This is a genomic window from Caballeronia glebae (genome assembly GCF_001545035.1).
Lineage (GTDB): Bacteria > Pseudomonadota > Gammaproteobacteria > Burkholderiales > Burkholderiaceae > Caballeronia > Caballeronia glebae.
On the sequence record NZ_FCOJ02000054.1, the window covers coordinates 1 to 52,693 of the forward strand.

At 63.3% G+C, this 52,693-nt stretch carries 42 protein-coding genes; 32 read left to right on the top strand and 10 right to left on the bottom strand.

The features are described from left to right. The first annotated feature begins 32 nt into the window (after nucleotides 1-32). The 3 genes from AWB82_RS28160 (at nucleotide 33) to AWB82_RS28170 (ending at nucleotide 4,484) form a co-directional block, all read left to right on the top strand. Entirely contained in the window at nucleotides 33-1,055 is a 1,023-nt protein-coding gene (locus tag AWB82_RS28160) for a hypothetical protein (RefSeq protein WP_235023473.1), read from the top strand. Nucleotides 1,056-1,834: 779 nt separating this feature from the next. Then, nucleotides 1,835-2,500 (top strand): hypothetical protein, encoded by a 666-nt coding sequence (locus tag AWB82_RS28165; protein WP_086972613.1) that lies wholly within the window; start codon nucleotides 1,835-1,837, stop codon nucleotides 2,498-2,500. 289 nt (nucleotides 2,501-2,789) lie between these two features. Then, nucleotides 2,790-4,484, top strand: a complete 1,695-nt coding sequence (locus AWB82_RS28170) for an AMP-binding protein (RefSeq protein WP_086972614.1) — start codon at nucleotides 2,790-2,792, stop codon at nucleotides 4,482-4,484. Nucleotides 4,485-4,621: 137 nt separating this feature from the next. On the opposite strand, the gene AWB82_RS28175 is transcribed toward AWB82_RS28170, so the two are convergent. The 4 genes from AWB82_RS28175 to AWB82_RS28190 form a co-directional block, all read right to left on the bottom strand. Next, nucleotides 4,622-6,163 (bottom strand): acetolactate synthase large subunit, encoded by a 1,542-nt coding sequence (locus AWB82_RS28175; protein ID WP_086972615.1) that lies wholly within the window; start codon nucleotides 6,161-6,163, stop codon nucleotides 4,622-4,624. Nucleotides 6,164-6,216: 53 nt separating this feature from the next. Then, nucleotides 6,217-7,278, bottom strand: a complete 1,062-nt coding sequence (locus tag AWB82_RS28180) for an NAD(P)-dependent alcohol dehydrogenase (protein WP_086972616.1) — start codon at nucleotides 7,276-7,278, stop codon at nucleotides 6,217-6,219. A 72-nt stretch (nucleotides 7,279-7,350) separates the two neighbouring features. Next, nucleotides 7,351-8,814 (bottom strand): acyl-CoA reductase, encoded by a 1,464-nt coding sequence (locus AWB82_RS28185; protein WP_086972617.1) that lies wholly within the window; start codon nucleotides 8,812-8,814, stop codon nucleotides 7,351-7,353. A 4-nt stretch (nucleotides 8,815-8,818) separates the two neighbouring features. Then, the gene (locus AWB82_RS28190; RefSeq protein WP_235023474.1) at nucleotides 8,819-10,213 is read right to left on the bottom strand and encodes a phenylacetate--CoA ligase family protein; all 1,395 of its coding nucleotides are present in this window, start codon (nucleotides 10,211-10,213) and stop codon (nucleotides 8,819-8,821) included. A gap of 487 nt (nucleotides 10,214-10,700) precedes the next feature. Between AWB82_RS28190 and AWB82_RS28195 the strand changes: the two genes are divergently transcribed. The 3 genes from AWB82_RS28195 to AWB82_RS28205 all read left to right on the top strand — a co-directional run bounded on the left by AWB82_RS28195 (nucleotide 10,701) and on the right by AWB82_RS28205 (nucleotide 13,691). After that, complete coding sequence (locus AWB82_RS28195) at nucleotides 10,701-11,495, top strand: esterase/lipase family protein (RefSeq protein WP_086972618.1); 795 nt, start codon at nucleotides 10,701-10,703, stop codon at nucleotides 11,493-11,495. A 54-nt stretch (nucleotides 11,496-11,549) separates the two neighbouring features. Further along, nucleotides 11,550-11,987 (top strand): hypothetical protein, encoded by a 438-nt coding sequence (locus AWB82_RS28200; RefSeq protein WP_086972619.1) that lies wholly within the window; start codon nucleotides 11,550-11,552, stop codon nucleotides 11,985-11,987. 96 nt (nucleotides 11,988-12,083) lie between these two features. Beyond that, nucleotides 12,084-13,691: a WS/DGAT/MGAT family O-acyltransferase gene (locus AWB82_RS28205; protein WP_086972620.1), complete on the top strand. Its 1,608-nt coding sequence runs from the start codon at nucleotides 12,084-12,086 to the stop codon at nucleotides 13,689-13,691. A gap of 97 nt (nucleotides 13,692-13,788) precedes the next feature. Here AWB82_RS28205 and AWB82_RS28210 read toward each other — a convergent pair whose 3' ends face one another. Further along, a complete protein-coding gene (locus AWB82_RS28210; RefSeq protein ID WP_086972621.1) occupies nucleotides 13,789-14,931 on the bottom strand; it encodes a formylglycine-generating enzyme family protein in 1,143 nt (380 codons plus the stop codon). Between the two features lie 388 nt (nucleotides 14,932-15,319). Here AWB82_RS28210 and AWB82_RS28215 point away from each other — a divergent pair, with 388 nt between their 5' ends. After that, nucleotides 15,320-16,672: an MFS transporter gene (locus tag AWB82_RS28215; RefSeq protein ID WP_086972622.1), complete on the top strand. Its 1,353-nt coding sequence runs from the start codon at nucleotides 15,320-15,322 to the stop codon at nucleotides 16,670-16,672. A gap of 57 nt (nucleotides 16,673-16,729) precedes the next feature. Here AWB82_RS28215 and AWB82_RS28220 read toward each other — a convergent pair whose 3' ends face one another. After that, nucleotides 16,730-18,532 carry an acyl-CoA dehydrogenase gene (locus tag AWB82_RS28220; RefSeq protein ID WP_086972623.1) on the bottom strand — a complete coding sequence of 601 codons (1,803 nt, stop codon included), beginning with the start codon at nucleotides 18,530-18,532 and terminating at the stop codon, nucleotides 16,730-16,732. Nucleotides 18,533-18,744: 212 nt separating this feature from the next. On the opposite strand from AWB82_RS28220, the gene AWB82_RS28225 reads away from it, so the two are divergent. Continuing rightward, nucleotides 18,745-19,431 (top strand): TetR/AcrR family transcriptional regulator, encoded by a 687-nt coding sequence (locus AWB82_RS28225; RefSeq protein ID WP_086972624.1) that lies wholly within the window; start codon nucleotides 18,745-18,747, stop codon nucleotides 19,429-19,431. A 26-nt stretch (nucleotides 19,432-19,457) separates the two neighbouring features. Here AWB82_RS28225 and AWB82_RS28230 read toward each other — a convergent pair whose 3' ends face one another. Then, a complete protein-coding gene (locus AWB82_RS28230) occupies nucleotides 19,458-20,360 on the bottom strand; it encodes an SDR family oxidoreductase (protein ID WP_086972625.1) in 903 nt (300 codons plus the stop codon). 201 nt (nucleotides 20,361-20,561) lie between these two features. On the opposite strand from AWB82_RS28230, the gene AWB82_RS28235 reads away from it, so the two are divergent. The 6 genes from AWB82_RS28235 to AWB82_RS28260 are packed head-to-tail and all read left to right on the top strand — an operon-like array spanning nucleotide 20,562 to nucleotide 29,700. Further along, on the top strand, nucleotides 20,562-22,643 hold the full coding sequence (locus AWB82_RS28235) for a 3-hydroxyacyl-CoA dehydrogenase NAD-binding domain-containing protein (protein ID WP_086972626.1): 2,082 nt from the start codon (nucleotides 20,562-20,564) through the stop codon (nucleotides 22,641-22,643). A 51-nt stretch (nucleotides 22,644-22,694) separates the two neighbouring features. Further along, nucleotides 22,695-23,873 (top strand): acetyl-CoA C-acyltransferase, encoded by a 1,179-nt coding sequence (locus AWB82_RS28240; RefSeq protein ID WP_086972627.1) that lies wholly within the window; start codon nucleotides 22,695-22,697, stop codon nucleotides 23,871-23,873. Nucleotides 23,874-23,886: 13 nt separating this feature from the next. Further along, entirely contained in the window at nucleotides 23,887-25,740 is a 1,854-nt protein-coding gene (locus tag AWB82_RS28245) for an acyl-CoA dehydrogenase (protein WP_086972650.1), read from the top strand. Between the two features lie 45 nt (nucleotides 25,741-25,785). Beyond that, complete coding sequence (locus AWB82_RS28250; RefSeq protein WP_086972651.1) at nucleotides 25,786-26,577, top strand: SDR family oxidoreductase; 792 nt, start codon at nucleotides 25,786-25,788, stop codon at nucleotides 26,575-26,577. A gap of 34 nt (nucleotides 26,578-26,611) precedes the next feature. After that, on the top strand, nucleotides 26,612-28,162 hold the full coding sequence (locus AWB82_RS28255) for a DUF1254 domain-containing protein (protein ID WP_086972628.1): 1,551 nt from the start codon (nucleotides 26,612-26,614) through the stop codon (nucleotides 28,160-28,162). A 56-nt stretch (nucleotides 28,163-28,218) separates the two neighbouring features. Then, nucleotides 28,219-29,700, top strand: coding sequence for a DUF1254 domain-containing protein (locus tag AWB82_RS28260; RefSeq protein ID WP_086972629.1), 1,482 nt, complete (start codon nucleotides 28,219-28,221; stop codon nucleotides 29,698-29,700). Between the two features lie 19 nt (nucleotides 29,701-29,719). Here AWB82_RS28260 and AWB82_RS28265 read toward each other — a convergent pair whose 3' ends face one another. Continuing rightward, on the bottom strand, nucleotides 29,720-32,341 hold the full coding sequence (locus AWB82_RS28265) for a LuxR C-terminal-related transcriptional regulator (protein WP_235023475.1): 2,622 nt from the start codon (nucleotides 32,339-32,341) through the stop codon (nucleotides 29,720-29,722). 256 nt (nucleotides 32,342-32,597) lie between these two features. On the opposite strand from AWB82_RS28265, the gene AWB82_RS28270 reads away from it, so the two are divergent. The 9 genes from AWB82_RS28270 (at nucleotide 32,598) to AWB82_RS28310 (ending at nucleotide 42,039) form a co-directional block, all read left to right on the top strand. Further along, on the top strand, nucleotides 32,598-33,368 hold the full coding sequence (locus tag AWB82_RS28270; RefSeq protein ID WP_086972631.1) for an enoyl-CoA hydratase/isomerase family protein: 771 nt from the start codon (nucleotides 32,598-32,600) through the stop codon (nucleotides 33,366-33,368). A 47-nt stretch (nucleotides 33,369-33,415) separates the two neighbouring features. Then, nucleotides 33,416-34,657 (top strand): thiolase family protein, encoded by a 1,242-nt coding sequence (locus AWB82_RS28275; RefSeq protein ID WP_086972632.1) that lies wholly within the window; start codon nucleotides 33,416-33,418, stop codon nucleotides 34,655-34,657. A 30-nt stretch (nucleotides 34,658-34,687) separates the two neighbouring features. Beyond that, nucleotides 34,688-35,830, top strand: coding sequence for an acyl-CoA dehydrogenase family protein (locus AWB82_RS28280; RefSeq protein WP_086972633.1), 1,143 nt, complete (start codon nucleotides 34,688-34,690; stop codon nucleotides 35,828-35,830). Nucleotides 35,831-35,868: 38 nt separating this feature from the next. Further along, nucleotides 35,869-36,981: an MBL fold metallo-hydrolase gene (locus tag AWB82_RS28285; protein WP_086972634.1), complete on the top strand. Its 1,113-nt coding sequence runs from the start codon at nucleotides 35,869-35,871 to the stop codon at nucleotides 36,979-36,981. Between the two features lie 105 nt (nucleotides 36,982-37,086). Continuing rightward, nucleotides 37,087-38,268 carry a lipid-transfer protein gene (locus tag AWB82_RS28290; RefSeq protein WP_086972635.1) on the top strand — a complete coding sequence of 394 codons (1,182 nt, stop codon included), beginning with the start codon at nucleotides 37,087-37,089 and terminating at the stop codon, nucleotides 38,266-38,268. An 11-nt stretch (nucleotides 38,269-38,279) separates the two neighbouring features. Then, a complete protein-coding gene (locus AWB82_RS28295; RefSeq protein ID WP_086972636.1) occupies nucleotides 38,280-39,479 on the top strand; it encodes an acyl-CoA dehydrogenase family protein in 1,200 nt (399 codons plus the stop codon). A gap of 15 nt (nucleotides 39,480-39,494) precedes the next feature. Beyond that, nucleotides 39,495-40,658 carry an acyl-CoA dehydrogenase family protein gene (locus AWB82_RS28300; RefSeq protein WP_086972637.1) on the top strand — a complete coding sequence of 388 codons (1,164 nt, stop codon included), beginning with the start codon at nucleotides 39,495-39,497 and terminating at the stop codon, nucleotides 40,656-40,658. After that, nucleotides 40,645-41,100: a MaoC family dehydratase gene (locus tag AWB82_RS28305; RefSeq protein WP_086972638.1), complete on the top strand. Its 456-nt coding sequence runs from the start codon at nucleotides 40,645-40,647 to the stop codon at nucleotides 41,098-41,100. Before AWB82_RS28300 ends, AWB82_RS28305 begins: the two co-directional genes overlap by 14 nt. A 36-nt stretch (nucleotides 41,101-41,136) precedes the next feature. Further along, nucleotides 41,137-42,039, top strand: a complete 903-nt coding sequence (locus tag AWB82_RS28310) for an SDR family NAD(P)-dependent oxidoreductase (protein WP_086972639.1) — start codon at nucleotides 41,137-41,139, stop codon at nucleotides 42,037-42,039. A 127-nt stretch (nucleotides 42,040-42,166) separates the two neighbouring features. On the opposite strand, the gene AWB82_RS28315 is transcribed toward AWB82_RS28310, so the two are convergent. Continuing rightward, nucleotides 42,167-43,312 carry an acyl-CoA dehydrogenase family protein gene (locus AWB82_RS28315; protein WP_086972640.1) on the bottom strand — a complete coding sequence of 382 codons (1,146 nt, stop codon included), beginning with the start codon at nucleotides 43,310-43,312 and terminating at the stop codon, nucleotides 42,167-42,169. 50 nt (nucleotides 43,313-43,362) lie between these two features. Next, nucleotides 43,363-44,475 (bottom strand): CaiB/BaiF CoA transferase family protein, encoded by a 1,113-nt coding sequence (locus AWB82_RS28320; RefSeq protein ID WP_086972641.1) that lies wholly within the window; start codon nucleotides 44,473-44,475, stop codon nucleotides 43,363-43,365. A gap of 158 nt (nucleotides 44,476-44,633) precedes the next feature. On the opposite strand from AWB82_RS28320, the gene hisD reads away from it, so the two are divergent. The 9 genes from hisD to AWB82_RS39250 all read left to right on the top strand — a co-directional run. Then, nucleotides 44,634-45,941, top strand: coding sequence for a histidinol dehydrogenase (gene hisD, locus AWB82_RS28325; protein ID WP_086972642.1), 1,308 nt, complete (start codon nucleotides 44,634-44,636; stop codon nucleotides 45,939-45,941). 26 nt (nucleotides 45,942-45,967) lie between these two features. Continuing rightward, the gene (locus AWB82_RS28330) at nucleotides 45,968-47,548 is read left to right on the top strand and encodes an arylsulfatase (RefSeq protein ID WP_086972643.1); all 1,581 of its coding nucleotides are present in this window, start codon (nucleotides 45,968-45,970) and stop codon (nucleotides 47,546-47,548) included. A 117-nt stretch (nucleotides 47,549-47,665) separates the two neighbouring features. After that, on the top strand, nucleotides 47,666-48,109 hold the full coding sequence (locus AWB82_RS28335) for an acyl-CoA thioesterase (RefSeq protein WP_086972644.1): 444 nt from the start codon (nucleotides 47,666-47,668) through the stop codon (nucleotides 48,107-48,109). A 332-nt stretch (nucleotides 48,110-48,441) separates the two neighbouring features. After that, nucleotides 48,442-49,557: a porin gene (locus AWB82_RS28340; protein WP_086972652.1), complete on the top strand. Its 1,116-nt coding sequence runs from the start codon at nucleotides 48,442-48,444 to the stop codon at nucleotides 49,555-49,557. Nucleotides 49,558-49,669: 112 nt separating this feature from the next. Further along, a complete protein-coding gene (locus AWB82_RS28345; RefSeq protein ID WP_086972645.1) occupies nucleotides 49,670-50,416 on the top strand; it encodes an SDR family NAD(P)-dependent oxidoreductase in 747 nt (248 codons plus the stop codon). 50 nt (nucleotides 50,417-50,466) lie between these two features. Next, entirely contained in the window at nucleotides 50,467-51,216 is a 750-nt protein-coding gene (locus tag AWB82_RS28350) for an electron transfer flavoprotein subunit beta/FixA family protein (protein ID WP_086972653.1), read from the top strand. Nucleotides 51,217-51,231: 15 nt separating this feature from the next. Beyond that, entirely contained in the window at nucleotides 51,232-52,170 is a 939-nt protein-coding gene (locus tag AWB82_RS28355; protein WP_086972646.1) for an electron transfer flavoprotein subunit alpha/FixB family protein, read from the top strand. 95 nt (nucleotides 52,171-52,265) lie between these two features. Then, nucleotides 52,266-52,502 (top strand): hypothetical protein, encoded by a 237-nt coding sequence (locus AWB82_RS28360; RefSeq protein ID WP_086972647.1) that lies wholly within the window; start codon nucleotides 52,266-52,268, stop codon nucleotides 52,500-52,502. A 123-nt stretch (nucleotides 52,503-52,625) separates the two neighbouring features. Next, nucleotides 52,626-52,693: FAD-binding protein (locus AWB82_RS39250; protein WP_143756895.1), on the top strand; the 68-nt coding region annotated here is incomplete at its 3' end.

The following is a 52,693-nucleotide window of genomic DNA, read 5'->3' on the forward strand; positions in this document are numbered from 1 at the left end:
ACGTTGGCTGACGAAGCGAAGGCGGGCAAGAAGTGAGCGAAGCGGTGAATGGGGAAGTCGATCCTTACTTGGCCAAACTGCAGGCGCGGGTTGCGAAATTTGGCTGGCGGTGCCTGTCGCAAGAGTGGGCGGGTGTTAAGACAAGCTACGCGTTCGAGTGCGCCAGGGGTCATCGTTTTGAACGTATGTGCTCGTCTCTCTATCACCCAAACGTGAAATGCGACGTATGCCGAGCCGATGACAACGAGGCGCGTTTCCTTTCGGTCGTCGCCGAGTTCGGCGGGACCTTGCTTGGCACATTTACCAAAGCGGACGAACGCTATCGCGTGCGTTGCGCGAAAGGGCATGAATGGGAGTCGACCGGACGAAACATCCTGAGTGGTCATTGGTGCTCGGATTGCCATCATGAGAAGTTGGCGCGGCTGAGGATGCACGCCGATGGCATGGAGCGGATTCATGCCGCGGCAGCAGAGCGGGGCGGACGGTGCCTGGCCGACACCTATAACGGCGTGGCCGCCTACTACCCGATGGAGTGCGCACAGGGGCATCGCTGGGAGGCCAAAGGCCTTCAAATCATGATCGGACAATGGTGTCGTCGATGCACCTGGGTGCTAGCCGGGCAAACGATCCTCCAGAGGGCTCATCCCGACGGCATGCTGAAGTTACAGGAAGCCGCCAGACGCAAGCATGGCGAATGTCTCACGACGGTCTACGCGGGGGCGTGCGCTCGCTATGCGTTTCGCTGTGCTCAGGGGCATGAATGGATGGCGATGGCCAAGCGCATCTGGGAAGGTAGCTGGTGTCGCCAGTGCGCCATGATCGCGCAGCGCGAGCCGATCGAGAATTTGCGGGCCCTCGCCGCTTCGCGCGGCGGCAAGTGCCTGTCGACCGAGACGGTGGCCACGGGCTGCAAGCTCACGTGGGAGTGTCATCGGGGACATGTGTGGCAGGCTACGCCCGCAGCCGTCAAGCAGAAGTCGTGGTGCCCGAACTGTGCACGCCTGAATCGTTCGAAGAAATCTTTTGCACGCAAGCGTTACGACGCGGAGGGCTGAATCACGGCATGGCGTGCCCGATGTCATCGCACGGCAAGATCATCAGCGTCGAAAGATTACGCAAAAGAGAAACGAAGCAGAACCAACAATGCGGCATAACAGATTAAACGCGCTTACGCGGCAATGGCCTTATCCCGCGCGTGACCCGGGGCGCGAGGACCTTAGCGCAGCGCGAATACAGTCCAATTGCAGAACAACGACCTGGGGCTGCTCAAGACCGACCCGGTCGCGACCAGGGACGTCGTGTTACGCCCCGCGGCGAGCGCGGGCATCCGTGAGCCGATACAGAAGGATGAGAAGTGCGTAGGCGTGATGGCGTTCGTCCACACGCCCAAAAGTGCTGGGCGTGTGGAAGTCGCGGATTCCGAGGGAGCCATGGAACGACACGGACCCCATCCGGATCAACGTGCAAGGCAACCTGCTCGCGACAAGCCAATCCTTACTTCGCCAAACCGCACGTACGCGCTGCCGAGTGGGGTGGGCGCTGCTTCTCGCAGGCACGGCGGGCGATGGCGCCCGGACTGCGCGCAGCTTGAGCGTACAGAGCGTCGGAACAGGCGCAAGAGTGCCGACTTCGAGGGACAAGGGCGAAGCGAAGTCGCGAGTTCGGAACTGCGGAACGGGTTGAACTTTGGTGTTTGATGGCGACCGATTCCAGCTTATCGACGAGCGGTCGCAGGGCAATGCATTCGGATCGGTAGCGACGATTTGGCTGCGAATATAGTGCACAGTTTGCGGATTGACCTCGCATCGTCGTGGCGCGGTGGATATTTTGATAAATGGTGAAGGCTGAAATGTTTGAACCGGAAAGTTTGAAGAAAATCGCGGGGCGTATCGATAGTGTCACATCAACGGAGGTCCTTCTGGGATCACATTCCAGTCCTCACACGCGATATGTAATTCACTGCGGCAGATGCCGCTTTGCATTTTATGTTCTTGATCGGGCGTGGAGCGGGTATGGTGCACAGGGGCTCAACCAGACAAATCTTCGCTTGCGAGTGGGCGATGAGATCGAAGTAGTTATCGACGCGGGGCTTGTTGACCGGGAAGGCGATAAGGTAGCCTATGGATTGCGCCATTTGGAAACCGGCACCGTGTATGCGAGTCACGCCATCATGGGGCTCCTGCCGCCCAGGGTCAGAATGACCACGGTGAGCTGTGTCGACTTCAAAGACGATCGCCGCTTATGTCGTATTGCAATGACAATAATTCCAGTCCTTTGGCTTGTCGCCGACTTTTGGCATCGGGCGCCGCTTGGAGAGACATTATTCATTTTCGGCACCTTTGCGACCTTCTTTGTGGCTTTGGAAAGTTTCTTTTTTCTTTACCTATTGCGCTGGCGATCGAAATGGCCGAGCAGGGCACAGTCAGTTGCAAACAAGGTCTATTCCATGCTCGGCGCGGGTCCGCCATTCGATGCGGGATCGAACGTCGCATTCGTTTGACGGCTAACGCATACGCATTGTTCCAGTCGCAGTATGGAACGGACGCGGCAAGAGTGCCGGAACAATGCACTGCATCCCGATTGCTTCAGCTAAGGACGTCAGTCTTCTTGACTGCAACAATCTCTGCTTTCGGCTTCTCCTCAACGTACAGCTTGCGCGGTCGCCTCGCGTCCCCCCTACAAACGAGTGGGCGAAATGTGCATTGCAAGTGCGTATTCTTGGTAGCTCGGCGTCCAATCGCTGCAGTTCGTCGCCACTTAGAGCAGACGAATAAGACGTGGAGACAAACATGAAGGAAAAATATTCGAGCACGCTGGTCCATCGGTTTCTGCACTGGGAGCGCGTGCAGCCGGATGCCATCTATCTGTCCGAGGCGACGCCCGACGGAAGCCTGGTCGACTACACATGGCGCGAAGCGGGGGCCGAGGCGAGGCGCATGGCCGCGTGGCTTCAGTCGCAAGAATTCCCGCCGCGCAGCGCAATCTCGATCGTGGGAAAGAACAGCGCCCACTGGATCATTTCAGACCTGGCGATCTGGCTGGCGGGCCATGTGTCGGTGCCGATGTATCCGGGCATCAGCGCCGAGACGGCGGGGTACATCCTTGAGCACTGTGACGTGCGCGCGGTATTCGTGGGCAAGTTCGACGGCAAGACCGACGGCTGGAACGAAATCCGCAAAGCTATTCCAGCGCATGTGCCGTTGATCGGTCTGCCGATGTCGCCTCTGACCACGGACACGGACGCCCTGCAGTGGCAGTCGCTAGTGGCGCAGCAGGAGCCGTTGCAGGAAATCCGGCTCCCGGAGCCGGGCGATCTGGCTACGATCATCTACACGTCGGGAAGTACCGGCCGGCCAAAGGGCGTGATGCACAGCTTCGCCGCTATCTACGCGTATGCCATCGAAGGCGGGGAATTTTGCGGCTATCACCCCGGAGACCGGGTACTGTCGTATCTGCCGCTCGCTCATACGGCGGAGCGTTCGTTCGTTGAGTCCAATTCACTGTGTCACGGCTTCCGGGTGTTCTTCAACGATAGCCTTGCAACCTTCATGCAGGACATGAAGCGCGCGCGGCCGACGGTGTTCATCTCGATGCCTCGGCTGTGGACGAAGTTTTATCAGGGAGCCTGCGCGCAGTTACCCGCAGGCGAACAGGCCTTGATTCATACAGCGTCGCCCGCAGCCGACGCGCTCAAGAAGCAGATTCTTTCGATGCTCGGACTCGACGCGACGAGGCTGGCGTTCACCGGATCGGCGCCTCTTCCGGCGGAAATCACGGACTGGTATCGGACGCTCGGGCTCGAACTGCTCGACGTCTACGGAATGACGGAAAACTTCTCGTACTCGCATTACAGCCGGCCAGGGCAGGTGCGCCTGGGGTATTCGGGTCAGGCGATGCCCGGCGTCGATTGCCGGATCGAGGAAAACGGCGAAATCCTGCTGAAGTCGCCGACCATGATGCTGGGCTACTACCAGCAGCCGGAGCTGACGAAGCAAAGCCTGACCGAAGACGGTTACTTCAGAACCGGCGATCGTGGCGAACTGGACGAGATGGGCCGGCTGAAAATCACCGGGCGCGTCAAGGAAATCTTCAAGACGAGCAAGGGCAAATACGTAGCGCCCGCGCCGATCGAAAACCGGCTGAGCCATCCGAAAGTGGAAGCTGTGTGCGTAACGGGTCCGGGCTACGCACAGCCGTTTGCGCTGGCGATGCTCTCGGCGGCTGCGCGTGCCGAGTTGCAAGAAGGGCAAGCGGCCAGCGCACTGCGCGTGGAAATGCAGGCGTTGCTCGATGCCGCCAACGCCACGCTGGAAGATCACGAGAAGCTTGCGTTCGTGGTGCTCGTGAAGGATGTCTGGAACGTCGACAATGGTCTCATGACGCCGACGATGAAAATCAGGCGTTCGACGGTGGAAGAACATTATCTTCCGCGGGCGGCGAGTTGGGTCGAGCTTGCGCAGACGGTCATCGTCGAGGCGGAATAAACATCGGGGGCGCGTTGCGCCCCCGATTGCATTTCAACTATCCCGTGAACCGCCCTGGTTTCCCGGGACTTTCGAACCGAACGCGCCGTGCTGCCATAGGCTTGCAGAATCACACAGCGCGCTCAGGCCGGACCAGCTCAGATAGAAAGTTCGATCAGGAAGGGGCCGGGGCGTCGCAAGGACATTGCGAAGAGATCGTTGAAGCGGGCCATGTCGTTCGCGAGCGCGGCCTCGACACCCATTCCGTTAGCCAGCTTGACCCAGTTCAAGTCCGGATTGCCGATGTCCAGCATGTCCATTGCCGTCTTGCCAGCGGTCGCGCCTACACCGGCGAGTTCGTGCTGAAGGATCGCGTATTTGCGATTGGCCAGCACCACCACGGTAACGTCCAGCTTTTCACGCGCCATGCTCCACAAGGCCTGCGGGGTGTACATGCCCGAGCCGTCCGCCTGGAGCGCGATCACCCTTCGGCCCTTCGCGGCGACCGCCGCGCCCAGCGCGAGCGGCAGGCCATCGCCGATCGCGCCGCCCGTCACCTGCAGCCAGTCGTGCGGCGCGGCGCAAACCGTTCCCGGATAGAAGGCGTGCCCGAAGCTGACGCTTTCGTCGACGACGATAGCGTGCTCAGGCAACAGTGCATTCAGGCTATGCGCCACGGCCTGCGAGGTGATGATGCCCGTGCCGGCACGCGCCTCGAACGGACCCGACTCAGGGGCATCGATGCGTGGCGCTTCCAGTGCATCCGCGAGACATGCAAGCGCGTCCGCCAGATCTTCTTCGGGACGTGCCAGCACATGGACCGTCGCGTCGTCCGGATACGGCCGCGGCGCTTTTCCCGGATACGCGAAGAAGTTGGCGGGAGCCTGCGTGCCCACCAGGATGACATGGCGGATGCCGACGAGCCGCGCGCGAGCGGCATCGCCGGAATAGGGCATGCGCTCGACGGCGAAGCGGCCACGGCCACGCGCGACACGCGCGTTGAACGTGGTCGACATGAGTTGCGCGCCCGTGGCGGCGGCGATGCGATGTGCGTCGGCCAACGCCCGTTGTTCCAGCGCTGCGCCCGCGAGCAGCAGCAAGGCCGGCTTGCCGTCGCGCAGCACGCGTGCTATGCGCTGCACGCCATCGGGGGACACGGTCGGGGCGGGAGCGTCTTCGAGGGGCGCGGCGACCGTACCGCCGCTGTCCCAGCAGACATCCGAAGGCAGGATCAGGCTCGCCACTCCGCCGGGCGCGGCGCGGGACGCCTGCACGGCGGCGGCGGCGGCCGAACCGACCGAAGCGGCGCGGTCGACAGTGCGCGTCCACACCGAAACGGGACGCGCCCAGCCTTCCACATCGGAGGTGAGCGGCGCGTCGTACTGCCGGTGACAGCTCGCGTGGTCGCCGATGATGTTGACCACCGGCGTCTGTGCGCGTCGCGCGTTATGCAGATTGGCGAGGCCATTGGCGAGGCCCGGGCCGCAATGGAGCAGGGTGGCCGCCGGCTTTCCCGCGATGCGGGCATAACCGTCGGCCGCGCCGGTCACGACGCCTTCGAATAGTCCGAGCACGCAGCGCATGCCAGGAACACGGTCGAGCGCCGCAACGAAATGCATCTCGCTGGTTCCGGGATTCGCGAAACAGGTATCGACGCCGCAGGCCAATAGTGTCTTGACCAGGCTTTCCGCGCCGTTCATGGGAGTAATGGAGTCTTCAGTCATCGTCATAGGGTTAGGGGACCGGGGCGCGCTCACGGCGTGTTGACGTCCTTCATCGAGGACATGTCGATTACGAAGCGGTACTTCACGTCATTGGCCTTCATCCGCGCGAACGCCTTGTTGATGTCATGCACTCCGACCATTTCGCATTCGGGCAGCACCTCATGATCGGCGCAGAAGTCGAGTAGTTCTTGCGTTGCCGACAGACCGCCCATCAGCGAGCCGGCTATCGAGCGGTTGTTGACCATGAGGAGCGCGCCATGAATCGGTTCGAGCGATTCGAGTGCGCCGACCAGCACGAGCACGCCGTCTCGGCCGAGCAGCATCAGATACGGATTGACGTCGTGTCGGGTGGGAATGGTGTCGAGGATGAAGTCGAAATGACTGAACCGCGCTTTCATCGACGCCGGGTCATTCGAGAGCAGCACATGTCGGGCGCCCAACGCGCGGGCATCGTCTGCCTTGCCCGGCGATGAAGTGATCACCGTCACTTCTGCGCCGAGCGCGCTGGCCAGCTTCACGGCCATGTGACCCAAACCACCCAGGCCGACCACGGCCACCTTCGATCCTTTGCCGATTCCATATCGGCGCAGCGGAGTCCATACCGTGATGCCGGCGCACAGAAGCGGCCCCGCATACCGCATGTCCAGCGCCTCCGGTACACGCAGCACGAACTTCTCGCGCACCACGATGTGTTCCGAATAGCCGCCATGAGTCGGCTCGCCGCTTTGCCTGTCGCGGCCGTTGTAGGTCGGCGTCGGACCCGCGATGCAGTTCTGTTCCTCGCCTTCTTCGCAGGGCGCGCAGTGCTGGCAGCTATCGACGAGACATCCCACCGCGACGCGATCGCCGACCTTGTGGCGCGTGACCGCGTCGCCGATAGCCGTGACGTGGCCGACGATCTCGTGGCCCGGAACGAGCGGATATTTCGAACTGCCCCAGTCGTTGTGCAGATAGTGCGCATCCGTATGGCAGATTCCGCAATAGGCGATCTCGATAGCCACATCGTCGGCTCGCAGGGCGCGCCGTTCGATGCGCATCGGGGCGAGTTCGGCGTGGGCTTCGCATACGCCGAATGCAGTGCATTGAGTCATGTTATTTCCTTGCTCGGAGAATTTGGAGAAACCGTCACCGCGCGAAAGCGTTACGCGCGGGGACGTTCGATGTCACATGTCGATCGGCCGACGCAGCCAGGGCGCCTGCGTCGTTTCCGGAGAAGCAATCTGATTGGAGATCCACTTGCCCATTCTGCGCATCGGTTCGATGGCGTCTTGCGGCGCCTGCCATTTCATCGCGGCCGCGTAACCGAGCGATACGATGCGTTGCGCACCGAATAGCGGAAGGATGTCCTTCAACGCTTCCTTGGCGCTCTCGGGGTAGATGCCGACGGTCTGCGTATAGGCGTCCACGGCGCCCATGACTTCATCGAGCGAGTCGACGGGCACGAGGTTGGCGGTGCGGTCATCCAGACTTGCCGAGAAGGACACCGGTTCGGGAAGCTGCGAGCAGATGACGGCGCCTTCGCCGTCCTTTCCGCCGATGACCTTGTACCACTCGTCTTCGAGACGCAGCGCGTCGACGTGGGCTTTGAGCGCGGGGTCGTAGCGTTTGGGCGCGGTGGACAGGCTGTTGGGCAGGCCGATCATCGCGTCATACACTTGCCGGCCGAAGCGATTCAGCCTGTCGAGGCCGGCCTCGTCGGTGCCGCTCTGCACATAGACCACGCGCGCGCACACACAGCCTTTCTGATTGAGCGCGCCGATATCGCTGGCGAGACGCACGGCGGCCTCGCGCATCGCTTCGTCGCTGTTGAAGGCTTCCTTGCCGATAATGCTGGCGCTGCGTTTGGGATCGAGCGAGATCAGTTCCAGGCCCGGCTGGATGTATTGGGTCACGTGCTTGAGCGCCGCGAAACCACCCCATGCGACGATCTTCTCGATGTTCTGCGGCTGATACAGCCGCCGTTCGAAAGCCTGATCGCCGCCTTTCCAGTAGGCGACGCTCAAGTGCTTCGTGAGCGGATGATCCGGCGCCATGTCGATCATCGTGCGGGCGATCGCCAGCGCGGTGAACGGGTCGTTGGAAGGCGCCTTGATGATCGCGTCGCTGCGCAAAACCATGTTGCGCAGGATCGTGACGAGCGATAGCGGCACGGCATTGCCAGCGACGATATGCAGCGTGCGCGAGCCAAAGCAGCGCGTCTCCAGCTCGGTGCCGTCGATCAGTCGCTCTTTGACCCAGCCTTCGAGATATCGAATGCCCACGGTCGTTTCGACCATCTCCGTGATGAAGTCGCGATCGAGCAAGTGACGCAGGCCCATGTACGAGCCTTTGACGATCGAAGGCGTGGCCGGCGAGGTCAGATATGAAAGCTCACACGCTTCCTGCAAATAGGGGTTCGTCGCGAGGTCGAGGCGTTCGGCCAGTGCGCTTGCATAGTCGAGGATGTCGGCGAAATCGAGCGTGTACAAATCGGCGAGCCGCGACGGATCTCTCAGCGGCAGCTTATCGATGTACTGGTGCGCATCGGGCGTCGCGAAGGCGAGATCGCCGCCGCGTCCGCCCACTTCGATCAGGTTATCGGTGATGACTTCACCGCGAATGACGATTGGCGCAATCGGTTTGGTCACGGTGTCAGCTCCCGAAGCTGTTAAGGAAGGCCATCGCCTCGCGATGCGAGCTTTCGGTGGCGGCGCATGTGATCTTGTCGTCGCCGCCGTTCTTTTCGCTATAACGCTGAATGGGGCCGGCCACATAGCGGCTCGGCCGGCCGCACGCGCACGGCTCGTCCCACTCGATGGTCACTTCGTCGCCGGTGATGAAGCCGCCCCAGCGCGTGTCGGCGCCCAGGTCGAAAAACGCGGCGCGGCCGGTGACGCGGCCTGTTCGCGGCAGCGGCCGGCTGGTTTCCGGGTCGAGCTGGAACGGTATGACGGTCGGTGCGAAGTGATAGTGACCGTGCTCGCAACGCGCGTGCGAGCCGCCCACCACTTCGGACATCGCATAAGTCTCGTTGAGCGTCTTCGCGCCGGTAAAGCGAAGCACATCCTCGCGCCAGCCCTCGGGCTGAACCACGCCTTTCGCGCCGCCGTTCGTGGTGATGTAGGAGTCGGGGTCGAACACGCCTTCGAGACCGCGTTCGAGGCCGGCTTTCGCCATGTCGTGCAGCAGATTCCACGTTGCGCCGATGAAGATGCGCTTGCCCCTCAATTCGGCGGCCATCTGCTCGAAGAATCGTGCGAGGTGTTGCGGCATGTCGGCTTGCAGCGTGTCGAAGTCTCGCTTCTTCTCCATTAATTGCGCACTGACATCGAGCCGATCCACCGTTCCCTTTGCCTGCGCCGCCCGGATTTTCGCGCCGAGGTGCAGCACGTCGGAGGAGAGCGTCGCGGGGTAGGCGCAGTGGAAATGCGACGCGTCCGGCAACAGCGCATCGATTAGAAATTCATTGGCGCGCACGTGCGAGAGATAGCCCGCGCGGTAGTACGGGTAGACCGTATGCAACTGCGGCGAAGGCGTGTCGGGATGGTCCATGTCCCAGACGATCATCCGGCGAACCTCGGCGGTTTTTCGCCACTCGCGCGTGCTGTTGGGCAGAAACGAAAGCGTGCCCGACGTGCCCGATGTGTGGCTGATACGCAGTTGCGGAACGGCTTGGTCCATGGTCGCGAGCCAGTCGTCGAGGCCCTTGCAGCCGGTGACATCGACCGCCGCGATGGCCTCGGCCATTTCGGGCGTCACCAGCTTTCCCATCCACTTGTTGATCTTGGTGAAGTCGCTCTTTTCGAGCAGCGACGGCGGATAGGACTTGTACACCGTGTGTTCGAAGAGCAGCGGCACGATGTCGTCGAAGTGGGCGACGTGGTCCACGCTTTCGGCGTCGGCGAGTTTCTTCAGCATCGGAATGCGGTTGCGCAATTGCGCGAAGCGCTGCTTAAGTCCCGCGATCTGCATCGCGTCGACCTCCGCGCGCGGCAGATGATGCCAGCGATGGTGCGAGAAGCCGGCGAGGGCAGCAGGTTCGTTCAATAGCAAACGAACGCGTTCTTCTCTGGATGTTTCCGCCATGGTCATGTCGGGTTCACGAATCATAGGGTGAGTAGGAGTGCGATGGCGCAAGGCCATGCCGTGGCATCGGGCTCATGACCCGGATGATGCTGGATCAGTATGAGCGAGACGGCGCAAGCCGGATTCCGGATTCGGGCCTTCGCAAGCGCGTGAAAATGCGGACAAGTTTCGTGTCGGGATGGAACGGACGCCGCCTGGTCCGGGTTCGCTGCGATGGACCGTCGCCTCTCGGGAAAAAGTCCAGGGAGACGATTCAACGCATTCGGGAAACGCGCGGCGACACCCCTATCTTCGAGGGGTGTGCGACCTTCGATTCCTGCCTATTCTTGAGCCATTTTCAGCACGTTGATGAGCGACCACCAAGTACGGCGAATGCGCGCTCGTCGCGTGAATCGACACCATCGCGCCACATACCGCGTGAACCTCAAATCAAAAAAAAGGAATGCTCATGGATTCACCTTCCGGCCCTTCTTCGCCGCCGTCGAGATACCTGCTGATGCTTGAGTCGCGCGCGATTTGCGAGCTTGGTGCGTTCTACGCTGCCGGGCCGTTCTTGCAGTTCGCCCCGGCTGGCGACGGGCATCCGGTTCTGGTTCTTCCGGGTTTCGGCGCCAGCGATTTTTCGACCCGGCCGCTGCGCATGTTTCTGCGCAATCGCGGTTATCGCGCTCATGGATGGAAGCTCGGATCGAATCTCGGCCCGCGCGAGGGCGTCGAGGAGAACATGCGCGAGCGGCTCGAATGGATCGCCGGGCATTACGAACGCAAAGTCAGCGTGATCGGGTGGAGTCTGGGCGGGGTTTTCGCGCGTGAACTGGCTCGTCATTCGCCGGACCTGGTGCGCTCCGTCATCACGTTGGGCAGTCCTTTTGCGGGCGAACCCAGAGCCAATCACGGCTGGCGTTGCTACGAGCAACTGAGCGGCCGGAAAGCCGACGACTGGCCGGAACGCGAGCGCATGAAGCAGCCGCCGCCGGTGCCGAGCACCGCGATTTTCAGTCGTACGGACGGCGTCGTGGCATGGCAGGGCTGTCTTGAGCAGTTAAGCGCGACGTCCGAAAACATCGAGGTCGAAAGCAGTCACTGCGGTCTCGGCCATCATCCCGCGGTGCTTTATGCAATAGCGGACAGGCTCGCCCAGCCGGAAGGTCAGTGGCGGCCATTCGACCGCGAGACGGGTTGGCGGCGCTTCATTTACCGGGACCCGACGCGTGCCGAAGGGCGCCGGCCCGCCGCCGCTTGAGTTTCACCGTTTCAACCGTTTCAAAACCTGATCGAACCAGTTCAAGGAGATTTCATGACAAGCAAAACGACGCAAGACTCGACTTCGGAAACCACTCAGCCGACGTTCAAAAAGATCATCGATGTCTTCAAAACGCCCCGGCTGGACTGGACGGCGATGGCCGAGTCGCACCGCAAGGACATCGACGCGCTGCTTCAGGCAAACCGCGATGCCTATGAAGGCATCCATGCGATTGCCGAGCGCCGTAACGCGCTTCTGATGGAAGAACTCACGCAATGGAACGATATGTTCAAAAGCGCGATCGACCCGCAGGCGATCAAACAGCGCGCCGAGATCGGTCAAAACTCGCTCGCACGGGTCATGCAGGGTGTGCGTGAGCTGATCGAACTGGAAGGCTCCGTGCGCAACAGGACATGGAAGGTTCTGCAGGATCGCGTTCAGGAACGGGTCGCGAATCTGCAAGCGTCGTTGCAGCCGAAACAACCGTCGTAATCGGCCTTCGGCAAGCGCGCGGCCGGGGTCGGATCGAACCGGGCCGCGGCTTGCCTTCGGCTCCCAAACCACACGAAATTTGATGGAGACACAGTGATGGACCATCTGAGCAGCACGGATGCTTCCTATCTGCATTTGGAAACACCCGAGACCCCGACACATATCGGCAGTCTCATGCTCTTCGAGCTCCCGGACGGCTATGGGGGCGATTTTTACGAGGACGTGAAGGGGTTGCTGGCGAAGCGCCTGCACTTGTGCAGCGTGTTTCACCGCAAGCTGGCGCAGATGCCGTTCGAACTGGCCGATCCGATCTGGGTCGAGGACGAGGATATCGACATCGACTATCACGTTCGCAGTCTCACATTGCGTCGGCCGGGAACGACGGCGCAACTCGAACAGCTCGTCGCCCGACTGCATTCGTCGCTGCTCGATCGCAGCCGGCCATTGTGGGAAGCCTATGTGATCGACGGACTTGAGAACGGTCAGATCGCGTACTACACGAAAGTGCATCACAGCACGATAGACGGCAAGGCAGCAGTGGAAATGGGCAAGGTGCTCTATGACGTGTCGCCCGTGATCCGGGAAGTGCCGCCGGCGCGCCGGACGCGTCGCAGTCACCCGTATCAGCTTGGCGTCGTCGAGTTGTTGCAGGCGGCCGCCTCGAATAGCACCAAGATGTACAGCGAGATCGGCGCGCTGTTGCCGACGGCGCTCAAGGCGCTCGGCACCGCAGGCCACGTGATCGCATCGCGCAAGCTCACCGAAGGCAAGCGCAGTCTCGACCTCGGCCTCGCGCCGAAGACCATCTTCAATGCGTCGATCACCAATCAGCGATCGTTCACCACCCTGTCCTTGCCGTTCGAAGAAATGAAAACGCTCAGCAAGCGCGTAGGCGGCACGGTGAACACGCTGGTGATGGCGATGTGCAGCGGCGCGTTGCGTCGCTTTCTGGCGGAGCGCAACCTGCTGCCCGATGGATCGCTGATCGCGATGGTGCCGGTCAGCTTGCGCGGCGACGACGACAATTCGATGAACAATCAGGTCTCCGCCGTTCGCGTGGATCTTGCGACTGACATTCCGGACCTGGCCGCGCGCTTCAAGGCGATTCACGCGTCATCCGAGTCGGCCAAGGCGATGGTGCGCGAGCTCAAGCCGGTGCTCGGCGCTCAGGTTCCGGTCTTCGGCGCGCCGTGGCTGATGACGGGAATGGCGTCGTTGTTCGGACGAACCGACTTGCAGAGCCGCATGCCGGCCGTTGCCAATGTGCTGATCTCCAACGTGCCCGGATTGCCGACATCGCTCTATATGGCCGGCGCGCGCATGGTTCACTACTATCCGGTGGCGATTCCTTATCACAGCCTTGCCGTCAACATCACCGTGCAAAGCTATGCCGGGTCGATGGAGTTCGGCATCACCGCGTGCAGGCATGTGCTGTCGCAGGAAGAGTCACAGGAACTCATCGGGCATCTGGTGCGTGAACTCGAAGCGATCCGGCGACTGAAGAGCGCGGAGCCGGATGTCGCCACGGACGAGCCAGCCGAGCGAGCCGAGGCAGCCGAGGCAGCCGAGGCAGCCGAGGCAGCCGAGGCACAGGAACCGCCGCAGCGCCCGGACGAAACGTCCGCGCAACGTGCGCCGGTCGCCCGGCGGTCAACGAGTCGCAAGCGCGCGGCGACCAAGCCTGACACTGAGACGCCGCAATAACGCAGGCAATGACGATCGTGCGTGCCAGTCGGGGCGCACGACGCGCGGCGTGCCGGACATCCCGCCGCGCCACGGCGTCGGGATGCATCGGCGGGATTTATCGGCTTGCCTGAAGGTCGCGCGCTTCGCGCTTCCATTCGCTTTCATCCATCGCGAGACGGAAGCCGAGATGCGACATGCCGTTCATGGGATCGGTGCCGCGTCGCGCACTGACCCGATAGCTCATGCAATAGGATTCGCTGCAAAGAAACGAGCCGCCCCGCGTCACGCGTTCGGGCGCATAGGCCGTCGGGCCGTTGTCCGGATCGTAGCTGTCCGAAGGACCGGCCGGATTCTTCACGAGTTGCCCGCGTCCGGCTGCGACACGGAATGCGTCGGCGCGATACCAGTCGGCAACCCATTGCCAGACGTTGCCGGCCATGTCGTAGAGGCCATACCCGTTCGGCGCGAAACTGCCCACTGGCGACGTCCCGACCTGCACTTTTTCGTGGGCGACCTGATCGGTCACGGGAAAGGGGCGGGCGCCGTCGTCCCACGTGTTGGCCATCTTCTTGCCGCCGGGCGCGAATTCCGCGCCCCAGGCGTAGTCGGCCTGCTCCAGTCCGCCTCTTGCCGCGTATTCCCATTCCGCTTCGGTGGGCAATCGCTTGTGCGCCCACCGCGCATACGCGAGCGCATCGTCGTAGGAAACCTGCACGACCGGATGATTCTCCTTGCCCGCGATATCGCTGTCCGGGCCGGTCGGATGCCGCCAGTTCGCGCCGGGCACGAACTTCCACCAGCGCGAGTAATCGTTCAGCGGAACCGGTGCATCCGTTCCGGTGAAGACCATCGCGCCCGGCACCAGCACGTCGTCGGGCGGCGGTGGCGTGCCGGGCGGCAATTGCACTTGCAGATCCTCCCAGCGGGGTTTTCTTTCCGCCGTGCTCACGTAGCCGGTGGCGGCGACGAACCGCGCGAAATCGGCGTTGGTGACGTCGTGCCGGTCGATCCAGTAGCCGCCCAGCCTGACCTTGTGCGCGGGCCCTTCGTTGGGCTGCGCGTGGCGGTACTCGCTGCCCATCATGAAGTCATCGCCGGCGATCCACACCATGTCGGCAGGACCGATGCGGCCGTCGCCGACCGTCAGCGCAGCCGGGCTTCGATGAATGTATTGCCAGCCCGCGAATGCGGAGCCAGTCAGCGTGACAGCGAGTGCCACCGCGCCAGCGAGGCGCTTTTGTCGAGTCGAAATCTTCATGATGAACCTTGGTGCGGAAAGGGCTTCGGCGTTCACCCGAACGCCGGCGCGAACCTGTCTGCGTCAATGCGGAGTTTGACGTGGCGATACTTCATCGGCACCTCAGGTTAGCGCTGCAAACGGGCGTTATGCGGATCGTCTTGCGCCGAGATTAGCAGGCTCCGTCTATCGCCGTGCCCCCTCGAAACTAGGGGGCACGATGCGGCGGCCGAAATCCGGAAACGCGTCATCTTCGAATCGGCGAGCGCTTGAAAAGATGCTTTGCGCTCAAGCACTTGCCGGTCTTCGGCCGGCGCGCTCAATCCGGAACGAGTACCGGCCGAACCTCAATACCATGAGCTTCCCAAGATGCAGCCGGAACACGCCGGCAAACAACAGGAGGAACCCTATGAAACAGTTGGACGAACCGGTTTCGATGTCATGCGCGGATGTCGTGCCGGAAGAGAATATTGCGTATCGCAAGGTCATCGGACGCCTGATGCCTTTTCTTCTCATCGCGTTCATGGTCAACGCGATCGACCGGGTGAACATCTCGTTCGCCAAGCTGAGCATGGCGCACGACATCGCGTTGAGCGACGCCGCCTATGGATTCGGCGCGGGCGTGTTCTATCTCGGGTACGTGCTGTTCGAGGTACCGAGCAATCTCTATTTTCAACGTGTGGGCGCTCGCGCCACGCTGACGCGCATCATGATCCTGTGGGGCGCCGTCACGATCCTGACCGCGTTCGTTAATAGCGCGAACCAGCTCATCGCGATGCGCTTTCTGCTGGGCGTCGCGGAAGCGGGATTCCTCTCCGGCGTGATCCTTTACCTGAGCTATTGGTTTCCGTCCGCGCTGCGTGGGCGGATCACCGCGGCGTTCCTGATGGCGGGCGTGGTCGCGGGTATCGTCAGCGGACCGTTTGCGGGCTGGATCATGACGCATTTCGGGCACGACGCGCGGCTGCGCGACTGGCAGGCGCTGTTCATCATCGAAGGCATTCCCGCCGTCGTGATGGGCGCCATCGCGTGGTTCTGGCTCGCCGACCGCCCCGCGAATGCAAGCTGGCTGAGCGCCGCGCAAAAGCAGACGATCGTGGCCGCGCTGGCCGCGGAACACGATCAATCCGTGCAACAGGAATCGCTCATGAAAGTGCTTCGCAACCCGTTCATCTATCTGATGGGGCTCGTGTACTTTTGCATCTACGGCGGATCGAATACGGTTTCCTACTGGATGCCGACGTTGATCCGCGGCATGGGCGTGGAGGACCTGAAGTCGATCGGCATCATCTCCAGCCTGCCTTATATCTGCGCGCTGGGCGGCATGTATCTGCTCGGGCGCAGTTCGGATCGCCGCCAGGAAAGGCGCTGGCATCTCGCCGCGACGATGTGCGTCGGCGCGGGCTGCTTTCTCGCGCTGGGCTTCGTGCGCGGCGACCTGTCGTTGTCCATTCTGTTCATGAGCGTCGGCTGTGCCGCCGCGCTGTCCGCGATCTCGCTGTTCTGGACGATTCCGCCTGCATTGCTCGGACCGGCCAGCGCGGCGGGCGGCATCGCGTTGATCAGCAGCATCGGCACGACTGCGGGTATCGTCAGTCCGATGGCGATCGGCGCCATTCGGTCCGCGACGGGAAGCCTGTACACCGCGTTCGACGTGATGGCGGTCGCGTTGATCGGCGGCGCGCTGGTGCTGCTGATCACGGTTCGCCGGCCGCGCACGGAGCCGCACGAAATCGCGAAGCCGGAAATCGGAAGAGCGTAATGCCGCGCGCGGGCGGGAGCGATCGAAAGGATCGCCCGCGCCCGCGCGTGTTCGATTTCAGAAGCCCTCTTCCGCCAGTCCGAGCACGCCTTCGCCGTGTCTTGCGCTGACGATGGCCGCTTCGAACGCGGCGGCTTGCGGCAGGATGTGCGTCGCGAAAAAATGCGCCATCGCCATCTTCGCGCCGTAGAACGACGGATCACTCGTTTCGCGATCCGCTGCGACGAGCAACGCGCGGGCCATTTGCCAGCCGCACAACACGATTCCCGACAGTTTCAGGTACGGCACGCCGCCCGCGAACGTGGCGTTCGGATCGGATCTGAAGTGGCCGAGGATGAACTCGATCGCGCTTTCCATCGCCGTGCGGCCCGCGGCGAGATGAAGGTGCATGGCACCGAACGCCGGGTTTCTGCGGAATGCGGCATGGGCATGCAACTCGGCGAGCGTTCGATCGACGCCAGCCAGCATGGACCGCGCCATTTCGCCGCCATCGCGCACGGTTTTGCGGCCGATCAGGTCGTTGGCCTGGATCGCCGTCGTTCCTTCATAGATCGGCAGAATGCGGGCGTCGCGATAATACTGCGCCGCGCCGGTTTCCTCGATGAAACCCATCCCGCCGTGCACCTGAACACCGAGGCTTGCAACTTCCACCGCGAGTTCCGTGCTCCAGCCCTTCACGATCGGCACGAGATATTCGTAAATCGAGCGATGCCGGGCGCGCTCACTCTGATCGGAATGCCGGTGCGCCAGATCGTCGTGCGACGCGGCGACATAAGCGAGCGCACGCGCGCTTTCGGTGAGCGAGCGCATGGTGGCGAGCATGCGCTTCACATCCGGATGACGAATGATGGGCACGGGCTGATCCGACGAGCCGTCGACGGCGCGGCCTTGCACGCGCTCCTTCGCGTAGGCGGCGGCCTTCTGGTACGCGCGCTCGGCAATCGCGATCCCTTGCAGACCGACCGCGAAGCGCGCCGCGTTCATCATCACGAACATGTATTCGAGGCCCCGGTGCGGCTCGCCGACCAGATAGCCGGTCGCGCCGCCGTCGTCGCCGAACTGGAGCGTTGCGGTCGGGCTCGCCTTGAGACCGAGCTTGTGTTCGATCGATAGACATCGCACGTCGTTGCGCGCGCCGAGCGAGCCGTCTTCGCTGACGAGAAACTTCGGCACGATAAAAAGCGATATGCCTTTCACGCCTTCGGGCGCATTCGGCAGGCGCGCGAGCACGAGGTGAACGATGTTGTCCGCCATATCGTGTTCGCCCCAGGAGATGAAGATCTTCGTGCCGAACACGCGGTACGTGCCGTCGTCATGCGGCTGGGCGCGTGCACGCAACATCGAGAGATCGGAGCCTGCTTGCGGCTCGGTCAGATTCATCGTGCCGGTCCATTCGCCCGCGATCAGCTTCGGCAAATAGCGCCGTTTCTGGTCGTCCGAGCCGGCCAGCAGGATCGCTTCGATAGCGCCGTCGGTGAGCGACGGACACGTGGCGAACGAGAGATTGGCGGCCTTCACCATTTCGAGGCAAGGCGCGGCGATCAGCTTCGGCAGGCCCTGTCCGCCGTATTCGGACGGATGCATCAGACCTTGCCATCCGCCTTCGACAAACTGCCGGAATGCCTTTTTGAAGCCGGGACTGGCCGTGACCTCGCCGTCGTTCCATACGGCCGGGTTTCGGTCGCCCGTGACGTTCAGGGGCGCGAGCACATCGCCGCAGAACTTCGCTCCTTCTTCGAGGATCGTCCGGGCGGTATCGAAGGTCGCGTCCGCGCAGCCAGGAAGCGTTGAGATTTGCTCAAGTCCGGCAAGCTCGGTCATCACGAACATCATGTCCTTGACGGGCGTGTTGTAACTCATGGTGCTCCCTGAAATGTTGGATGTCGTTCGGACGCTAAAGCCGTCCAATGCCGCCCGATGCCGGCCGATGACGATGGTCGTCGAAACCGCACTATCTGCCGCCCCTCGTCATGAGGGGGCGCGTCGAATCGCGCGTGTCCTTATAGTGCGGACGAGCGACGCTGCGCGCACGGCGAACGGGCGCGCACATTCCGGCACTGGAGGAGCAGGTTATGGTCAGGTCAAAGCGCAGCGCGGCGTCGAGCGAAGGCGGCTGCGTCATCCATGTCGAAAGACCCGGCGAATTGCGCAAGGCGCCACGGCAGGCGCGCTCGGTCGCGCTCGTTGCCGCGTTGAAGGAGACGGGTCTCCGAATTCTCGAAGAAGAAGGCCGCGAGGCGCTCACGGCGCTGCGCGTGGCGATGGACGCGGGCGTCGCGATCAGCTCGCTCTATGAGTACTTCCCGACTATGGAGGCGCTGATCGCGGCGGTCTTCGACGACTATCGCGCGCAGTCGCGCGAAGCGTTGCTCGCCGGAATCGCCGCGCTGCCGGAATCGGCGACGCTCTTCGACGGCATTCTCTTGACGTTGACGCTGGGCATCTCCGTGCATCGCAAGAAGATGCTGCTCGATCCGGCGTTCAACGTTCGCTCGACGCATTACGACGAACTCGTCCGGCTCGATCTGGTCAAGGCGCGCGAGATCTGGCATGCCGGCGCGACGCCCGCGCTGATGGCGCGCTTCGATGCGGAGATTCGCGTCCGTGACCTGGAATTGGCGCAGTTTCTCGTGTTCCAGACGCTCCTGGCGTTGCCCCGCGCGATGGTGCTGGAACGTCCGGCGTATCTTTCGTCGCCGGACACGCCGTATCTGCTGGCCCGGATGATTCACGCGCTGCTGACGACCGAAACGCGCTGATCGATCGAGGTCGCTCGGACGTTTTGTCAACCGCGTACCGCGCGGGCGAGGTTGCGCCTCAACTCCGGATGGCCCGCAAACGGGTCGCCGGGATTGCGTCGCGCGAGCAACTGCTCGAAGCGCTGCTTCACCGGGTCCATTGCTTCGGGATGCGAATAAATATAGAAGTCGCCTTCACGCACGGCCTGATAGGTCTGTTGCGCGATCTCGTCGGCGCTGATCCGCGCGGACGTGACGGCCTTGTCGGACATCGCCTGGGCGACCTGTTGCGAGCGCGTCGGCGTCTGCGCGTTCGCGAGCGATGCGGGCCGGTTCCGACGCGACTGATTGAAGCCGGTCGGCACGAAGTACGGGCACAGCACGGAGCAATGCACCTGATCGGTGACGAGACCGAGGTCGTGATAGAGCGTTTCGCTGAGCGAGACGACCGCATGTTTCGACACGTTGTAGACGCCCATCGTCGGCGCGTTGACGAGCCCCGACATCGATGCCGTATTGACGATATGCGCTTCGTAAGCGGCATCCCGCGCCGCCGCGTCGAGCATCAACGGGGTGAAGATGCGCACGCCGTGAATCACGCTGTTCAGATTCACGCCCAGCACCCACTCCCAGTCTTTCTCGGTGTTCTCCCAGACGAACCCACCCGCGCCCACGCCTGCGTTGTTGAACAGCAGATTGACCGTGCCGAACGTGCTCATCGTGATGTCCGCGAGCGCTTGCACTTCGTGAGCCAGCGAAACATCCGTGCGCACGCCGATCACCTCCGTGCCGCGCGACTTGAGTTCCGATACGGTCGCGTCGAGCGCGTCCTGCTGAATGTCGGCGAGGACCAGCTTCATGCCGAGCGTGGCGCCATACGCGGCGAACGCCTTGCCAAAACCTGATGCAGCGCCGGTTATGACGGCGACCTTGTTCTCGAATTGCTTCATCGGATCGTCCTTCGGATGGTTGGCCGGGCAATGCGCGCCTGCCCGATGTGACCGCAGGATAGGACGCGTCGCGGCCGGGACGTCCCCCTCGTAACGAGGGGGAAAAGTCCTGCCCAAAAGATGTTTAACTTGCTCCATACCGCGAAGGGCAAGCTCGGATTGCCCGCGCCGACAACACTTCGAGACATCCAAGGAATCAGCATGACAGCGCAGTACCACGTCTGTGACGGAGTCGCCGTCATCACGCTCGACAATCCCCCCGTCAATGGCCTCGGCCACAGCACCCGAATCGCGGTCGTCGAAGGCATGACGCGCGCACTGGACAATTCGGCCGTCGGCGCAATCGTGCTGACCGGTTCGGGCAAGGCGTTTTCGGGCGGCGCGGACATCCGCGAATTCGGCACGCCGAAGGCGCTTCAGGAGCCGAGCCTGCATACGGTCATCGAGATTATCGAAGCGTCGGCAAAGCCGGTGATCGCCGCGATTCATGCCGTGGCGATGGGTGGCGGGCTCGAACTCGCGCTGGGTTGCCACTATCGGCTCGCGGTGAAGGGCACCCGGATCGCGTTGCCCGAAGTCAGCCTGGGACTCTTGCCGGGCGCGGGCGGGACGCAGCGCTTGCCGCGCGCGATCGGCCTCGAAGCGGCGCTGAACATGATCGTGTCGGGCAAAACCGTTCCCGCGGAACGACTCGCGGACACCCGCCTTTTCGATCAACTCGTCGATGCCGACGTGCTCGACGCTGCGATTCGTTTTGCCCGGCACATCGCGCACACGGCGGAAACGCATCCGAAGGTCCGCGACCTGCCGGTGCGCCACGCGAACGCCGAAGCGTATCTGGGTTTCGCGCGCGCGACGGTCGCGGCAAGCTCCGGACCGTTCCCCGCGCCGGTGCAATGCGTCGAGGCGGTCGCCGCGTCGCTCAAGCCTTTCGATCAGGGCCTTCGGGGAGAGCGTGACAGGTTCATGCAATTGCTCGGCACGTCCGAGGCGCGCGCGCTGCGGCATGCGTTTCTCGGAGAGCGCGCAGCGAGCAGGATCGCGGATGTGCCCGCTGGCACGCCGGTTCGCGAAGTCGCGAAGGTCGCGGTGATCGGCGCGGGCATGATGGGCGGCGGCATCGGCATGAATTTTCTGAACGCGGGCATTCCCGTGACCGTGCTCGAAACGAATGCTGACGCGCTCGAACGCGGCGTGGCCACGATCCGCCGCAACTACGAGAACTCGGCGAAGAAAGGCAAGCTCACGCAGGAAGCGGTCGAGGCGCGCATGAGTCTGTTGTCGACGACGCTTTCCTATCGCGACATTCAGGACGCGGATCTCGTGATCGAAGCCGTGTTCGAAGACCTGAGCGTGAAAGAGATCGTGTTCCGCACGCTGGATGAAGTGATGAAGCCCGGCGCGATTCTCGCGTCGAATACCTCGACGCTCGACCTGGACCGTGTGGCGTCGTTCACGCGTCGCGCACGGGACGTGGTCGGGCTGCACTTCTTCAGTCCCGCGAACGTGATGAAGCTGCTCGAAGTGGTGCGCGGCCGCGAGACGGCCCCCGACGTGCTCGCCACCGTAATGCAGCTCGCGAAGAAGATCGCCAAAGTGGCGGTCGTGTCGGGCGTGTGCGACGGCTTCATCGGCAATCGCATGCTGGAGCAATACAGCCGTCAAGCGGGCTTTCTGCTCGACGAAGGCGCGCTGCCGGAACAGGTGGATCGCGCTATCGAGAAGTTTGGCTTCGCGATGGGCCCGTTCCGCATGATCGACATGGCCGGCAACGACATCGCATGGGCGATTCGCAAGCGCCGCGCCGTGGAACGCCCCGACTTCAACTACTCGAAGGCCGGCGATCTGCTCTGCGAGATGGGCCGCTTCGGGCAGAAAGCGGGCGCCGGCTGGTACGACTACAAGGCAGGCGACCGCAAGGCTTATCCGAGCGCGGTCGTCGACGAAATGATCGTGCGGCATTCGAAGGACCTCGGCATCGCACGCCGCCCGATCAGCGATGAGGAGATCGTCGAACGACTGGTCTACGCGCTCGTCAACGAAGGCGCGCTGATTCTGGAAGAAGGCATCGCGTCGAAGGCGTCGGACATCGACATGGTCTATCTGAACGGGTACGGCTTTCCGAAGGCCCACGGCGGCCCGATGTTGTATGCCGATCAAGTCGGAATCCTGAACGTTGCACGGTCGATGCGGCGTTACGCGAAAGGCTATCAGGGACACGCCTGGCAGATCGCCTGCTCGCTACAGCAGCTTGCCGACGACGGAAAGGGCTTCAACGACTGAGGGCCGCGAATTCATCCGTGGCACATGAGCAGACTTCCAGGAACACAGACCATGACTGATGCAGTAATCGTATCGACGGCGCGCACCGGGCTCGCGAAGAGCTGGAAGGGCGCTTTCAACATGACGCATGGCGCGACGCTCGGCGGCCACGCGGTACAGCACGCGATCGCGCGCGCGGGCATCGACGCGGGCGAAGTCGAAGACCTCCTGATCGGCTGCGCGAATCCGGAGGGCGCGACCGGCGGCAACATCGCGCGGCAGATCGCCTTGCGCGCGGGCTGTCCGGCGAGCGTGCCGGGCGCGACCGTCAACCGCTTTTGCTCATCCGGACTTCAGACGATCGCGATGGCGGCTCAGCGCGTGATCGCCGGGGAAGGCGACATTTTCGTCGCGGGCGGCGTCGAGAGCATTTCGTGGACGCAGCGGCAGATGAACCAGACGTTCGCCTCGGACCCGTGGCTCGTCGAGCACAAGCCGGACATCTACTGGAGCATGCTGCAGACTGCCGAGCAGGTCGCGCGGCGCTACGCGATCTCGAAAGAGCGTCAGGACGAATACGGCGCGTGCAGTCAGCAGCGGGCGGCGGCGGCACAGGCCGCAGGGCGCTTCGACGACGAGATCGTGCCGATGACCGTGCTCGCGGGCGTCACCGACAAGCGTTCCGGCGAGATCGTCACGCGCGAAGTGACGATCGCCGCCGACGAAGGCATTCGCGCCGACACCACGCTGGAGGGCGTCGCGAAGATCCGCACGGCGATCGAAGGCGGTGTGATTTCGGCCGGCAACGCTTCGCAGTTCTCGGATGGCGCGTCGGCCGCCGTGGTGATGAACGCGCGGACCGCGGCCGCCAAGGGATTGCAGCCGCTCGGCGTGTTCCGTGGCTTCGCGGTCGCCGGATGCGAGCCGGATGAAATGGGCATCGGCCCGGTGTTCGCGGTGCCGAAGCTGTTGAAGAAAGCCGGGCTGAAGGTCGAGGACATCGGTCTATGGGAGTTGAACGAAGCGTTCGCGGTGCAGGTGCTGTATTGCGCGGACCAGCTCGGCATTCCATTCGAGCGGCTGAACGTGAACGGCGGCGCGATCGCTGTGGGTCATCCGTTCGGCGTATCGGGTGCGCGTCTCGTCGGTCACGCGCTGATCGAAGGTAAGCGACGCGGCGTGAAGCACGTCGTCGTCACAATGTGCATCGGCGGCGGGCAGGGCGCGGCGGCCGTGTTCGACGTGCTTTGAGCGGATGCGCGACATGTCCCTGATCCTGTCCCGGCGCGACCTGAATTTTCTGCTGTACGAATGGCTGAACGTCGAGGCGATGACCGCCATGCCTCGCTATGCCGATCACTCGCGCGAGACCTTCGACGCCGCGCTCGACACTTGCGAGAAGATCGCGACCGATCTGTTCGCGACGCACAACAAGACAAGCGACCAGCACGAGCCGCACTTCGACGGCGAGACGGTTCACATCATCGGTGAGGTCAAAGCCGCGCTCGACGCGTTCTGTGCCGCGGGCCTGACGGCGGCGGCTCAGGACTACGAGTTCGGGGGCATGCAATTGCCGCTCGTCGTCGAGAAGGCGGGCTTTGCGTACTTCATGGCGGCGAATCCGGGCACGGCCGGCTATCCGTTCCTGACCATCGGCAATGCGAACCTGCTGCTCGCACATGGGACGCCCGCGCAGATCGACGCGTTCGTGCGTCCCGAGATGGAAGGCCGCTTCTTCGGCACGATGTGTTTGTCCGAACCGCAAGCCGGCTCGTCGCTCTCGGACATCGCGACACGCGCGGAGCACGAGAGCGAATCCGCCTTCGGCCAGCAGTACCGGTTGCGCGGCAACAAGATGTGGATCTCGGGCGGCGAACACGCGCTGTCGGAAAACATCGTGCATCTGGTGCTGGCGAAGATTCCCGGTCCGGACGGCAAGCTCACGCCGGGCGTCAAGGGCATTTCCCTCTTCATCGTGCCGAAGTTCCTCGTCAACGAGGATGGCTCGCTGGGCGAGCGCAACGACATCGCGCTCGCCGGCCTGAATCACAAGATGGGGCATCGAGGCACGACCAACTGTCTGCTGAACTTCGGCGAAGGCACGCGGTATCGGCCAGGCGGACGGGCGGGCGCGATCGGCTATCTGGTGGGCGAGCCGGGACAGGGCCTCGCGTGCATGTTCCACATGATGAACGAAGCGCGCATCGGTGTCGGCCTCGGGGCCGCGACGCTCGGCTACACCGGCTACCTGCATGCGCTCGACTATGCGCGCAACCGCCCGCAGGGGCGCGCGTCCGGTCCGGGCGGGAAAGACCCCGCCAGCGCCCAGGTCAAGCTCGTGGAACACGCGGATATTCGCCGCATGCTGCTTGCCCAGAAGAGTTACGCCGAAGGTGCGCTCGCATTGAATTTGCATTGCGCGAAGCTCGTCGACGAAACGCGCTCGGCGCATGACGAACATGCGCGCGAGCGTGCCGCGTTGCTCCTCGACATTCTTACGCCGATCGCAAAGAGCTGGCCGTCGCAATGGTGTCTGGAGGGCAACAGCCTCGCGATTCAGGTGCATGGCGGCTACGGCTACACGCGCGAGTACAACGTCGAGCAGTTCTACCGCGACAATCGCCTCAACGCGATTCACGAAGGCACGCACGGCATTCAGGGTCTCGATCTGCTCGGCCGCAAGGTGGTCATGAAGCAGGGCGCGGCGCTCGCGGCGCTCGACGAAGCAATGCACGTGACGGTGCTGCGGGCGCACGACAGCGCGGACTTGAAAGTGCGCGGCTACGCGGATGAATTGCGCCACGCGGCGTCCCGGCTCACGAGCGTGACACGACACATCTGGGCGACGGACGACAACACGCTCACGCTCGCCAACGCGTCGCTCTATCTCGAAGCTTTCGGTCATATCGTGCTCGCGTGGGTCTGGCTGGAACAGGCGATCGTGGCCGCGCGCGCGCTGTCGCGAACCGAAGGCGCGAACGACGAAGCCTTCTATCGCGGCAAGCTCGCGGCGGCAGGCTACTTCTTCCGCTGGGAACTGCCGCGCGTATTTCCACAATTCGATCTGCTCGCGTCGCTCGACCGCAGCGCGCTCGACATGCGCGACGCGTGGTTCTGATATCGCATCCGACTTACTCCGCAAGGATCAAAAACCGACATGGACATGACAAGCCGCACCGTATCGCAACTGTTCGACCTGAAGGGCAAAGTGGCCCTCGTAACGGGCGGCTCGCGCGGCCTCGGTCTTCAAATTGCCGAGGCGCTCGGCGAGCAGGGCGCGCGCGTCATGCTCTCTGCGCGCAAGGCGGGTGAACTGGAAGAAGCCGTGGCGCATCTGCGCGCACGCGGCATAGACGCGCAATGGATCGCCGCCGATGCAGCGAGCGACGCCGACATCGCGCGCCTTGCCGACGAAACGCTGGCGCGACTCGCACACGTGGACATCCTGGTGAACAACGCGGGCGCAGCCTGGGGCGCGCCTGCGGAAGATCATCCGGTCCAAGCGTGGGACAAGGTGATGAACCTGAACATCCGCGGGCTCTTTCTGCTGACGCAGCGAATCGGCAAGCTTTCGATGGTTCCGCGACGCGGCGGCCGCGTCATCAACGTGGCGTCGATCTCCGGTCTCGCCGGCAATGTGCCGGGCACGATGAAGACTGTCGCCTACAACACGTCCAAGGGCGCGGTGGTGAATTTCACACGCGCGCTCGCGAGCGAATGGGGCGAGTACGGGATCACGGTGAACGCGCTGGCGCCGGGATTCTTTCCGACGAAGATGACGCAAGGCTCGATCGAGCACTGGGGCGTCGAGCACATGTGCGATCGCATACCGCTGCGCCGTCTCGGCGACGACGAAGACCTGAAAGGCGCCGCGTTGTTGTTTGCGAGCGAGGCGGGCAAGCACATCACCGGGCAGATTCTCGCGGTCGATGGGGGCGTCAGCGCCATTGCGTAGGAAGGCTTCAAGTGGCCCTTAAAAGCGAATCATCATGCGTACACCTGAATATCGAATCGTTAAATCCATCTTCGCGTGCGCGCTGGGCGCATGCGTTGCCGCCTGTTCATCGACCGACGGCGCAGCGGGCGCGCAGGCACGCGCATCGGATACGGCGCGCTTCGAGGCGCTCGCGAGTCTGCCGTTCCCCGAAGGACATCCGACGGCGGAGACGGTCGCGACGCTCAACGATGAGCTTCTGTTCCAGCGCGCCACGCAGGTCTATCTGTGGGCGCTGCCGGCGGTGAATCTGTACGCGATGAAAGAAGGCTCGGAACGGGCTTTCGGCGCGGGCTACAGCGTGTTCCCGATATGGAAGCAGCGTCTGGACGCAAAGACCGTCGTGCCCACGCCCAATTCGGACGTGATCTATGCAATGGGCTATCTCGACCTGGGCAAAGACGGCCCGATGGTGATCGAGATTCCACCGAAGCAGCAGGGCATACTCAACGACTTCTGGCAACGTCCGATCGAGGGACCGACTATCGGCGCAAAGGCCTACGCGGGCGACATCGGCTTCGCTGGTCCGGACCACGGTCAGGGAGGCAAGTTTCTCGTGCTGCCGCCGGGCTATCGGGGCGACGTGCCGGATGGCTACCATGTCTACCGCTCGCGCACCAACAACGCGCTCGTTTTCTGGCGCGCCTTCTTTGCGGACCCGGCGAACCTGGCGCCGCCGGTCAGCCTGATCGAACAGACGCGGATCTATCCGTTGGGCAAGCCGCCCGGCGCCATGCGGTTTCCCAATGCGTCGGGCGTTCCGCTCAACCTGGTATTCCCGGCCGATGGCCGCTTCTTCGACATGCTGGCGCGCTTCGTCGACAGCGAGCCGCTCGACACGGCCGATGCCGACTGGCGCGGCATGATGGCGTCGATCGGCATAGTCAAGGGGCAGCCGTTCAAGCCGGACGCGCATGCGCGGGCCATTCTCGACGCAGCCGCGCGCACGGCGTTCAAGATGAGCCGTTCGATGATCTACGACGAACTGGCGAAACGGCCCGGCGGCCTGATCTACAGCGACCGGCAATATGTGACGCCGACCCGCAATTTCGTCACCGACTGGGAGTGGATGGACAAGGCCGGCCGTTTCCTGGACCTCGATGCCCGCAGCGCCGCCTACAGCATCATCTACGCGACGAGTCCCGCGATGGGTTCGGTCGTGCCCGGCCAGGGCGCGCGCTATCTGACCACGTTCAAGGACTCGGACGGACGCTTCCTGAGCGGGGCACGGAACTATCGTTTGCATTTGCCTGCGCATGTTCCCGCGGCGATCTTCTGGTCGGCCACGCTGTACGACACGCAAACCGCCTCGGGCCTCGATAACGGGCAGGTGCTGCCTTCCATCGGATTGCGTGACAAGCCGGAGGTCAACGCGGACGGTTCGATCGACCTGTTCTTCGGTCCCGATGCGCCGGCGGGCAAGGAGCGGAACTGGCGACGCACCGTTCCCGGCAAGGGCTTCTTCGTGATGCTGCGTCTGTATGGTCCGACCGGACCGCATTTCGATCAGAGCTGGAAACCCGGCGACGTCGAGAAAGCGGGTTGATTCGTCCGACCCCCAGGCACGAAGACCATCCGAAAATGCCACATCAAAGGACGAATATGCGACGTACCTCGACCTTGGCGACCTTGGCGACACTCGCCGTGTCGCTCGGATCGGCCCTGTTGTTCAGCGCACTCCAGCCCGCGGCGCACGCTCGGGCCGTCGAAGTCAGCGCGCCGCCACCCGGTCCCGATAGCAGCGTCCGCATTTCAACGGAGTACGCGCGGCTCGTGGCGCGGGATGCGTGGTTCTGGGCATGGCCGATGGTCAACGTTTTCAACCGCCGCCTCGCGTTCCAGCGCGCCCCCGAGCCCGGACTCTTCGGCGGCGTGATTCCGTTCGCGCCGCTCAACCGGCTGGCGATGTTGAGCGATTACATCGAGCCCGGACAACGCTGGGTCGCCTGCCCGAACCAGGACGTCGTGTACGGTGCGAGCATGCTCGCGCTCGATCTCAGTCCCGTCGTGATTCAGGTGCCCGACTTCGGCAAGCGCTTCTGGGTGTACCAGCTCGCCGACATCCGCACGGATAACTTCGCCGGGCTCGGCGCGATGTATGCGAGCAAGCCCGGTTTCTACATGGTCGTCGGTCCGAACTGGAAGGGGACGGTGCCGCGCGGCATCGTGAAGGTGTTGCGCGCCCCATCCGCCACGGCGTTCGTCGTGCCCCGCATCTTCCAGGAAGATACGCCGGAAGATAAAGCCGCGATCCAGCCGCTGATTCGGGACATCGATGTTTATCCGCTCGCCGAGTACGACGGCACGATGAAGCATCGCGACTGGCGCACGCTGCGCCGCTTTGCGCAACCCGCGCAGGCGGATGGCGGCGAGACGCGCTGGGTGCGTCCGGAGCAGTTCTTCGACCAGTTGCCGGCGGTGCTTGCCGATGCGCCGCCGCTACCGGGCGAGCAGTCGCGCTACGCGCAAGTGCTGGCCGTGACCGCCGCCGCGCGCAAGGACCCCGCGCTGAAACAGGCGATGATCGACGAGGCGCAAAAGGCGGACAAGGAACTGGTCGATCCGCTGCTGCAGTTCCGCAACTGGGGCGTGCCGCTGCCGCACGACTGGACGACTCTCGACAACGGCGCGCGCTTCGGCACCGACTACTTCATGCGCACGGCGGTCGCGAAATCGAACATTCTGGTCAACGCGCCGAACGAGACGCGCTACTACTATCAGGACCTGGATGCATCCGGCGTGCGCCTCGATGGAGACAAGCGTTACACCGTCACCTTCGAGAACGGGCAATTGCCGCCGACACGTGGTTTCTGGTCGCTGACGGTCTACGACGAACATCACTTTTTCGTGCCGAATACGCTCGACCGGTATTCGCTCGGCACGCGTAACAAGGCCCTCAAATACGGCAGCGACGGCTCGCTGACGCTTTACCTCCAGGCAGATTCGCCCGGCGCGGACAAGGAGAGCAACTGGTTGCCGGTGCCCAAGGGCGCGCCTTTCTCGCTGATGTTGCGCGACTATTGGCCGGACGCGCGCGCAGCTAACCGTAGCTGGACGCCTCCCGCGGTCGCCGGCGCGCAATGACGCAACGCGGCGCGGCCGCCTACTCGATCAGCTCATGCTTGCGCGCCCACACCATCGCGTCATAGCGGCTCGACACGCCGAGCTTCATGAAGATATTGCGCAAGTTCCACTTGACGGTTTCCAGCGTGATATTGAGCGTCAGCGCGATGCGCTTGTTCGACATCGCCTGCGCGACGAGTCCGAGGATTTCGACTTCACGCTGGGTTAGCACGGGCTGCAGCTTCGAGTTGCTCGACCGGCGCATGGGGCCGTCGGTGACTGCGGAATCGGGGAATTTGTCGATGATCTCGGTCGCGTGCTGAAGCGTGACGCCATCGAATTTCCGCTCGCGAACCATGCGTGCGAGCAGCTTGCCGGCGGGCGCGCCTTCATCGACGAAAGTACGCACGAGACCGAGACGATGCGCGGCTTCCACGGCGCGCACGAGACACACGAGCGCGTCATCCGTCTGTTTCAGGTCGGCGAAGATGATCGCGGATAACAGGTCGGCCAGCGCCGCGAGCCTGCCGCGGCCGAACGCCTCGGCGTGGCTGCGGGTTATCTGCAAGGCGCGCAATGCCTCCTCGGGCTGTTCGTCGCGCAGCAAGCGTGCCTTGGCCAGCGCCGCGAACGCGGGAATCTCCGCCTTGAATCCCTGTTCGGCGGGATGAGCCTGCGCGATTTCTTCCAGCGAAGCGAACGTCTCGCGCGCCTGCGTGCGATCGCCCTTCAGCAAGAGCACCTTCACCTGTTCCGCCAGCAGGTGCGTCACGGCGCGCACCTGACGCATGCTGCGCATATGCGCGATCTGTCGCTGCAGGAACGATAACGCCGCGTCCGGGCTCTCCTGCAAAAGGTCGAGCCGCGCCCGGCACAGCGACGCGCGGATCAGCATGTCGGGTCCCGACGACTGCAGCAAGCCGCGACGATTGGCGATCGTCTCGCGCGCGTCGTCGATACGGTCCAGCTCGTAGTAGGCGTCCGCCAGCACGCTCGCGCAAATGTTCGCGCTGATCGAATGCCGGCCGACCGACTGCACCGAACGCGTGAGCAGCGCCGAACCGACGCGCTCGGTTTCGCGCACATTACCTTCGAGGAGCGCCACGGAGATCCGCGTCGCCTGCGCGACGAGCGCCATGTCGTTGTCCTCGTCGGCGGGCGGAACGGGATGCGTGTCGAACAGACGTTTGGCTTCGGCATAACGGCCCGCGGCGGTGTAGGCCGAACACAGCGAGGCAAGCAGCATGTACTGCAGGAAAGGGTTTTCCAGCGACGCATCGCGATGCGGTTCGAGCAGTTCGATCATGCGCTGCGTGTCGTCGTGCTGGAATGCGATCGCGGCATGGATCAGCGGCAGGCTGCGCGCGACCTCGGGATGAATCGACTGCGCACCCGCTTCCAGCGCCACGAGCCACGCCTTGGCCTTGGCCGGGCGCGTGGTCAGCGCAACCGCCAGACACGCGATGAAGAGCAGCCGTGGATGCCTGAACAAGGTCTCTTCCGGAAGATGTTCGAGCAGATTGAGCGTCGGCCCCAGATACTCCAGGTTCCACGTGGCGGGCGCGGCGCGTTCGATCACCGACGCGGCGAATTCCACGTCTTCCGCCGCACTCGCATGGCGCACCGCTTCGGCGAGAAAGCCCTGATCGGCGAACCATCGGCTCGCGCGCCGATGTAGTTCGCGCACGCTTTCGGGTTCGCGGCGCGCGAGCCGGGTGGCAAGAAACTCTCCGAATAGCGGATGAAAGCGGAACCAGCTCAGCCGGTCGTCGGAATCGACGCGGATGATCAGCAGGTTTTCGTCCTCCATGCGCTTGAGGAGATCGGCGGCTTGCGCGTCTTCCGTGACGAAGCGGGCAAGCGGCGCATTGAAGCGCCGGAAGATCGACAGCGCTTCCGCGAATGCCGACAGATCCGCCGGCAAATGCGCCATGACTTCTTCGCTCAGATACGTTTGCAGATCGCTGGAGCGCCAGACCAGATCTTCGAGCACGGCGCGCGTCTCCGGGCGATTCTTCAGCATGATCACGATCAGCTGAATGCAGGATGGCCAGCCGCTCGTCAACTCGTGGATCAGCGCCAGTTCGTCGGCGTTCACCTTTCCCGGGCCGAGATTCTCATCGACGAATGCGCGCGTTTCGGCAAGGTCGAACGGCAGGCCCGCGCTGTCCACTTCGACGATCTGATCCATCATCCGCAGCCGGCTCAAGCCGAGCGGCGGCGTGACGCGCGACGCGATCACCAGATGAAGATTGCCCGGCCCCTGATCGAGCAGCTTCTGCATGAACTTGTGCGCAAGCGGCGCTTCGACGTGGTGATAGTCGTCGATGAGCAGATACAGATCCTTCGGCAAATCGACGGCGGCCTCGACGATTGCCGCCACCGACGCGTCGAGCGCGGCGGCGCTCGCATTTTCGAGCGGCAGATCCATTTCGACCGGCAGGCCCCCGCGCTGCATCGCGGCGAAGAGCGCGGTGCAGAAATCGACGTAGCCTTTGTCGTCGGCGGTGAGCGAGAGCCATGCGACTTCCGCGCCCGCCTTCAGGCACGCCTGACGCCACTGCGCGAGCAAGGTGGTCTTGCCATAGCCGGCGCTGCCCGTCACGAGCGCGAGCCGGCACTGTTGCATGCGCTGCAGTTGCGCGAGCAAGTCGGCGCGCATGACGTGCTTGGCGCCGATTCGCGGGGGCGAGAATCGGGTGGAAACCAGGTGTCTGGTGAAAGGCGTAGTCAAAGCGTCACCCAGTCGGTGCATTGCGGCGAATGAACCGCTGCGTGAGCAGTTCCCACCCTCAACCTTCCCTTATCCGCCGGCCAAAGTGCCCCCCTCACAACGAGGGGTGATTAATGAAGTCGCGGAACCTAACTTATCACAACCGCAACGTCTAGAAACGGCGTCGCCGATATCCGGAGGGGAGATGAGTTATTCGCACGCATTGGTGGGCTCGGTCGGCTGGCTGACGATGGATCGTCCGGCCGCCATGAATAGCCTGAATCGCGAGATGGCAACCGGCCTGACCGCGCAACTGAACGCCTGGCGCGACGACGACGCGATTCGGGTCGTCGTTCTGACTGGCAATGGACGCGCCTTCTGCGCGGGCGCCGATCTGATCGAGGCAGCCGAGGCGCCGCATCCCGAGAAGCGCGAGTTTCTCGAATTGATCGTCGAATTCTTCGATACCTTGCGCGCGTTTCCGAAGCCGGTGATCGCAGCGGTCAACGGCCTGGCGCTCGCGGGCGGCCTCGAAGTAGTGATGGCGTGCGACGTCGTGCTGGCCGCCGAATCCGCGCGGCTCGGCGACGCGCACTCGAACTTCGGTGTGTTTCCCGGCGCGGGCGGCGCGGCGATCCTGCCGCGCAAGGTGCCCGCGAACGTCGCGCGCTATCTGCTCTTCACGGGCGACGCCATGAGCGCCGCCGAACTGAAGGGCTACGGCCTCGTCAACGAAGTCCTCGCCGATGGAGAACTCAAGCCGCGCGCGCAGGCGCTGGCCGACAAATTCGCGAAGAAGAGCCCGCTCGTCCTGGCGCGCATGAAGCGCGTGGCGAACGAAGCGCCCGACAAGTCCGCCGCCGACGCGCTGCGTCATGAATTGCTCGAACTGCGCAATCACCAGCGTTCCTACGACATCCAGGAAGGGCTTCGGGCGTTCGCGGAGAAGCGCGAGCCGCAATTCAAGGGCTGTTGAGCGCAAGCGGGCGGCATCGGGATCAAAACGAACTTTACACATCGAATATGGAAAACATCTACATCGTCGGCGTCGGCATGACGCCGTTTGGACGGCACCTGGACAAGTCGGTCAAGCAGTTGACCGCGTGGGCAGTCGAAGACGCCCTGAAGGACGCGGGCTGCGATCGCGAGTGGATCGAGGCTGCTTACTTCGGCAACACGACGCAGGGCCACATGCAGGGCCAGCACATGATCCGTGGACAGGTCGCACTGATTCCGCTGGGCTTGGGCGGCATCCCGATTCATAACATCGAAAGTGCGTGCGCGTCGGCGAGCAGCGCGTTTCATCTCGCCGTGACGCAACTGCGCGCCGGCATGGCCGACGTAGTGCTGGCCGTGGGCGCGGAAAAAATGTACTCGCACGACAAGGCGCGCATGTTTTCCGTGTTCGATTCCGCGTGGGACGTCGAGACGGCCGAGGCGAACGCCGCGCAGATGGTCGAACTCGGCCGCGGCGTGACGGCGCCGGCGGGCACGACCTCCGAGAAGCCGTACAGCATTTTCATGGATGTCTACGCCGGCATCGGCAGGCAACTGATGGCGCGCCACGGCATCACGCAGCGCCAGTTCGCGGCGGTGTCCGCGAAGAACCACGGCCACTCGGTCCACAACGAACGCTCGCAATACCGCAAGCCGATGTCGATCGACGAAATCCTCGGCGCGCCGCCGATCACCTATCCGCTGACCCTGCCGATGTGCTCGCCGATCTCCGACGGCGCCGCGGCGGCGATCCTGTGCACGGAATCGGCGTTCAAGCGCTACGGCTTCGATCGCAATCGCGCGGTGCGCGTGCTCGCGACGATCGTGCGTTCGGCATCCCCGCGCGCCGGCGACGATCTCGCGAACCACATCACCATTCACGCCGCGAAACTCGCCTACGACGAAGCCGGTATCGGCCCGGAAGATATCGATGTCGCCGAGTTGCACGACGCATCGGCGATCGGCGAAATCGCGCTGTGCGAGAACCTCGGGCTGTGCAAGCCGGGCGAAAGCGGCGTGATGGCCGAGCGTGGCGACAGCGCGCTCGGCGGGCGTCTGCCGATCAACCCTTCCGGCGGCCTCGAATCGAAAGGCCATCCGATCGGCGCGACGGGACTCGGACAGATCTTCGAACTCGTCGAGCAGTTGCGCGGCGAATGCGGCCCGCGTCAGGTGGAAGGCGCGCGCTTCGCGATTCAGGGCAATGGCGGCGGGCTGTGGGGTGTCGAGGAAAGCATCGACCATATCGGCATCTTCGGACGCGCTTAAAAACAGACATCGAATCAAGGAATATCCGACATGCCGTATCAATTGCCCACCGAGGATCAGAATCTCGCTGTCGAAAGCTTCCGCAAGTTTCTGCAAGCCGAGATCAAGCCGGTCGCGAAGGAATACCGCGACCGTTTCATCCCGAAGGAAAGGATGCGCGAACTGACGCAGCGCATCGCCGAATTCGGGCTGCCGGGCTGCACCATTCCCGTCGAGTATGGCGGCATGGGATGGTCGTTCACCACGCAAGGCATGCTGTTCGAAGAGCTGGTGGCCTGCTCGTGCGATATCGCGTTGTGCGTGATGCTCAACATGGGTCTCACGGCGATGCTGTGCAACGCCCGACCTGACGTGCGCGAGCGCTATATGCCCGACGCGCTCGCCGGCAAGATCTTCGGCTCGATCGGGATCAGCGAGCCGGATGTCGGTTCCAACGTGGCCGAGCTCAAGACGCGCGCGGTGCGCGATGGCGATCACTTCATCATCAACGGCGAGAAGACGTGGATCACCAACGGCGTCTATTCCGACGTGCTGATCTGCACGGTGCGCGGCGATAAAGGGCTTTCGCATATTCTTATCGACCGCAAGGAGCATGGCTACGAGTCGCGCAATATCGACAAGATCGCGCTGGGCTCGCAGTCGACCGCGCAGATTTTCATAACCGATGCGCGCGTGCCGGCGACGAATCTTATCGGCGAGGAAGGCGAGGGTTTGCGCAACACGATGAAGGTGTTCGAGAACGCGCGCGCTCACGTCGGCACGTTGTCGGTCGGCATCATGCGCACGGCGCTCGAAGAATCGATCGCGTATGCGAAGGAGCGCAAGCAGTTCGGCAAGGTCATCGCCGGGCATCAGTTGATCGCCGCGAAGCTCGCCGACATGGCGATCATGGTCGATGCCGCGCGGCTGATGTGCCAGCGCGTGTTCGGACTGATCGACGCCGGGATTCGCTGCGACCTCCAGGCATCGATGGCCAAGGCGTTCGCGACGGAAGCCGCGGTCAAGGTGTGCCGCGACGCGGTGCAGTTGCATGGCGGCAATGGCATTACGAAGGACTTCAACGTCGAACGTCTGCTGCGCGAAGCCATCATCATTCCGATTCCGGACGGCACGACGGAGATTCAGCAGTTGATCATCGCGCGTTCGCTGACCGGCGTGTCGGCGTTTGTCTGAGCATCGAGAGCGTGACGGTGTCGAACCGCGATGAACCCATGACGCCGCCAGCCGCCGCCAGATTGCGCTATCCGCTCGACGCCGTTCCGTTGGACGACGGCGCGGTCGAGGTCGCGCCCGGCGTGCTGTGGATGCGCCTGCCGGTGCCCGGTTCGCTCACGCACATCAACGTCTGGGCAATCGAAGATGGCGACGGCTGGGCGATCGTCGACACGGGCTTGTCGGTGCCCGGCGCGGACGTGCGCTGGGAAGCGTTGCTCGGCGGGCCGTTGGGCGGACGACGCGTCACGCGCGTGCTGGTCACGCATCTGCACGCCGATCATGTCGGCATGGCCGGATGGCTGACGCAACGTTTCGATTGCTCGTTGTGGATGACGCGGATCGAGTACCTGACGTGCCGCTCGAATGTAGCGGACGTCGGCCGCGAGGCGCCGCGTGACGGCATTCGCTTTTATCGTCGAGCCGGCTGGGATGACGCGACGATCGTGCGGTATCGCGAACGCTTCGGCCGTTTCGCGCGAATGATCGGCGCGTTGCCGGACAGCTTTTGCCGGCTCGAAGAAGGAGCCCGGCTACGCATCGGCGCGCACGACTGGCAGATCGTCATCGGTCGCGGACATACGCCGGAACATGCGTGTCTTCACTGCCCCGCGCTTCGGGTGCTGATTTCCGGCGATCAGGTGCTGCCGCGCATTTCATCGAACGTTTCGGTGCATCCGATCGAGCCCAATGCCGACCCGCTCGGCGAATGGCTCGCGTCGATCGCCCGGCTCAAGACTTCGATTCCCGCCGACGTGCTGGTGCTGCCGGCCCACAACGAACCGTTCCGCGGCCTGCATGACCGGCTCGATCGGCTTGAGTACGGCGTGCTGCGCGGTCTGGAACGTCTGCGCGACCGGTTGCGCGACGGCCCCAAACGCGCGGTCGACGTGTTCGGCACGCTGTTCGCCTCGCGCGTCGATACGGACGATCCGATGCGCTATACGCTCGCCACCGGCGAGGCGCTCGCGTTCCTCAATTTCCTCGTCGTGCGCGGGCAGGCGTCGGGCCGCTGCGATGCGCAAGGCGTGATGTGGTATCGGCTGAACGAGCCGGCAGCGCATGGGGACGCCGGAGCGCATCATATCCAGAAACCGTCTTTTCCCGACTAGCGCGGCCCCCTTGAAACGAGGGGGCGCGGCAGTCGGCACGCCTGCCTATGATGAATCCGCATCGAGTCGCTCGATCGGATTTCAAAAACAACTGAAGGAGAACGTATGACGCGCAAAGTCGTCGTCGCCGGAGTGGGCATGGTCCCATTCAAGAAGCCAGGCGCAAGCGAAACCTATGACCTGATGGGCGCGCAGGCAGCGCGGCTCGCGCTGGCCGATGCCGGCGTCACCTATCAGGCGATCCAGCAGGCTTATGCATGCTTCGTCTACGGAGACTCCACGGCCGGACAACGCGCGCTCTACCATGTCGGCATGACCGGCCTGCCGATCATCAACGTCAACAACAACTGCTCCACCGGTTCGACTGGCCTGTTCCTCGCGCGTCAGGCGATCGAGGCGGGCGCGCTCGATATCGCGCTCGTGGTCGGCTTCGAGCAGATGAATCCGGGCGCGCTCGGCAGCTATTTCAACGACCGGCCTCTGCCCTCCGAACTGTTTCTGAAGCAATGCGACCGGCTCGGTGTGCCGGCGGACATCCCGCCTGCGCTGCGTATCTTCGGCGGGGCGGGCATGGAGCACATGAAGCGCTTCGGCACGCCGCTCGAAAGTTTCGCGAAGATTCGCGCGAAGGCGAGCCGGCACGCGGCCAACAATCCGCTGGCGGTGTTTCGCAAGGTCGTGTCGGCTGAAGACGTGATGGCGGACCAGCTCTTATGGCCCGGCGTGATGACCCGTCTGATGGCGTGCCCGCCGACCTGCGGCGCGGCGGCGGCAATCCTGTGCAGCGAAGACTACGCAAAGCGGCACGGCCTCGATACGCGCGTCTGGATCGCGGCGCAGTCGCTGACCACCGACGGGCACGAATCGCTCGAAGGCGACGACCTGCGCGACGTGGCCGGCTTCGGCATGGCGAAGAACGCAGCGCGCCAGGTCTATGAAGCGGCGGGCATCGGCGCGGAGGACGTCAACGTGGTCGAGCTGCACGACTGTTTCGCGCACAACGAGTTGATCACTTACGAGGCGCTCGGGCTGTGTCCCGAAGGCGGGGCGGCGAAGTTCATCGACGATGGCGACAACACTTACGGCGGGAAGTATGTCGTCAATCCGTCGGGCGGACTTTTGTCGAAGGGGCATCCGCTTGGCGCAACGGGTCTCGCGCAATGTACCGAGCTGGTGCAGCAACTGCGCGGCGCGGCAGCCGAACGGCAGGTCGAAGGCGCGCGCGTCGCGTTGCAGCACAACGTGGGAATCGGCGGCGCGTGCGTCGTCACGATGTACCGCAACTGACGGAGTCGCCGATGGACTTTCAACCCGATGCCGGTCTCGATGCATTTCGCGATGAAGTGCGCGAGTTCCTGCGCAAGAACCTGCCTTCCGATCTTGCCGGCAAGCCCGTGGGCAGCGTGCGCTCGATGCGCCCGGACCTCGTGCGCTGGCAGCAGATCCTGAACCGGAAAGGCTGGGGCGCGCCGTACTGGGCGAAAGCGGACGGCGGCGCCGGCTGGACGGTGCTGCAACGTCTCGTGTTCGATGAAGAATGCGTCGCGGCCGGTGCGCCGACCCACGACGGCTTCGCGCAAAAACTGCTTGGCCCGGTACTGAACGAATTCGCTTCCGCCGAGCAGAAAGCGGCACATGTACCGCATATTCTCGATGGCTCGCGTCTCTGGTGCCAGGGATTTTCAGAGCCCGGCTCCGGATCGGATCTCGCGTCCTTGCGCACGCGCGCCGAGCGCGATGGCGACTTCTATGTGGTCAATGGCCAAAAGACCTGGACGAGTTACGCGCACGAGTCCGACTGGATCTTCCTGCTGGTGCGCACCGATACCGAAGTCAAGCGACAGGCCGGCATCAGCTTCCTGCTGGTCGATCTGAAGACGCCCGGCATCACGGTGCGGCCGATCCGCAGTATCGACGACTGCCATCACCTGAACGAAACCTTCTTCGACAATGTGCGCGTGCCGGTCGCGAACCGCATCGGCGCCGAGGGCGATGGCTGGAAGATCACCAAGTTCCTGCTCAACAACGAGCACGCGAGCGCGGCGGATTTGCCGATCCTGCGCCGTGGCCTGACGCTCGCCCGGAAGCTTGCATCGACGCAGCGCGCGGGCCGCGAACCGCTCATCGCGCAGACGGAATTCGCCTTGCGTCTTGCCCGCCTCGAAGCGGAATTGCACGCCATCGCGATGATGGTCCAGCGCGTCGCGGCGATGGAATCGGACCACAGCCCGGCAGCGCACGCGATGGGCTCGATGCTCAAGGTGCGCGGCACGGAGTTGCAGCAGCGCATCAGCGAGCTGACCGTGGAGGCGCTCGGCGACGATGGCGCCGTGGCTTATCCCGAACCGCACGACGCGTGCCTCGATGAACCGATGCCACGGCAAGACATTGGCCGCGGCGTCGCCAACGAGATGTTTTTCCGCCGCGCGTCGACCATCTATGGCGGCAGCAGCGAGGTTCAGCGCGGAATCATCGCAAAGATGCTGTTTCAACTCTGAGCGGGCGGATCGATCATGAACTTCACTCTCAATGCAGAGCAACAACTGCTACAGGACAGCGTGCGGCGTTTCGTTGACCGCGAATACAGCTTCGAGGCGCGCACGGCGCTGATCAAGTCGCAATCGACGCGCGACGCCGTGCACTGGGAAACCTTCGCGGACAACGGCTGGCTCGCAGCCGCGTTGCCCGAGTCCTGCGGCGGTCTCGATGGCAGCCTGATCGACACGGTGCTGATCGCTCAGGAACTCGGCCGTGGACTGGTGCTGGAGCCGTATCTGGGCTGCGCGGTGCTGGCCGCGCAAACGCTGTTGAAGGCGGGCACGCATGCGCAGCGGGAAACGTGGTTGCCGCAACTCGCCGACGGTTCGCGCCGGCTCGCGCTTGCGTACAGCGAGACGCAATCGCGCGGCTTGCCCGAACCGGTCGCATTCTGCGCGCAGCCCACGTCGAACGGCTATGCGCTGAGCGGCACGAAGACACTCGTGCTCGGTGGCGCGGATGCCGACGGTTTCATCGTCTCCGCGCTCACGCCGGGCGCGGACGGCATCACGTTGTTTCTCGTGCCTGCCGACGCCGCCGGACTCTCGCGCCGTGTGCTGCCGTTGCACGATGGTAGCCATGCCGCCGAGTTGACCTTCGAGCGTGTCGTCGTGACCCGCGACGCGCTGCTCGGCGAGCCCGGCACTGGACTGGCCGCGATGCAGCACGGGCTCGCGCATGCGATCGCCGCGCTCGGCGCAGAGCTTGTCGGCGGCATGGAAAAGGCAATCGAAATGACCGCCGATCATCTGAAGATGCGCAAGCAGTTCGGCGTGCCCATCGGCAGCTTTCAGGCGCTGCAACACCGCATGGCGGACATGGCCACGGAGTTGGAGATCGCCCGGTCGATGCTGTACGCGCTCGTGGCGTCCATTGAAAACGACGACGGCCCAACGCGTTTGCGTGTGATGTCGCAGGCGAAATCGGTCATCGGAAGGGCCACGCGTTTCGTGTGCGCTCAGGCGATTCAATTGCACGGCGGAATCGGCATGACCGAGGAATACCAGGTGGGCCACTACTACAAACGCGCGGTCGTCGCGGACGTGCTGTTCGGCAGCAGCGACCGCCACGACGCGTTATGCGCGGCGCAATTGCAAAAGGCATTGCTTCAACCGGAAAACGCCCATGAAGACCTTTGAAAAAATCGCCGATCTGCAGCCGTTCGTCGGCGAGTCGATCGGCACCAGCGACTGGCTGTTGATCGATCAGCAGCGCGTCAATCAGTTTGCCGATGCAACCGGCGATCATCAATGGATTCACGTCGATACCGAGCGCGCGAAAGAAGGGCCGTTTGGCGGCACGATCGCGCATGGTTTCCTGACGCTGAGTCTCTTGCCCGCGTTTTTCGCGACCGCGTTTCATATCGAGGAAACCCGAAGCGGCCTGAACTATGGGCTGGACAAGGTGCGCTTCATCGCGCCCGTGCCGGTCGGCCGCAGGTTGCGCGCGCAGTTTCGGCTTATCGAGTGGACGGCCGTCAATGGCGGCGGCGCGCAGCTCAAGATCGAGATGACCGTCGAGTGCGAAGGCCAGGACAAGCCGGCCTGCGTCGCGGAATCGATCACGCGGCTCTTTCCCTGAAAGACCTTTTTCGACCATGAGTCTGGAGATCAAAGCATGAGTATTCGTTTCGATGGAAAGGTCGCGATCGTGACCGGTGCGGGCGCGGGCCTCGGCCGCGCGCATGCGCTGGCGTTCGCGGCGCGCGGCGCGCAAGTCGTCGTCAACGATTTCGGCGGCGCGCGCGACGGCACGGGCGGTTCATCGGAAGCCGCGCTCGCGGTGGTCGAGGAAATCCGCGCGGCCGGTGGAATCGCGATTGCGGATGGCGCGAACGTCGCCGATTACGAGCAGGTGCAGGCGATGGTCCGGCGTGCCGTGGCCGAGTTCGGCCGGGTCGACATTCTGGTGAACAACGCCGGCATTCTGCGCGACAAGAGCTTTGCGAAGCTCGAAATGTCCGATATCAAGGCCGTGCTCGACGTGCATCTGATGGGCGCGATCAACTGTTCCAAGGCCGTCTGGGAACTGATGCGCGAACAGGGATATGGACGCATCGTGATGACCACGTCTTCATCGGGCATGTACGGCAACTTCGGGCAGGCGAACTACGGCGCGGCGAAGATGGCCGTGATCGGGCTGATGAACGCGCTGACGACCGAAGGCCGCAAGAGCAATATCAAGGTCAACACCATCGCGCCGGTCGCGGCGACGCGCATGACCGCCGATATCCTGCCGGAAGAGATGCTGCAGCGCATTCAGCCCGAGCGCGTCACGCCGGCCGTGTTGTTCCTCGCGAGCGACGACGCGCCTTCGAAGACCGTCATCGCGGCGGGCGGCGGCGCGTTCGCCGCGGCGACCGTGGTCGAAACCGCGCCCGTGTTGCTGCCGGACGAGGATGTGACGCCCGAAGGCGTTGCCGCGCGCTTTGCCGATATCGCCGACTGGCGCACCGCGCGTCCCTACGACGAATCGGGCCATCAGGTGCAGGCTTTTCTGAAGCTCGTCTGCGGGCAGTAAGAACGAAGCGTAGGCATGCAAGCGCCGCCGTACCGAAAAGGGCGGCGGCTTTTTCTATTGAGTTTTCGTTGGGTAGGGACGCTGGCTTGCAAGCGACATGCAAGCCAGCGCAGGTATCGGCGTCGCGTCAGCCGAGGTGGCGGGAGATGATCAACTTCTGGATGTGGCTCGTGCCTTCGTAGATCTTGCAGATGCGCACATCGCGCAGATAACGCTCGACCGGGAAATCGGTCAGATAACCATAACCGCCATGAATCTGCAGCGCGTCGGAGCAGACTCTCTCGGCGATCTCGCTCGCGAACAGCTTCGCGATCGACGCTTCCTTGATGCAATCGACGCCGGCATCGCGCAGGCGCGCCGCATGCACGCAATACTGCCAGGCGACGTCCACCTGCGCGGCCATGTCCGCGAGGTCGAAGGCGACGCCCTGAAGCTTGATGATCGGCGCGCCGTAGGCCTCGCGTTCGCGCGCGTATTTGACCGCTGCATCGAGTGCCGCGCGCGCGACGCCCGCGGCGATGAAGGCGATCCCGATGCGTCCGTCGGAGAGGCCGCCCATCACGGTGCGATAGCCGTTGCCTTCGCCGCCCAGCAGGTTGGCCGCCGGCACGCGATAGTCGTCGAGTTCGATCTGCGCCGTATGCGCGGTGTGCTGCCCGAGCTTGCTCTCGACGCGGGTCACGTGATAACCGGGCTGCTTAGGATCGACGATGAACGTGCTCGCGCCTTTCTTGCCGGCCGCCTTGTCGGTGATCGCGAACGCGACGCCGACTCCGGCCTCGCTGCCGTTCGAGATGAACTGCTTGGCGCCGTTGAGCACGTAATGATCGCCATCGCGGCGCGCGCTGGTGCGTAGCGCGGCTGTGTCGGAACCGGCGTGCGGTTCCGTCAGCAGAAATGCGCCGATCGACTCGCCGCTCGCCATCGCCGGCAGATAGCGCCGCTTCTGCTCCTCGGTGCCATGCTCGACGATGCTCATCGCCGTGAAGTTATGCACGTGCACGATGGTGGCGAGACCGGCATCCGCCGCGGCGATTTCGTGCTGCGCCAAACAGAAGTCGAGCACGCCCGCGCCGGTGCCGCCGTATTCCTCGGGAATCAGCATGCCGAGAAAGCCGAGTTCGGCGAGCGCTTTCAGTTCGTTGCGCGGCCACGCCGAATGTAGATCGCGATCGGCTGCGGTGGGCGCGACGATCTCGCTAGCCACACGCCGCGCGGTATCGCGGATGAGCGTTTGTTGTTCTGTAAGGAACGCGTTGGTGATGTCGGTCATGCGGGTTTTCCTTCGTGTCAGTCGCGGAGTGCGGGTGAGGGAACGTGCGGTCAGCCGCCTGTCCAGTCGCTCAACACGGCATCGTTGTGTTCGCCGCGTCGCGGAATCGGGCCGGGACGGCCGGCGGGCGTCGCCGAGAAGCGCGGCGCGGGACTCGCGTGCAACACGCCGTCCTCGCGCGTATAGATGCCACGCGCGCGCATGTGCGGATGATCGGCGGCTTCGTCCGGGCTCAGCACCGGCGCAAAGCAGGCGTCGGAGCCTTCCAGCAGCGCGCACCATTCGTCGCGCGTGCGGCGCGCAAAGAGCGTGGCGAATTGCTCGCGCAGCGTCGGCCATGCGCGGCTGTCGTAGGGATCGTCGAAGAGCGGATCGGCATCGAGTCCGAGCTTTTCGCGCAACTCGCGGTAGAACTTCGGTTCGAGCGACCCGACCGAGATGAAGGCGTCGTCGGCGCAGCGGTAGGTGTTGTACCAATGCGGTCCGTCGAGCAGGCTCTGACCACGCTCTTGCGTCATCTGGCCCGACGCCTTCAGCGCGAGCAGCAGCGACATCATGTGCGCGCTGCCATCGACGATCGCGGCGTCCACGACCTGCCCGACGCCCATCGCGCGCGCATTCATGATGCCGGCGAGCAGACCGACCGCCAGATACATCGACCCGCCGCCGACATCGCCGACGAGACTGGGCGGCGTCAAGGGCGCTTCGCCGGGCTGTCCCGAGTACCAGAGCGCGCCGGATAGCGCGATGTAGTTCAGGTCGTGCCCCGCGCTGCGTGCGAGCGGGCCATGCTGGCCCCAGCCGGTCATCCGTCCATAGACGAGCCGGGGATTGCGCTGCAGGCACACATCGGGACCGAGGCCGAGCCGTTCCATGACGCCGGGGCGCATGCCTTCGATCAGCGCATCGCAACGCTCGACGAGCTGCAGCACGGTCTCGACGCCCTCGGCGGTTTTCATGTCCACGGCCACGGAGCGTTTGCCCCGGTTCGCGATCGGCACGCTGCCGAGGTCGAGCCCGTCCGCGCCGGCTTCGATGCGTTCGACGACCACGACGTCCGCGCCCAGATCGGCGAACAACATGCCGCAGAACGGGCCGGGCCCGATGCCCGCTATTTCCAGCACCCTGAGTCCGGCGAGCGGACCTTGTTTAACTGATGTCATTGGCGGTATTCGTCCATTTCGATGCAGCCAATGATAGAGAGCGGGGGCACGCGCGACGCCCCCTATTCTTGAGGGGGACGGCAGGCCGCTCGCACCGCCTATCCTTTGAATGGAAACATAGGCAGACATCGACTAACGCTGGATGGTGAGGAGTGGAAATGGCAATTTGGCTCAAGCGCGGCGCGGAAGCGGAAGTGCTGAAAGCGGCGGCGCGTGAAGTGCGCGATACGGTCGAGACGACGCTCGCGGATATCGAGGCGCGCGGCGACGCCGCGGTGCGCGAGCTTTCAATTCGTTTCGACAAGCTCGAACGGGACGACTATCGCTTGTCGCGGGACGAGATCGAACAGTGCTTTTCTCAGTTGTCCGCGCGCGAGCTTTCGGATATCGAGTTCGCGCAGAAGCAGGTCGAGAATTTCGCGCGTCACCAGCGCGAATCGATTCGCGATCTCGAAGTCGAAACGCTGCCCGGCGTCGTTCTGGGTCACAAGAACATTCCGGTGAATGCCGCCGGTTGCTACGTGCCCGGCGGCAAGTATCCGCTGCTTGCATCGGCGCATATGTCGGTGATCACCGCGAAGGTCGCGGGCGTGCAGCGCATCGTCACGTGCGCGCCGCCGTTTCGCGGCAAGCCGGCGCCGGCGATCGTCGCCGCGCAGCACATGGCCGGCGCGGACGAGATTTATTGCCTCGGCGGGATTCAGGCGATCGGCGCGATGGCCATCGGCACACAGAGCATCGCGCCGGTCGACATGCTTGTCGGCCCCGGCAACGCCTTCGTTGCGGAGGCCAAGCGGCAACTGTTCGGGCGTGTCGGTATCGACCTGTTCGCGGGGCCGACCGAAACGCTCATCATCGCCGATGAAACCGTCGATGGCGAAATGTGCGCGACCGATCTGCTGGGTCAGGCCGAGCACGGCCCGGATTCGCCGGCGATTTTGCTGACCACTTCCGAGAAGCTCGCGCGCGAGACGATCGCGGAAATCGAGCGTCTGCTGAATATTCTGCCGACCGCCAATATTGCCCGCCAATCGTGGGAGAAGTACGGCGAAGTGATCGTTGCGGAAAGCGACGACGAAATGATCCGCATCGCGGACGAGATCGCATCGGAGCACGTGCAGGTCATGACGGGCGACCCCGATCATTTCCTGCGCAACATGACCAACTACGGCGCGCTCTTTCTCGGGCCGCGCACCAACGTATCGTTCGGCGACAAGGTTATCGGCACCAACCACACGCTGCCCACGCGCAAGGCGGCGCGGTACACGGGAGGACTGTGGGTCGGCAAGTTCCTCAAGACGTGTACGTACCAGAAGGTGATCACGGACGAGGCCTCGGCGATGATCGGCGAGTACTGCTCGCGTCTGTGCGCGCTGGAAGGGTTCGCGGGACATGGCGAGCAGGCGAATCTGCGAGTGCGCCGATACGGACACAAGGACGTGCCCTACGCGGGCGTAGCCATCTGAACAAGTCGATCGAGAGGGAAGAGGAGATGAAAGCAAAATCGTGGATGGGGCGCGTGCGCGGTGTCGCGGGCGCATGCATTGCCTGCGCGATGCTCTTTAGCGGCGGGCACGCGCGAGCCGAGCAAACGCAACGGCCCAACATCGTCGTGATCATGACGGACGACGTAGGCTGGGGCGATCTAGGAAGCTATGGCGGCGGCGCGATGCGCGGCGCGCCGACGCCGAATCTGGATCGCATGGCCGCAGAGGGTGAACGCTTCCTGAACTACTACGGACAGGCGAGCTGCACGGCGGGCCGGGCTTCGTTCATTACGGGAAGGCAGCCGATCCGCACGTCGCTTTCGTCGGTGCTGGTGCCGGGCGATCCGAACGGACTGACGAAGCAGACGCCGACCATCGCGGAGTTCCTGAAGAAGTCCGGATACACGACGGTGCAGCTCGGCAAATGGCATCTCGGCGACCGACCGGAAAACTATCCGACCGCGCATGGCTTCGACGAAATGTACGACATGCTCGCGTATTACGCGGGCGTGTATGCGTACTCGAACCTCGAACTGCATCCTAACTGGCCCGCCCGCGATGCCAACTTCCAGAAAGCCTGGGAGCGCGTCAACGTCTCGATGCTCGAACAGAAAGCCGGCGAGAGCGTGAAGACCGTGAAGCCGAAGTTCACCTACGACGACTTGGCCACCGCCGACGACCAGATGCGCGGCAACGCGGTCGACTGGATCAAGGCGCATGCCAAGGACGATCATCCGTTCTTCATGTACCTGAACTTCCTGAAAGTGCACAACCCGAACAATCCGTCACCGCGCTGGAAGGGCAAGTCGCCGGGCGGCGGAAACTACCTCGACTCGCTGATGGAGATGGATGACAACAGCGGCCAGATCGTGCAGGCAATCCGCGATCTCGGTATTGCCGAGAACACCCTCGTCATCTGGACGACCGACAACGGAGCGTGGGTCGATGCGTGGCCCGACGCCGGATACACGCCCTTCCGCGGCGAAAAGGGCACGCCGTTCGAAGGCGGCTTCCGCGTGCCGGCAATCGCCTGGTGGCCCGGACATATCAAGCCCGGCTCGGTCAACACGGATATGTTCTCGCACATGGACTGGTGGCCGACATTTGCCGCTTTGATCGGCGAGCAGGCGCCGTCGCATGAATGGAAGGACAACAGCGGAAAATCCATCATCTTCGACGGAATCGATCTGAGCGATTCGCTGCTCGGTAAAGGTCCGGGCAAGCGCACGGACTTCATATTCTTCTCCGGGCAAACCTTCGGCGGTGTGCGCGTGAAGAACTTCAAGGCCGTGTACACCGCGCAGGACACGTGGCTCGGGCCGCAACGCACCATGAAGGCGCCCGCTATCTACGATCTCCAGTGGGACCCGCGCGAGCAGTTCGACATGGCGTTCAACGGAGCGATGCCCACGGGCGGCAATCAGACGTCGCCGGGCCGGTACAGCGGCTCCGACAACGGCTGGGTCGGCATGTACATCATTCCGGTGATGACGCGTTTCTTCGCCGAATTGAAGACCCATCCGAATCTGCCTTACGCGCCATTTGGCGAAGGGCGTTATCTGGCGATTCCCGAAGAATTCAGGTAAATCGGCAAGTCGCGTGGCGCGCTCGCGCCGCGCGTCTCTCCGGATTGCAGCGCGAGCATACCCCGCTGCAATCCGATCATTCCTCAAGCTCCACAAGCACCAAAGGCAGATCTGGCGATGACCAAACCGGCCGCGCTTTCCCGTGACGCATACCCGCATTTCCTTACGATCCCGACTCGCTGGATGGACAACGATATCTACGGTCATGTCAACAACGTCGTGTACTACAGCTATTTCGACACCGTAGTGAACGAGTATCTGCTGCGCACCGGCATGCTGGACTTCGAATCCAGCGAAGCTATCGGGCTCGTAGTCGAGACGCAGTGTCACTACTTCGCATCGTTGGCATTTCCGGATTGCATCGAGGCCGGGCTGCGGATCGTGAAAATCGGCAATTCCAGCGTGCAGTACGAGATCGGACTGTTCAGGGAAGGCGACACCGAGCCTGCTGCGCAAGGTCGCTTCGTGCATGTGTACGTCGATCGTGCGACGCGACGTCCGAGGGCGTTGTCGGAAGCGAATCGTTCGGCATTGGAGCCGCTCGCGAGCATTCCCGTCTGATACGCGTCGGGGAGGGGAGGGCTTTCGCGTGCCGCGGCCCCCTATTCACGAGGGGGCATGTGCGAGGTCCCGGGCGTCTATCCTTGGTTCTGCGGACAAGCTGTCGAATCATCTTCAAGAGGTAAAGCAGTCCGCATAAGATTTACTAAACTCCGTTCGTAGTGCGATTCAATAAAACAAGACGCATGAGAATCAGATACATGCGTGCTGAAAAAAAACGAACGCTAAAACAAACGTGTGCACTCGGCGGTCGAGTTTGTCACGACAGCGACGATGCACATCGTGTGACCGTATCCGTGTCTCGACGAGACGCGAACATGAAGGAGACATGCATGCGTTGTGTTGGTAAAGGAATGATCGGTGCATCACTGCTGGTCGTAGCGGGAGGGGCTGCTGCGCAATCCAGCGTGACGCTGTACGGCGTGGCCGATACTTTCATTCAGTATCTTGGGAACGGCGCGGTCCACTCTTTTTCGGAAAGAAGTGGCGGCAATACCGGTTCGAATTTCGGCCTGAAGGGAATCGAGGATCTGGGAGGCGGACTGAAGGCTGTATTCACGCTTGAGAACGGCTTCAATATCGCCAATGGCGGATTCTTCATCGACAGCACGGCGATGTTCTACCGTCAGGCATGGGTGGGACTGAGCCACGAGAATTACGGTTCGCTCACGTTAGGGCGTCAGTATCAGCCGACTTTCTGGGCGGTTTATCCGAGCGATCCGTTTCGGGGTAACGAACTGCTCTCGCCGCTGTCGGCCGCGGCGAGCAACGTGGACAGGCATACGATCGCAACGCAGAGCGCGTCGGGCCGCACCAGCAACTCGATCGTGTATCAGTCGCCGACTATCGGCGGGCTGAAGCTCTACGCCATGTATGGCTTTTCGGCGACTGTCACACAGCCTGTGCCCCAGACCGTGGGCAACATGCTCGACGTCGCGCTCACTTACTCGGGTTATGGGTTCTACGCCGGTCTCGCGTATCAGAATCAACACGCGAGCACCATGACGATCCCGGGATTGCCCGCCGCCTTGAATCTGCTCGGAACCGAGCGTTTCACCGGCGCGCTGGGGTACCGGATCGGCATCGTGAACCTGCAGATGAACTATACGTACAACCGTTCGAAGGATGCGCCCGCCAATTCGTTGGCCGCCCGCCTCGACGCGACCCATTCATACAGCATCGCGGAAGTTGGGGCGACCATCCAGGCCACCGCCGCGGACACGATCGAGATCGCGGGCATTCAGCGAGAAGCACGGGGCATACACGACAACGCGTTGGGCGTTGAGCTTGGCGTCGATCACAGCTTGTCGAAGCGGACCTCGCTGTATGCGCGCGCGGGCTATATGAAGAACAACGGCATGGCGACGATGAGCTGGCCCGGCATTACCGTCAGCGCGCCGAATGCGTCGCAGACGCTGGTGGCGCTCGGCATGACGCATCGCTTCTAACCGGTTTGTTCAGGGCGGGACGAGGCCGGCGATTGCCGTGCGGCCTCGTCGAGAGTTGCACATCGTGTCGCGCTCGATCAGTTCGGCGGGGCGAGGAAAGAAAGGAAAACTAATGAATTTAAGCAACAAGGTAGCGATCGTGACGGGCGCTGCGTCGGGCCTCGGCCTTGCGACCTGCAAGCGGCTGGCGAAGGCCGGCGCTTCGGTGGTCGGATTCGATCTCGACCAGGCGAAGCTCGATGACACATTGGGCCCGGACATGACGGGCATCGCGGTCGATGTCGCCGATGACGCCAGTGTGAAGCGAGGGCTCGACGCCGTCATCGAGCGGCATGGTCGAGTGCATGTCGCAATCAACTGCGCGGGGATTCTCGGGCCGTGCAAGACGCTTTCGAAGGGCGACGTGTTTCCGTCGGAACTGTGGAACCGCGTGCTCGGCGTGAACCTGACCGGGACCTTCAACGTGATCCGCCACGCCGCGCTCGCAATGACGCGTAACGATCCGGATGACGCGGGTGAGCGCGGCGTCATCATCAACACATCGTCGGGCGCGGCGCGTCAGGGGCAGATGGGACAGGCCGCCTACAGCGCGAGCAAGGCCGGCGTGATCGGCATGACGCTGCCGATCGCGCGCGACCTCGCGGAACACGGTATCCGGGTGGTGTCGATCGCGCCGGGACTGTTCGAGTCCGGTATGTCCATCGGCATGCCGCAGAAGGTTTCGGACGCGCTGCTCGACAAGCTGCTGTTTCCGCGCCGCATGGGCATGCCGGACGAGTTTGCGGCACTGGTGCAGCACATCGTCGAGAACGCGTATCTGAACGCGTTGACGATCGATATCGATTGCGGCATGCGTTGATCGCGCGCGGTGCGTTCGTGCTGTCGGGAAAAACAAGTCGGGAGAGTGCTTTGAAAGTCATGGTTGCAGTCAAGAGAGTGGCGGACGCCAACGTCAAGGTCGGCGTGAAGTCGGATAACACGGGCGTCGATCTTTCGAACGTGAAGATGTCGATGAACCCGTTCGACGAAATCGCCGTGGAAGAGGCGGTGCGTCTGAGGGAAGCGGGCATAGCCACTGAAGTTATCGCGGTGTCCTGCGGCGTCGCGCAATGCCAGGAAACATTGCGCACGGCGTTGGCTATCGGAGCGGATCGCGCGATTCTGGTCGAGTCGAACGAAGACCTCCAGCCGCTCGCTGTCGCCAAACTGCTCAAGGCGCTGCACGACAAGGAAGAGCCGCAACTGGTGATTCTCGGCAAGCAGGCTATCGACGACGATTGCAATCAGACCGGTCAGATGCTGGCTGCGCTGGCGGGCTTGCCGCAGGCGACCTTCGCGTCGAAGGTAAGCATTGCCGGCGGCAGCGCGACCGTCGAGCGTGAGGTGGATGGCGGCTCGGAAGCGCTCTTGCTGAATCTTCCCGCTGTGGTCACGACTGATTTGCGCCTGAACGAGCCGCGCTACGTGACCTTGCCCAACATCATGAAGGCGAAGAAGAAGCCGCTGGAGATCGTGAAGCCGGAAGCGCTCGGTGTGGATGTGACGCCGCGCCTCAGAACGTTGAAGGTCAGCGAACCGCCGAAGCGCAGCGCCGGGGTGAAGGTGCCGGACGCGAAAGCGCTGGTGGAAAAACTCAAAACCGAAGCCAAGGCGCTTTAAGCGGGAGCAGACAAAATGACGATATTGGTAATTGCCGAGCACATCCAGGCAACGCTAAAGGTGGCGACGCTCAATGCTGTTTCCGCGGCACGTGAAATCGGTGGCGAAATCCACGTGCTGGTCGCAGGTCTCGATGTGCAGGGCGTGGCGGACGCAGCGGCGCGGGCTGCCGGGGTGTCGAAAGTGCTGCTGGCCGACGCGCCGCATCTCGACGCGGGTCTCGCGGAGAACGTCGAGGCGGTCGTGCTGAGCATCGCGAAGAACTACTCGCACATCCTCGCGCCCGCTACGGCTTACGGCAAGAATATCGCGCCGCGCATCGCGGCAAAACTGGACGTCGCGCAAATCAGCGACATCATCGCTATCGAAGATCAGGACACGTTCGCGCGTCCGATCTACGCGGGCAACGCGATCGCTACGGTGCAATCGGCTGATCCGATCAAGGTGATCACGGTGCGCACGAGCAGTTTCGACCCGGTGGATGCGGTCGGCGGGAATGCCGTGGTCGAGCGGATCGACGTAACGCCGGGTGCGGGCCTTTCGCAACTCGTCGGCCGCGAAGTGATGAAGCTGGAACGCCCGGAACTGGCATCGGCGTCGATCGTCGTTTCCGGCGGCCGGGGACTCGGCAGCGGCGAGAACTACGCGAGGATACTGGAGCCGCTGGCGGACAAGCTCGGCGCGGCGCTGGGCGCTTCGCGCGCCGCCGTCGACGCGGGCTTCGTGCCGAACGACTATCAGATCGGGCAGACCGGCAAGATCGTCGCCCCGGAGTTGTACATCGCGGTGGGCATCTCGGGCGCGATCCAGCATCTCGCGGGCATGAAAGATTCCAAGGTTATCGTCGCGATCAATAAAGACGAAGAAGCGCCTATTTTCAGTATCGCGGACTACGGCATCGTCGGCGATTTGTTCTCGGTCGCGCCGGAGCTTGTCGAGGAACTGCAGTCGTAAGCGCGATCGCCGCGTGGAATGGCGGAGGCCGATTCGCATGTCTTCGCATCGTCGTGTTGTGCTGAGTTCAGCTAGTGCTGTCGCTGGAGAGGTCGATGAATAGCCGGGAAAGATCGTTGCGTGTGCTCGTCGAAAAATGGCTGGGAGGTGAGGGCGCCAAGAGCGCCCGCGTGACCCGGTTTAGTCGCAGTGCGCGCAAGCAATGGCGTTATGTGTGCGTCGAAACCGAGCGTCCATCGGGCACGTTCGCCGTCGTTTTCTTTCGCCACGACGATGGCTCGTGGTGCGTGTTTCCTCCGCAGAAACCGCGTCCCGCCATGGCTTTTGCATAACTTCGGTTTCGGCGATGCGCGCTTTTTAATTCGTTTGCCGAACCACGATCAGAACAATTTGGAGTTTGCACGGTGTCTTTTTCGACAGGCCACGAAAGCCATATTTCGAATGCACGCGAATCGATGGAATACGACGTCGTCATCGTCGGCGGCGGACCAGCCGGTTTGTCGGCGGCCATCCGGTTGAAGCA

Coding starts and splice junctions, on each gene's coding strand:
- AWB82_RS28165 (WP_086972613.1), top strand. CDS start 1,835: ATGGTGAAGGCTGAAATGTTTGAACCGGAAAGTTTGAAGAAAATCGCG.
- AWB82_RS28170 (WP_086972614.1), top strand. CDS start 2,790: ATGAAGGAAAAATATTCGAGCACGCTGGTCCATCGGTTTCTGCACTGG.
- AWB82_RS28175 (WP_086972615.1), bottom strand. CDS start 6,163: ATGAACGGCGCGGAAAGCCTGGTCAAGACACTATTGGCCTGCGGCGTC.
- AWB82_RS28180 (WP_086972616.1), bottom strand. CDS start 7,278: ATGACTCAATGCACTGCATTCGGCGTATGCGAAGCCCACGCCGAACTC.
- AWB82_RS28195 (WP_086972618.1), top strand. CDS start 10,701: ATGGATTCACCTTCCGGCCCTTCTTCGCCGCCGTCGAGATACCTGCTG.
- AWB82_RS28200 (WP_086972619.1), top strand. CDS start 11,550: ATGACAAGCAAAACGACGCAAGACTCGACTTCGGAAACCACTCAGCCG.
- AWB82_RS28205 (WP_086972620.1), top strand. CDS start 12,084: ATGGACCATCTGAGCAGCACGGATGCTTCCTATCTGCATTTGGAAACA.
- AWB82_RS28210 (WP_086972621.1), bottom strand. CDS start 14,931: ATGAAGATTTCGACTCGACAAAAGCGCCTCGCTGGCGCGGTGGCACTC.
- AWB82_RS28215 (WP_086972622.1), top strand. CDS start 15,320: ATGAAACAGTTGGACGAACCGGTTTCGATGTCATGCGCGGATGTCGTG.
- AWB82_RS28220 (WP_086972623.1), bottom strand. CDS start 18,532: ATGAGTTACAACACGCCCGTCAAGGACATGATGTTCGTGATGACCGAG.
- AWB82_RS28225 (WP_086972624.1), top strand. CDS start 18,745: ATGGTCAGGTCAAAGCGCAGCGCGGCGTCGAGCGAAGGCGGCTGCGTC.
- AWB82_RS28230 (WP_086972625.1), bottom strand. CDS start 20,360: ATGAAGCAATTCGAGAACAAGGTCGCCGTCATAACCGGCGCTGCATCA.
- AWB82_RS28235 (WP_086972626.1), top strand. CDS start 20,562: ATGACAGCGCAGTACCACGTCTGTGACGGAGTCGCCGTCATCACGCTC.
- AWB82_RS28240 (WP_086972627.1), top strand. CDS start 22,695: ATGACTGATGCAGTAATCGTATCGACGGCGCGCACCGGGCTCGCGAAG.
- AWB82_RS28245 (WP_086972650.1), top strand. CDS start 23,887: ATGTCCCTGATCCTGTCCCGGCGCGACCTGAATTTTCTGCTGTACGAA.
- AWB82_RS28250 (WP_086972651.1), top strand. CDS start 25,786: ATGACAAGCCGCACCGTATCGCAACTGTTCGACCTGAAGGGCAAAGTG.
- AWB82_RS28255 (WP_086972628.1), top strand. CDS start 26,612: ATGCGTACACCTGAATATCGAATCGTTAAATCCATCTTCGCGTGCGCG.
- AWB82_RS28260 (WP_086972629.1), top strand. CDS start 28,219: ATGCGACGTACCTCGACCTTGGCGACCTTGGCGACACTCGCCGTGTCG.
- AWB82_RS28265 (WP_235023475.1), bottom strand. CDS start 32,341: ATGCGCGCCGACTTGCTCGCGCAACTGCAGCGCATGCAACAGTGCCGG.
- AWB82_RS28270 (WP_086972631.1), top strand. CDS start 32,598: ATGAGTTATTCGCACGCATTGGTGGGCTCGGTCGGCTGGCTGACGATG.
- AWB82_RS28275 (WP_086972632.1), top strand. CDS start 33,416: ATGGAAAACATCTACATCGTCGGCGTCGGCATGACGCCGTTTGGACGG.
- AWB82_RS28280 (WP_086972633.1), top strand. CDS start 34,688: ATGCCGTATCAATTGCCCACCGAGGATCAGAATCTCGCTGTCGAAAGC.
- AWB82_RS28285 (WP_086972634.1), top strand. CDS start 35,869: ATGACGCCGCCAGCCGCCGCCAGATTGCGCTATCCGCTCGACGCCGTT.
- AWB82_RS28290 (WP_086972635.1), top strand. CDS start 37,087: ATGACGCGCAAAGTCGTCGTCGCCGGAGTGGGCATGGTCCCATTCAAG.
- AWB82_RS28295 (WP_086972636.1), top strand. CDS start 38,280: ATGGACTTTCAACCCGATGCCGGTCTCGATGCATTTCGCGATGAAGTG.
- AWB82_RS28300 (WP_086972637.1), top strand. CDS start 39,495: ATGAACTTCACTCTCAATGCAGAGCAACAACTGCTACAGGACAGCGTG.
- AWB82_RS28305 (WP_086972638.1), top strand. CDS start 40,645: ATGAAGACCTTTGAAAAAATCGCCGATCTGCAGCCGTTCGTCGGCGAG.
- AWB82_RS28310 (WP_086972639.1), top strand. CDS start 41,137: ATGAGTATTCGTTTCGATGGAAAGGTCGCGATCGTGACCGGTGCGGGC.
- AWB82_RS28315 (WP_086972640.1), bottom strand. CDS start 43,312: ATGACCGACATCACCAACGCGTTCCTTACAGAACAACAAACGCTCATC.
- AWB82_RS28320 (WP_086972641.1), bottom strand. CDS start 44,475: ATGACATCAGTTAAACAAGGTCCGCTCGCCGGACTCAGGGTGCTGGAA.
- hisD (WP_086972642.1), top strand. CDS start 44,634: ATGGCAATTTGGCTCAAGCGCGGCGCGGAAGCGGAAGTGCTGAAAGCG.
- AWB82_RS28330 (WP_086972643.1), top strand. CDS start 45,968: ATGAAAGCAAAATCGTGGATGGGGCGCGTGCGCGGTGTCGCGGGCGCA.
- AWB82_RS28335 (WP_086972644.1), top strand. CDS start 47,666: ATGACCAAACCGGCCGCGCTTTCCCGTGACGCATACCCGCATTTCCTT.
- AWB82_RS28340 (WP_086972652.1), top strand. CDS start 48,442: ATGCGTTGTGTTGGTAAAGGAATGATCGGTGCATCACTGCTGGTCGTA.
- AWB82_RS28345 (WP_086972645.1), top strand. CDS start 49,670: ATGAATTTAAGCAACAAGGTAGCGATCGTGACGGGCGCTGCGTCGGGC.
- AWB82_RS28355 (WP_086972646.1), top strand. CDS start 51,232: ATGACGATATTGGTAATTGCCGAGCACATCCAGGCAACGCTAAAGGTG.
- AWB82_RS28360 (WP_086972647.1), top strand. CDS start 52,266: ATGAATAGCCGGGAAAGATCGTTGCGTGTGCTCGTCGAAAAATGGCTG.